Origin of the sequence: Streptomyces chromofuscus, assembly GCF_015160875.1 — a bacterium.
In the GTDB taxonomy this organism is placed as follows: Bacteria; Actinomycetota; Actinomycetes; order Streptomycetales; family Streptomycetaceae; genus Streptomyces; species Streptomyces chromofuscus.
Genome location: NZ_CP063374.1, coordinates 2,747,036 through 2,803,987, shown reverse-complemented (window position 1 = coordinate 2,803,987; position 56,952 = coordinate 2,747,036). Strand labels below are relative to the sequence as shown.

Below are 56,952 nucleotides of genomic sequence, written 5' to 3'. Positions count from 1 at the left end.
TGTTCACGTGAACCCCCTGGTGAACGCTCCCGGTCGCGGGCCTGGCGTCGTGTACTGACTTGCGCGAAGCAATCGGTGCTACGAGAGCTGGGAAGGGACGCGATGGACGCGGCAAAGACCAAGCACCTGAGCGAGGAGCTGGAGGCATACGCTCACTGGTTCGTAGCGCCGGACCCGGCTGCGGGCGGGCATTTTCTGGCGGTCACCCTGTTCGCCGAGTTCGACGACACTGCGCGGGTCGCGCGTGAAGTGACGGCGATGTTCCTTGTGGGCGCCGGCGCGGGTGAACTCGTAGACGACGCTCAGCTGATCGTCTCGGAGTTGGTGGCGAACGTCGTGAACCACACCGTTCCTGATCGGCACCTCGCTCGACCCGGTAGCTGTCGCCGTATCGACGTGACCTTCAAGAAGTACCCGAAGTGGGTCTTCATCGGTGTCTCCGACGAGGACTCGACACCGCCACTGCTTCCGGCGGGTGAGGCGTTCCCTGCCGCTCTGGTCGGTGAGCTGTCGGAGGCAGTCCTGCCGGACAGCGGTCGTGGGCTGCTCATCGCTCAGCGGCTCGCCACGTCGGTCTGGTGGTCGCCGGAAGAACGTGGCGGCAAAACCGTGTGGTGCCGCTTCGACCTTGACGAGCCGGGCGTTCGCCCGGATTGACAGGCGCCGGGTCGCCCACCCCTGTCTGCTCCCTCGCGATCGGGAGTGGGGAGGTGGCCCGGTAACTGGCCGGAGCCTGACCACTCCGGCCGAAGGGGCGCGGTCTCTCGGACGGCCCGAGGGCTCCCCTCCCGAGCGAGAGTCCGCGCTTCACATCCCCCATATAGGCCGGGCCACCCCGTCAGCCCTGGAAAGCGAAGGGTGGCCCGGCTGGGAACACGGCGGTTCCCGGTGCCTGATGGTACCGGGGCCGCCGTGCTGCGTTTCAGCCCTGGTCCAAGGAAGTTGATGATCCGTTACCTAGATCAGGGCAGAGGTGGGCAAGGTGACTGGCTCGGGTGAGGGCTGGCTGAACGATGGTCTCGATCTGCCGGGAGCGGACTCCGGTCTCTGGGTGTCCGGGGTGGACTACATCTCCGGTTGGCGTGAGGTACGTGAGACTGCCGACCGGCTGAACCGCGCACTCCTCGGACTGGGCTTGGAGCTGTCCGCCGTGCGGGCCGTCGCGTCCACGAACGAGGACGGGCGCGGGGTGGTGCGGCTGACAGGTTGGCCGGATGCCGTGAACCGGCTCGCTGAGCTCCTGGAGGCACGCGCGGCCAGCGATGGCGGTGCAGCATGAGGGGTGCTTCCGCTGGTGAAGTCTGCGTGAGGTCGACGCCTGCCCTGTTTGATGCCTCAGCCACAGACAGTCAGCCACGACGATGCGGGTCTGATGCAGGTTCGGGTGACAGGTGCGGTCACGCGGCCTGGAGGGCCGACGTGGTCATGACGGTCTCGAATTCGACGGGGGTCAGCCGGCCGAGCGAGGCTTGTCGTCGGCGCCGGTGATAGGTCCGCTCGATCCAGGACACGATCGCGATCCGCAGTTCCTCGCGGGTGGCCCAGCTCCGACGGTCGAGGACGTTCTTCTGCAACAGGCTGAAGAAGGACTCCATGGCCGCGTTGTCGCCGGCAGCTCCAACCCTCCCTATCGATCCGGCCATCCGGTGGCGGTCGAGCGCCCGGACGAACTTCCGGGAGCGGAATTGCGATCCGCGATCGCTGTGCAGAATGCAGCCGTCGACGTCTCCACGCCGGGCCACGGCGTTGTCTAGGGCGGTCACGGCCAGGCGGGACTTCATCCGCTCGTCGATGGAGTAGCCCACGATCCTGTTGCTGAAGGCGTCCTTGATCGCGCAGAGATAGAGCTTGCCTTCGCCGGTGGCGTGCTCGGTGATGTCGGCGAGCCACAGCCGGTTCGCACAGGTCGCGGTGAAGTCACGGCGGACGAGGTCGTCGTGCACCGGCGGGCCGGCCTTCTTGCCCTTGCCGCGCGTCTTGCCGAACACGCTCCACCAGCGGTTGTCCCGGCAGATCCGCCAGGCAGTCCGGTCCGCCATCACGGCCCCGGCGCCGCGCGCTTCGTCGGCCAGGAAGCGGTAGCGAACTCCGGATCGTCACGGTGCGCGTCGAACAGCGCGTTCGCGCGATACGCCTCCTCCAGCATGGCGTCGGTCACCGGCTGGTCCAGCCAGCGGTAGTAGGGCTGTCTGGCGAGCTTCAGCACCCGGCACGCAACCGTGACGGGCACCCCGTCCCCGGCCAGCTCCTTCACGAGCGGGTAGATCCTTTTCCCGGCAGATGGGCCTGCGACAGATAGGCCGCGGCTCGCCGCAAGACCTCGTTCTCCTGCTCCAGCAGCTTGATCCGCCGACGCGCTTGCCGAAGCTCTGCGCTCTCCTGGCTGGTCGTTCCGGGCTTGGTCCCGTCGTCGATGTCCGCGCGACGCATCCACTTCCACAACGTCATCGGATGGACTCCGAAGTCGGTGGCCACCTGCTCGACCGTCACACCCGGCCCGCGGTTCCTCGCGACACGCACAACGTCCTGACGGAACTCCTCCGGATAAGGCTTGGGCACAGCGACATCCTTCCCACCCGCCCCACAGGGCAAGCCAGTTCAGATGTCACCCGATCGTGCGGCAGACCCTGCCGTGTGACGAACGAGCTGGCGCGCGTGTGTCTCGCTCAGCTACCCACCTGCAGCAACCATGCGCACGTGCTCCTGATCCTCACGGCCGGTACCGTCCGGGCCGGAGCACCGATGGTTGGTCGATGCCTCGACTCCTTGGCCGTGCCGCAGGCGGGGGCGCCTGCCGACCGGACGGGACCGGCGCCCACGCCGCACGCCCGGCCGGGGCGGCCGGGCGCCCCGGCGTGCCGCAGGCGCGCCCTTGAGGAAGTGAAGGCGGTTTCGACCGATCGATGTCGGCGCTCAGGCGCGGGGGCGTCGTGCGGGCTGCTTGTCGGCGGTGATCCGGTAGGCGAGTTCGGCCCGGTCGGCGCCGAAACGCAGCTCTTCGAGGATCAGCGGACGGTCGTCGGTGCCGTGCGCGACGCGGCAGACGTGCAGGATCGGTGTGGCGTCCGGAAGCTGGAGCGTGGTGCGCTCGTCGGGCAGGGGCATGCGTGCTCGTACGGTCTCGGCCCAGGTGAGCTTGTGCCCGGCCTGGGTGAGCACCCCGTAGAGCGCGGCCGATGGCTTGCACGGCTCCTGACCGAGCAGGGGAACGGCCTCGGCAACCTCGAATGGGATCAAGGTGCGGTGCATGGCGCGCGTCCCGGTGCTGGGGTCGATGAGCAGTCGGTCACAGCCGAACAGGGCTTCCTCGGTTTGGAGTTGGAGGAGCCGGCCCGTGTCTCTCGTGGTGTGGGTCCGGTAGGTGCTCGGCTCCTCGGCCTCCTGCCAGATGTCGCCGTTGGGCATCACGAACTTGCCGTCGCTTGTCCGGCTGACGCCCCGTTCCAGAGTGAGGACGGGCTGACCGCTGGATCGGACATAGCTCCCCTTGCCGTGCCGGACGTCAATGAGCCCTTCGGCGCGCAGTGCCGCAATGGCGTTGCGGACGGTCGGCCGGGAGACGCCGTAGCGCGTCATGAGCTGGGCCTCGGACGGCAACAGGGAGTCGGGCGCGAACTCGCCGGACAGGATCGCCTCGCGGATCGCTGTTGCCACCTGCTGGTAGAGGGCTCCTGGGCGCTGGATCTCCGACATTCGGTCATCTCCGGGTGAGGTCGTAGGCGCGCTGCACGCGCGACATCACTCGTCAGCATAAGTAGTTGCGCTACCGCCGTACAGAACTCCATAGTCATCACTCGTAAGGACAAGTGACGTCACAACGTGAGTGACGTCCCGACTGGCCAAGGAGGCCAACGAAATGCAGTCCATCCCCGTGGACACGGCGCGGCTGGGCGTACTGCGGTGCGCCATCGCTCCGGAAGCAAAGCTCAGCAACCCCGAGACGCAAGAGGTGAAGAGGGACCGGGAGGGCAACCCGGTATGGACCGTGGCCGTCACCGTGCGGCAGGACGGGCGGCGTATCTCCGTCATCGAGATCGCCGTGAGCGGTCAGCCGAAGGGCATCGAGGAAGGGCAGATCGTCAAGGTCACCGGTCTGACCGCGTTCATGTGGTCGATGGGGGACCGGCACGGCGTGAGTTTCCGTGCCGACGCGATCACCCCCGTGACCGGTCCGGCGCACGGCAAGGGTGCTGACGCCTGATGGGGCCCATCCTGCTTGCCCTCGGCCTGGCCGTGCTGGCATGGGTGCTCGTCGTCGGTGACCTGGTCCGCCGGCACCGCCCCGTCTGGCACTGGTACCTGATCGGCTACCCGGCAACCGCCTGCCGGGTGCTGGTCACCTGGCGCAAGGTCGCACAGCTCAATGACCTGGCTGTGTCCAAGCGTCCGCCGCGCGGGCTGCTCGGCGACCTGGTCGTCAAGGGTGACCCGCTGCGGCCGGTGGCTCCGCGGATTTCCTTCCCGCGCGCCACACGCATGGGCCTGACGGTGCTGGTCCGGCTGCACGCGGGACAGACCCCGGCAACCTTCCTGAAGGCTGCTGACGCGTTCGTGCACGCGTGGAAGGTCCATGCGGTCCGGGTCACCTCGCCCGAACGCGGGCTCGTCCTGCTGACGGCGACGGCCACGGATCCGCTCCAGCAGCCCGGCTTAGCGTCTGCTCCGACCGAGTTGCTGTCGGCGCTCATCGGGGTCCTGGAGAGCGGCGGCGCCTGGGTGATGAACCTGCGGCTCGTGCCCCACTGGCTCATCGCCGGTGCCACCCGCTCGGGCAAGTCCACGCTGCTGGCCCGGCTGATCACCCAACTTGCCCCGCAGCCGGTCGCCCTGGTCGGCATCGACTGCAAGGGCGGCATGGAACTCGGGCTGTTCGCCGACCGGCTCAGCGTGCTGGCCACCTGCCGACGTGAAGCGGTCGCCGTGCTCTCCGCGCTCATGGTCGACATGCAGGACCGCATGAGTGCCTGCCGATCGGCCGGAGTCCGCTCCATCTGGGAACTGCCGGACAAGCTCCGGCCGGTGCCGGTCGTCGTGATCGTGGACGAGATCGCCGAACTGTACCTGTCCGACGGCACTCGCGAGAGCAAGGCGGAAGCCGAACAGTGCTCCACCCTCCTGCTCCGCATCGGACAGCTCGGGGCAGCGCTCGGCCTGCACCTGGTCGTCGCCGGCCAACGCGTCGGCTCCGACCTCGGCCCCGGCGTCACCGCGCTGCGGGCCCAGCTCGGCGGCCGGATCTGCCACCGCGTCAACGACCCCGGCACCGCCGAGATGACCTTAGGCGACCTGAACAAGGACGCCGTGGCTGTCGCCCAGTCGATCACGGCAGAGGAACGCGGCGTGGCCGTCTGTACCGGCCCGGACGGCGGCTGGAGCCGCGCCCGCTCCCACCTCACCCCGACCGAGGAAGCCGTCTCCACGGCCCGGAAGTACGCCGCGACGGCACCCGGCCTGCCCGCCCTGAACCGCGCCTCCGACGCGCCGGAAGGAGACGACAAGTGATCAGCGAAGGTACCGCGTTCACGTTCTCGGTGATCTTCGGGATCATCACCATCCTCCTCGTCCGCTCCCGCGACGTGCGCGCCTGGGAAGCAGTCTGCGTCGGCCTCTTCGGCCTCTACCTCGGCCAGACGCCCGTGGTCTTCACCGTGCACGGCCTCGTGACCTGGCTCATCAGCGGCTTCGCCCACCACTGACCGGAAGGACAGACGACCATGCCCATGCCTCGCGTGAGGTGCCCCCACTGCAAGGGCGACGGAGCCCGCAAGACCTGGACCGGACGCATCCGCCGCTGCCGCGTCTGCCGGGGCACCGGAACCATCCGCTGACCACCAACCCACCCCCGACGACACGGAGGTGATCTCCATGACCCACCCCGCACCATCAGCCGTCCACATCCCTGCCGCTTCGGCGGCCCACCCCGGAAGGTCACCACCATCACCCCGGACTTCACTCCGGCTGACCGGCGCGCCACCCTCGATCGCGCGGCGCGCCTGCGTCAGCTCCCCGAAGTAGACCGCGACGCAATCCGTCTCGTGCAAGACCCAAAGTTTCCTCGCCTGCTGGAGCAGATCACCGCTACCGGCGGCTGCTCCCACCCAGTCCACCTCTCCGGCTCCACCACCACAGTGGACGGCACGACCGGCGAGATTCTCCACCACTACGACACCCGCAACGAGCCCGGCGAACGCCTCCTCGTCCGCTGCCGTAACCGCCGCGCAACCATCTGCCCGGCCTGCTCCCGCCTCCACGCCGGAGACACCTACCACCTCGTCCGCGCCGGCCTTCTGGGCGGCAAGAACGTGCCCGCCTCCGTCTGCCACCGCCCCCGGCTCTTCGTCACGCTCACCGCTCCGTCATTCGGCCCCGTCCACAGGGCTGGGGAAAGCTGCCGTCCTCGCCGCGACGGCGGAACCTGCGAACACGGCCGCCCCCTCAGCTGCAGCGTCGTCCACGCGCCGGACGCACCGATCGTCGGCCAACCGCTCTGCCCCGACTGCTACGACTACACCGCCCACGTCCTGTGGCACGCGCACGCCTCCAAGCTCTGGGACCGCTTCGTCATCGACGTCCGGCGACGCCTCGCCTCCTCCGTCGGCCTCGTCCAGTCCCGCTTCGCCCGCCACGCCCGGCTCTCCTTCGCCCGCGTCGCGGAATACCAGAAGCGGGCTGCCGTCCACGTACACGCGGTCATCCGCCTCGACGGCCCGACCGGCCCCGGAGAGGAACCCCCGGCATGGGGAACAGCGGAACTGCTCACAGACGCCGTACGAGCGTCCGCCCGACGGGTACGGGTCGGAACGCCCCACAGCTCAGCCGTTGGTGAGCTGACTTTGCGCTGGGGCGCTCAGATCGATGCCCGACCCCTACGTACCGACGGTGACGGCCCGGACGATGATGCGGTGGCCGCGTACGTCGCCAAGTACGTCACCAAGGGTGCGAGCGACACAGGCGCCGGCACGGACTACCCGCTCTCGACCTGGGGCGACATCGAGTCGGCGTCCGTGAGTGAACACGTCCGCACTCTCATGCGGACCGGCTGGCGTCTGGGCGGCCTTCCCGAGTACGCGCCCCTCCGTCTTCGCGCCTGGGTCCACACCCTCGGCTATCGGGGCCACATCCTCACGAAGTCCCGTGCCTACTCCACCACCTACGCAGCACTCCGCGCCGAACGTGCCCACCACCAGGGCCACACCGACCTACCCGACGCGATCAACAAACGGCACTGGCGCTATGTCGGCTCCGGCCACACGCCGGGCGCAGCACTCATCGCCGCTGGCATCGCAGACGACCTTGTGGAGTCCAGGTGGTTGGCTCTGGCCATGGTGCAAGAGGGGGAGTGGTGCCGATAACTGCTCTGCCTGAACATGACTCGCAACAGGGTGAGCGTGCATCGCTTCTTCAGCAGTCCGCCGACAGCCGGATGCTCCTGATACAGAGCGAAATCGTGATCGTCGACGACGACGGAACGGAAGAGCCGTTCGACCCGGCATCATGGTTCTCGTGACGCGGAGCCGCCCGCCCGGTTGTGTGGGGGCGGCTCCGCTCGTGTGTCCGCCAGAAGGCGTCAGAACGCCTCAGCGAAGTCATCCTCTTTCATGATCAGCCGGTCTCGTACGTCTTTGGGGATCACGAGCTTCATGTGGATGCGTGGGGCGCGAACCCCCTTCACCTTGCTCCGCTTGATCACGCACTTGACGCCAACCCTGAGCAGATCGGCGGCTATGGCCTCTATGCCGCCTTCTTCCCAGTGCTGCCGAAAGGTCTTGCCATTGTGCACGGCTACCCATCGGTCCTTCGTGGACTCGGGGTCGATGGCCTCCAACTGCTTGATCAGGTCGTCCAGCGTCTTCTCAGCTTTCTCCTTGGTGAAGCGGGTCTTCGTGAATCGGCCGCCGGGCTCCAAGCCAGTCATGTAGTAACTGATGGACTGCTCCAGCCGCTGCAGCTCCTTGCGGGCGTCGGCGCCCTGCCGATACTCGCGTGTCATGACTGGCTCGTCACCCAGCACCCTCAAGACGTCGCCTACAAGCTTGCCGTAGATCTCATCGGGGTTAGGGGCGCCGTGCCCTCCGGCCTTGCACTTACCGCACCGCAGGTACGAGTACGACCGTCCATTGACTCGGTTCTTCTGCACGGTCATGTTCGAGCGGCAGTCGTGGCAGATCAGTACACCGAGGAACTTCGTCGCGCCGCCGGGACGTCGTGTGGGCTGGTTCTTCGCTCTACGATCCAGGGCCTTCTGCAGGCTCTCGAACTCTTCCTCGGTGAAGATCGGGTCGGCTACCCGGATGGGCTGAGCGTCGCTACCGAGGACCATCTTCGAGCGGCGCACACCTCCGTTCTTCTCTTCTTCTACGCGGTAGCCCATGAGCGCTGGGTTCCTGAGGCGTCGGAGCATCGTCGACGTGGTCAGCCCCGGTCCGCAGAGGCCGGCCCGTACTAGGACCTTGGCCATGCGCCGAGCTGAAGCGGGCTTCGGTCTCATGGCGGCGTTGCGACACCAGTGCAGTGCCCGGTACGCATCCTGGTCGATGACGAGAACGACCCTGCCGTCCTCGTTCTCCGCCGTCTCATAGCCGTACGCGGGCTTGCCCACCAGCCAGTCAGTCTGTGTCTTGACGTAGTTCCAGAGGCTCGCGACGCGCGTGCTCGTGTTGGCCGCCTCGATCTCGGCGATGCCGCCGATGATCGTGACCATGATTTTCCCGGCCGTGGTGGTCAGGTCGATCGAGTCATTCTTGGAGACGAGGTTCTTCCCGTACTTCAGGCACCAGTCGATCATGGTGCTGAGGTCACTGAGCCGCCGCACGAAGCGATCCAGCTTCCAGAAGAGTATCTCGTCGAACTCCGGGGCTCTGTTGTTCAGCCAGTCGCCGAGCTCTTTGCGCTTCCACGGCGGCACCTTCGTGGCCGACACGTTCAGGTCGCTGGCCACGCCGACGACTCGGCTGCCGCGGTCCAGGGCCAGCTTTCGGAGATCGAGTTCCTGACGGACGGGTGACGTCGTGTCGTCGGTGAGCACCGACAACCGCACGGACAACAGGGCTCGTGGGGCGTCGTCGGGTAAGAGTGCTTCCGCCCTCTTCAGCTCCTCCAAGAGGGCTAAGTCCGCCCCGGTCCACTCGGCCTCAACCGAGTACTGAGCGCGGTCAGTTGCTGTGCGCGTCCTCGTTCGCTTCGCCATGACCAGCACCGTAGTGGATATGGATCCGTTGGGGTATGGCCCGCCATGGACACCCAGATTCAGGTGGGCCCGACCGGCAAGAAGCTTCTGCCTCTGACCGTGGTGAACAAGTAAGCCGGTGGTGGAGCCCTGCGCGTCGTGGCCGTGTCGCGGGGCTCACCTGTTGAGCAGTGGGGCTGGGCTGAGCGGGTCGTGAACCGGGTTCAACTGCGGGGCTGGAAGGCGTGGAGCGCGTCCCCGCCCGGTTGGACGATGCCGTAGCTGCTCTCGGGCACTTCGTTCCATGACCCGGGGAGGTCGCCCAGGGGTTCGGACACGACAAGGCGGGTCTCGTCGCCGATCCCCCGCAGGAACGCGGCGTCCGAGTGAAGGGCGCGCAGAGCATCCAGCCTGGTGCTGTAGAATAGCGACCTCGAGGAGCCCTCGCTGGAGTAGCGGAAAGCCCACAGGCGTTCACCGTCGGCCACGGCGACGGTCATCTGCAGGGGGTGTTGCACACCGTGTCTGTGTCCCGTCTCCTCGACCAGGCCGGCCATCCGCGCCACGGCACCCGGCGGATCCTCGGTGAGACCGAACGTGAGGGCCAGGAAGAACATCAGTTCCGAGTCGGTGGAACCCTCGATGTCGGAGTAGAGGGCGGGGTCGACGGCCAGAGCGAGTTCACGTTTGAGCCGATGGAATTCGCTGATCGCGCCGTTGTGCATCCACAGCCAGCGATCTCTGCGGAAGGGATGGCAGTTGGTCTGCTGCACGGCGGTACCGGTCGTTGCCCTGATGTGGGCGAAGAACAGACCGGAACGTACGTGGTGAGCGACTTCCTGCAGGTTCCGGTTGTTCCAGGCCGGACCCACGTCCCGCAGAATCGCCGGTGTGGTGAGGTCCTGTGTGTACCAGCCGATGCCGAAGCCGTCGCCGTTGGTCGTCTCCACTCCCATGCGCGAGCGCAAGCTCTGGTCGATCAGATTGTGTTGCGGCTCGAACAGGACGTGGCTGAGAAGGACAGGCGTGCCCGAGTAGGCGATCCAGCGGCACATGTGCGCACCCACCTTCCTCTGGCGGAGGACGGCGACACTTCTGCGACAAGTATCGGCTGCCGGGGCAGTTGCGGCACGCCCGTCTCGGTTCACGTGCTCATGTCGGAATGGGTGGTTCGAGGAATTGAGTACTCGCTCCGGCTGACCGGCTCGACGCGCGCCGCCGACTGCGGCTGCCTACGATTGAGGCGACTCGCCGGATACGCGGGGGCGATCCCAGCACTTGCCGGGTGGCGGTTCGGCTCTCCAGGCACCGGAAGGCGTTCGCGATGGCCACTGCATCTGAAACTCCCGTGCTCGACACGATTGCCGCCATGACCATCGACTCCATCGAGCGATGCCACATGGACCAGCGATCCATCATCCTCGCCCGCATCGCCGCACTCGTGGCCATGGACGCACCGGCGATCTCCTACCTTGCGCACATCGACCCCGCGCTCAAGGCCGAATTCACGGTCGAACAGTTGCAGGACCTGCTCGTCGCCATCGCCCCCGTGGTGGGGACGGCGCGCGTGATGTCGGCCGCGGGCCACATCACCCAGGCGTTCGGCGTCGCGCTCGCGCTGGCCGACGCCGAGGCGGAGTCCATCGCCCAGGCGGAAGCGCAGAGCCGTAGCACGTCCTGAACCCCGTTGAGACGTCGAGACGTCGAGGCAGGCCGACGCGCGCGATCAGCGCGTCAGGGGTCGTCTCCCTGCGGCTGAGCCCCTTCCCTGGTCGGGGAAGGGGCTCAGTGGTGCCTGTCGTCGTCGCGACTGGTGGTCACACGGGCACGACGTAGGGGAAGTGGTCGGACCGCACGTGTTGGGCGACGGACGGCTTGAACCCGGACGGCACGGCCGTGCCGGATCCAGCACCAGGTCGCCGTCGGCGGAGTCCGCACGGGCCTCGTCCCCGGTCAGGACGCGCGGCCGCAGGGCCTGCCTGCCGTCCGGGTCGGGTTCGTCGAAGGAGACCCGTCAGGTCGGGGTCTCGAAGTCGGCGCCGTCGACATGGACTTTGACTGGTGACCACGGAAGCCCTCTCCGAGCGGAGAGGGCTTCCGTGGCTTCCGGCCCGCCGCGCGGCGCCGCGAGCGGCCGGACCGGGGGGCGCTAGCGCAGGGAGCGCAGGCCCGTGCGGACCTCTTCGACGAGCAGTTCCGGCTGCTCCCAGGCCGCGAAGTGCCCGCCCTTGGGCAGTCGGTTGTAGTGGATGAGGTTGGGGTACGCCTGCTCCGCCCAGCTCTTCGGAGCCTGGTACAGCTCGTCGGGGAAGACGCTCACGGCGACCGGGAGGGTCACGCCCACGGCGCCGAAGAACGGGCGCGTGTTCTCCGCGTACAGACGCGCCGCGGAGAGCGCCGTGTTCGTCAGCCAGAACAGCGTGATGTTGTCCAGGACGTCGTCACGCGTCAGGCCCTCCTTCTGCCCGGCGAAGGCCCGGGAGATCAGGGCCAGGCTGTCGCGGTCGTGGTCGAGCAGGAAGGCCGCCAGACCGACGGGGGAATCCGCGAGCGCCGTCAGCGACTGGGGACGCGACCCCATGATGTAGGCGTAGTAGACGTGCCGGTACACGAAGTCCAGCTGCGCGACCGCCGCCTTCTCCTCGTCGTTGGCGAGGACGACGTCGGACGGCAGCGGGTTGCCGGCCACGATCGCCTGCTCGATGGCGGGCGGCACCACCTTGGGCATGTTGGTGTGGATGCCGACCAGGCCTTCGGGCTGCTGAACGGCCATGGCGTCCGTGACGACCGCGCCCCAGTCGCCGCCCTGCGCGGCGAACCTCGTGTAGCCGAGGCGCTTCATCAGCTCGCCCCACGCACGCGCGATGCGCTCGGGACCCCAGCCGGTCGTGGTGGGCTTGCCGGAGAACCCGTAGCCGGGCATCGACGGGATCACCAGGTGGAAGGCGTCCGAGGCGTCGCCGCCGTGGGCGGTGGGGTCGGTGAGCGGCTCGATGATCTTCAGCTGCTCGACGATCGAGCCGGGCCATCCGTGCGTGACGATCAGTGGCAGGGCGTCCTCGTGCTTCGAGCGGACGTGGATGAAGTGGATGTCCAGCCCGTCGATCTCGGTGATGAAGTGCGGCAGTGCCTTCAGCTTCGCCTCGACCTTGCGCCAGTCGTACTCGGTCGCCCAGTAGCGAGCGAGCCGCTGGATCGTGGCGAGCTGGGTGCCCTGCGACTGGTCCTCGACGGTCTCCTTCTCGGGCCAGCGGGTGGCCTCGATGCGGCGACGCAGATCTTCGAGCTGCGCGTCGGGGAACTCGAAGGTGAACGGCCGGATCGCCGGTGAAGCGAAAGTGTCGGACATGTGGGGTCTCCTTGCTCTCGTCGGCGGCTTCTCGCCGCCGGCTCGTCCACTGTCGGCCGGACGGGCGGGCCTCGGCCCAGGGAAACCCCCGGGGTTCGCCCCGTGCCCGGACCCGGGGCGGCTCCGGGCTCGGCCGACTGCCGGCGAACCGAAAAAGGAATAAGGTCGCATTGAGTCATCAACCGGACGGGAGATCGATTCATGGGCAGGCCCGCACTCGCTTCGCGGGTGCTATTGCGGGGCCGAGGCCGGGAGGCGGCCGCGCTGGAGCGGGTGCTGTCGACAGCGCGGGCGGGCGGCAGCGCGGTCCTGGTGATGCGAGGCGAAGCGGGGATCGGCAAGACCGCGTTGCTGAAGCACGCAGCCGACCGGGCCACCGGGTTCCGTACCGTCGGCGTCGCAGGCGTCGAGTCGGAGATGGAACTCGCGTTCTCGGGGCTTCACCAGCTCTGCGCACCGATGCTGGGCCGGCTCCCTCAGTTGCCCGGGCCCCAGCGTGACGCGCTGTCCGTGGCGTTCGGACTGCGTGAGGGGGAGGCGCCCGACCGGTTCCTGGTGGGTCTGGCCGTGCTGGGGCTGCTGGCCGACGCCGCCCGCGACCGGCCGCTGGCCTGCCTCGTCGACGACGTGCAGTGGCTGGACGACGGGTCGCGGCAGGTGCTGGCGTTCGTCGCCAGGCGGTTGATGGCCGAGTCGGTGGCTTTGGTCTTCGCCGTGCGTGAGCCCGCCGGGGAGGACGCTCGGGAGCTGGCGGGTCTGCCGGAGCTGATCGTCGAGGGCCTGGGTGATCCCGACGCGCGTGCGGTGCTGGCGTCCGCTGTCCGCGTGCCCATCGACCCGCTGGTGCGGGACCGGATCGTGGCCGAAGCGCACGGCAACCCGATGGTCCTGCTGACCCTGCCGCGCGCGCTCGCGCCGGCCGAGCTGGCGGGCGGTTTCTGGCTTCCCGGCGGGCGCCCCGTGGCCGACTGCGTCGAGACCGCCTTCCACCAGCAGTTCCGGCAACTGCCGCAGGCCAGCCGGCGGCTTCTTCTGACCGCCGCGGCCGAGCCGACCGGAGACGCGGACCTGCTGTGGCGTGCGGCCGGTCTGCAGGAGGTGCCGGTGGACGCCGCAGCGCCGGCGGAGGCCGCGGGCCTGGTCGAGTTCGGCACCAGGGTGCGGTTCCACCACCCCTTGGTGCGCTCGGCCATCTACCGGAGGACGCCCGCGCCGGACCGCCGGGCGGCGCACCGGGCGCTCGCGGACGCCACCGATCCCGGCCTCGATCCCGACCGCAGGGCCTGGCATCGCGCTCACGCCGCCACCGGGCCCGACGAGGGCGTCGCCGCCGACCTTGAGCGCTCGGCCGAGCGGGCTCGAGGCAGGGGAGGAGCTGCCGCGGCCGCGGCGTTCCTGCGGCGCGCGGCGGAGTTGACGCCCGACCCGGTGCGCCGCGTCACGCGTGCACTGGCCGCCGCTCAGGCACAGATCGACGCCGGCGGCCCCGAACAGGCCGACAACCTGCTGGCCGCCGCGGAGGCCGGCCCGCTCGACGACATGCAGCGCGCCCGACTCGAGCGGCTGCGGGCCCGGCTGGCGTTCTCCCGGATGCGCGGCGGTGACGCGCCACGGCTGCTGCTGGACGCGGCGCAGCGGCTGGCGCCCCTGGACGCCGTCCTGGCCCGCGAGACCCTGTTGGAAGCGCTCGGGGCGGCGATCTTCACCGGCCGTCTCGGTGAGTGGCCCGGACAGCGGGAGGTGGCCGAGGCGGCCCGCGCCGGACCGCCGCCGCCGAGGCCGCCGCGGATGGTCGACATCCTTCTGGACGGCATGGCCGGGCGGATCATCGACGGCTACGCGCCCGGCGTCGACGCACTGCGACACGCACTGCGCGTCGTCCGGCAGGAACAGCGCGCCGGAGCGACGGATGCGGACAGGCGCTGGCTGTGGCTGGCATTTCGCGTGACGCCGGAGCCCCTCGCGACGGAGCTGTGGGACGACGACGCGTGGCACGAGCTGGCGACGGGCGCCGTCAGCGTCGCCCGGGAGGCGGGGGCCCTCGGGGTCCTGCCGATGGCGCTGACCTACCAGGCGTGCTTCCAGGTGCATGCCGGTGAGTTCGACGCCGCGGCGGCCCGGATCGACGAAGCGACAGCGATATCGGAGGCGATGGGCGGCGCGCCCATGATGTACACGTCACTCGTCCTCGGCGCTTGGCGTGGACAGGAGCACGACGCTCTGCACCTCATCGGGACCACCGTGGAAGAGGTGACCGCCCGGGGTGAGGGACGCGTTCTGAGCCTGGCCGAGTACGCGACCGCGTTGCTGTACAACGGTCTCGGCCGTTACGATGCGGCGCTGGCGGCCGCGACACGTGCCTGCCGGTACGAGGACCTGGGTTTCTTCGGGTGGGCGCTGATCGAACTGATCGAGGCGGCCGCCCGCAGCGGACAGCCGCAGGCGGCCGCGGCGGCGCTGGACGTGCTCACCGAACGCACCCGCGCCAGCGGAACGGAGTGGGCCCTGGGCACGGAGGCCTGCTCACGTGCACTGCTCAGCGACGGCCGGGATGCCGACGCGGGCTACCAGGAGGCGATCGAGCGTCTCGGGCGCTGCCGGATCGCCGTCCACCTGGCGCGCGTCCGACTCCTGTACGGCGAGTGGCTGCGCCGCCAGGGCCGTCGTCAGGACAGCCGCGCCCAACTGCGCCCCGCCTACGAGGCCTTCGACCGGTTCGGCGCCGGTGGTTTCGCGGAGCGCGCCCGCAGGGAGCTGCTGGCGACCGGGGAGGCCGCACGCAAGCGGACGGTCGGCGTCGTGGCCGAACTCACCGGCCAGGAGGCTCAGATCGCCCGGCTGGCCAGGGACGGTCACACCAACTCCGAGATCGCCGCCCAGCTGTTCATCAGCCCCCGCACGGTGGAATGGCACCTCGGGAACGTGTTCGCCAAGCTGGGGGTCAGCTCCCGCAGGCACCTTCGCTCCGTGCTGTCCGCTCCGGATTGACGGACGCCGACGGCGTGACCGGTGCGTCCCGCGCGGGGAGGCGCACACGCAGCCGGACCGGGTCCGGACGCCGGCGGGTGAGCGTCAGGGTGGGGGCAGCAGGGGCCCGAGAGGGCCCAGGTCGAGGTTGAGGTCGTCCATCGTGAGGTCGTAGCGGCGGCACAGTTCCGTCATCCGGTCGTGGAGGATCATCAGCGTCAGGCCCAGCCGTTCCTCCTGGTCCTCGGTGAGGTTGCCCTGGTCGACGCGGTGCAGGGCCTGGCGTTCCATCAGCTGGCGCAGCAGTTCGACGATCGTCAGCACCAGCTTGACCAGGTCGCGCTCCACCGTCTCCGGGTCGGTGCGTAGCCGGCGGGCGACCGAGGACCCGGCATCCTCGGTACCCAGGGGCGGCGGCATCTCGTCGGGTCGGGCGGGCAGCAGGGCGAAGGCGCGCGCGGCGGCGTCGGCCACCTCGTCCAGACGGTCGGAGCGCGGGCGTTCAGCGGGGTTCGTCATGGCGGTCGCCGTCCTCGACCAGGGTCGCTCCGGGCAGGGCGGTCCCGTCCGCGGGGATCGTCGCCCCCCACTGCTGCTCGTGCACGGCGACGATCACCGCGCGCAGCGACACCCGGACCAGGTCGATCTCCGCGATCGACAGGACGATGTCGCCCGTGAGCACCACACCGCCGCTCAGCAGCCGGTCGAGCAGGTCGATCAGGGCCACCTGGCGCTGGGCCAGCGGGGGATCCTCGTAGGCGGTCACGGTTGCGTCGCCCCCTGCGGGTCCGCGTTCTGCGGCACCTGGGCGAAGGAGTACGGCACCCACGGCCCGGTGACCTCCACCCGGACGCCCGCGAGTCCCTCGGCGGCCCTCAGGATCCGCTCGCGGAACTCCTCGGCCCGCTCGCGCGGGACCAGATAGGCGTCGTTGGCGATGTTCTCCCCGCTTCCACCGGCCAGGCGGCCCTGCTGGGGCCGGTGCCGGGCGTGGGCCACGGCGAGGTCCCCGGCCCCCTCCTGAATACGGCGGACGGCGTCGGCGGCGGAGGACCAGGCGTCCTCGCGCGCGTGCCGCTGTTGCCGGCGTTGCCGCAGGTAGGCGCGGCCGGGGTCGGTTTCCCGCGCGGCGCCGGCAGGAGGCGGGGCGGTGGCCCCCGGGGACGCGTCGGCGTAGACCTTCACGCCCCACTCGACGTGGTCGGCGAGCCGGTCCAGCAGGCCGGTGAGGGTCCTCTGCCGCTCGTCGAGCATGTCGCGGACCCTGGCGTCGTCGAGGTAGACCGTCGCCAGGCGCAACGGGAGCACCGTGGTGTGCGCGCCGAGCGTCTCGACGACCTGGTGGTGGGCCCGGGCGACGGCCTCCAGCCACTCCAGGTCCTCCAGGTGGGCCCTGAGCGCCGCCTCGGAGAAGTCCGACCGGGGGACCGGGCTGACCGCCGCCGCCAGGTCGCCGTGGCGCACCAGCGTGACGGGCGCGCCCGCGACGCCGCGCACGGCGGCGAGGGCGTCGCCCTCCACGGCGGGGGAGGGGCGCACCACGCCATACACGTAACTGAGCTGGTCCTCCATGGCATCAACTCCGGCCGTCGTCGTCCTCGGCGATCCTGCGCTTCCTGCGCCGCGGCTCCGTACCGGGCTCACGTTCCCGGTCCGGGTCGGGCTCGCGTTCCCGGTCTCGTTGGCGGCCGGGCTCGCGCTCCCGTTCCTGCCCACGTTCGCGGCCGGGCTCGCGTTCCCGTTCCCGTTCGCGGTCGGGCTCGCGTTCACGCTCCCGTTCGCGGACGGGCTCGCGTCCCAGGGCCCGTTCGCGGACGGGCTCGCGTTCCCGTTCCCGTTCCACGTCGCGATCGCGCGGACGGCGGCGGCTGCCGGCCCCGGCCTCCGGCAGCTCCTGCGACTCCGCCATCTGCTTGCGCAACTGCTCGATCTCCTCGCGCAGCCGGGCGTTCTGCTCCTTCAGGTCGCGGGTGCCGTCGGCCCGGGACGACAGGGCGGGATCGCGTTCCCACCAGTCGATGCCGATCTCCTTGGCCTTGTCCACCGAGGCGACCAGCAGGCGCAGCCGAATGGTGAGCAGCTCGATGTCGAGCAGGTCGATCTTGATGTCGCCGACGATGACGATGCCCTTGTCGAGCACGCGCTCAAGTATGTCGGCGAGGTTCGCACCGGATCCCTGGCCGTACGGCTGGAGCGTCCGCGCCGCAGAGGGGCCGGCGGATGGGGGCTCGGTCACGGCGTCCTCGACCTCGTTCCTGGGAGCGGCTCGGCGCCGTCGGTCACCTGGGGAGCCGACGGCTCTCGGTCTTGGGTGCCTCGTCCTCTTCGTCCTCCTCGTCGTCGTAGTCGTAGTCGTCGCGGTCCGCACGGTCGTCGCGCTCGGCGCGGCGGTCGCGGTCGTCCTCGTCCCTCTCGTCGTAGCGGTCCTCGGGCTGCGCCTCGTCCTCCTCTTCGTCCTCGTCCTCGTACTCGTGCTCGTCCTCGTCCTCGCGGGACTTCGCGCTCTCCTCGTCGCGGGGCCGCGCCTTCTCCTCGCTCTCCTCGCCCCGGGCCTCGCGCTCCTTCTCCTCGCTCTCCTCGCCCCGGGCCTCGCGGTCCTTCTCCTCGGCCTCCTCGTCCGGGCCGCGGACCACCCGGCCCTTGCGGATCTCTCCGCGCCAGGCACCCGTGGCCTCGCCGCGCAGCATGACGAATTTGCGGTAGAGCTTCAGATCGAGGCGGGCGCGGCGGCCCTGGGCCCGCCAGAGGTTCCCGGTCTTCTCGACGAGTCCCTTGGGGTAGTAGTCGAGGACCAGCAGGACCTTGGTGAGGTTGTCGCCCAGCGGGTGGAAGGTGACCACTCCGTTGGGGGTGCCCTTGGCGCCTTCCGCCGTCCAGGCGATCCGCTCGTCGGGCACCTGTTCGACGATCGTGCCGGTCCATGCGCGGTTCGACTTGGCGATCTTGGCCTGCCACTGGGTGGTGGTGTCGTCCTTCTGTTCGACACTCACCACGCCTTTGGCGAACCGGCCGAACTCCGCGAACTGCGTCCACTGGTTGTACGCCTCGCGGACCGGCACGCCGACGTCGACGTCCTCGATGATGGTCATGCTCTTGGCTCCGCCGCTCTTCGACCTGCGCTTCAGGCCGACGGCTTCCTTGACCTTGTCGGTCACCGCCTCCTTGGCGTGCGCGGCGGTCTCCTTGGCCCGTGCGGCGACCTGCCCGCCGACCAGCTTGCCGCCCTTGCCGAGGACGCGGACGAGGGGGCCGGGCCCCAAGTGGGCGGAGCCGAGCCGGTTCGCCGCGTCGCCCACCTTGTGTCCCACGCCGGTCAGCGTGTGTTCCAGGCGGGCCTCCGCGTAGTGGCCCAGTTCCTCGACCAGCTTGTTCGCGCCCGGGCCCTTCAAGACGCTGGTTGCGACCGGCGACTTGCCGTCAGTCATCGTTCGACTCCCTCGCTCGCGATGTACCGCCCGGCTCGGAGGACGCCCGGTCACCGCCGGACTTCGGCTCCGACGAGGAACGTTCCGTCTTCTTGGCCTTCCGCGGCTCCTCCTCCCCGCGCGGCTCTTGCTCTTCGCGTGGTTCTTCTCCGCGGTGCTCCCCCGCCGCGCGGCCCACGTCCTCCCGTTGCCCCTGCAGGCCGAGGGTGCGCTGGTGCAGGGCGTCGGCCAGGTGGCCGGCCTGGGCGTTCAGCACGGAACCCACCGCGGCCTTGGTCGCGCCCGCCAGTTCGGTGCGGGCCTGCCGGTTGAGGTTGCCGAGCACGGGGGCCAGGGCCTCGGCCAGGTCGCCGGCCTTCGCCCGCCTGGCGGCCATCGCCAGGGCGAGGCCCAGGGCGGCCCCGCCCTTCTTCCGGCGGCCCAGCACGTAGCCGCTGATGAGGGCAGTTCCGATCTTGGCGTTGTTCATGATGCCGTCTTTCCGAGCTGGTACAGCCTGATTTCCTCCAGCCGCCGCAGCAGCTCCTCCTCGCGTGCCGTGAACGACTCCTCGTCGATGCGGCCCTCGACGCGCGCCCGCTCCAGGTCGGCGAGCGCCGCCTGCACGGGGGTGGGGTCGTAGTACTCGTTCTCCGCGGCCTCTACGACCTTCTGCAGCACCCAGCCGATGCCCCGCACCGGGGCGAAGGGCAGGGCCAGGACCTCGTAGACCAGTCCTCCCACGGTGACTCCTCTGTCGTTCGGTGCCTCGCGCCCGTCGACGGTCGTCAGGCGAAGCTGTAGGGCGGCAGTGGTCCGCCGAGCCGTAGCTCGGCTCCCTCGGGCAGTTGCTCGGAGAGCCGTGCGCAGGCGTCGGTGAACTCCTGGGACTTCTCGTCGGCCATGAGGAACGAGGCGTTGACGAAGTACTGCTGGGAGGGCGGGGACACGTTCTCGGCGTCCCCGAGCGGTCTCAGCGTGGTGACGACCCGCTCGGCCAGTGCGTCCTGGCGGGCCTGCACCTCCTGGGCCACGAGCTGGCCGAGTGCGATCCGCTGCTCCGGACTTCCCCGGCCCTCGCGGGTCGCCTCGTTCAACTCACGTATCCGGTCGGACTCTTCGACGATCTGGCGCAGCAGCGTGTCCTCGTCCTGCACGCCCTTGACGTTGAACTCGACCCGGCCGGCGAGTTCGGCCAGCCGCTGGGCGTACTGCTCGGCGCCCTGCTCGAGAACGGTGCGCACGGCCTCCTCGTCCTGGGCGACGAAGCCGAAGCCCAGTGGCAGCGTCACACCGTCGGACCACAGCCGCTCCTGCACCGTGTGATGGGCCTCGAGGTTCCGGCGGGCCAGCGACAGGTCCTCCGGCGCGTCGCTGACGACGGCGCACAGCGAGTCGCCGCGCACCACGCGCAACTCGGAGGGCGAGTCGCCGACACCCTTGAGGTCGTCGAGACGCAGGGGATGCGAGTCGTTGGTGATGGCATAGACGTACAGCGTCATCGCTCACTCCCCGCGCTCCCTGGAGGACCGGCGTTCCGAACCCCGCTCGACGGGCTCGCGCTCGCGTTGGCCCTTCTGCAGGGACTCGGTGAAGGCTTCGACGGCGCCGCTCAGCGCGCCCTTGCTCTTGCCCCGGGCGCCGCCCTCGGTGATGCTCTCCATCACGTCGGGCAGCTGGGCCGGAGCCTTGCGGCCCGCTTCGAGGTCCAGCCTGTTGCACGCCTCGGCGAAGCGCAGATAGGTGTCCACGCTGGCCACGACGATGCGGGCGTCTATCTTGGCGATCTCGATGCCGACGAGGGACACGCGCACGAAGGCGTCGATCACCAGGCCGCGGTCCAGGACGAGTTCGAGGACGTCGTAGAGGTTGCCGGAGCCACCTCCACTGGGGGCCGGCACTCCGCCGCCGCCCGGCATCACGGTCACGATCTGCTCCCTTCGTTGCGGTCGATCTGGGCGCGCGTGTAACGCCGCCCGCGCTTGTAGCCGAGCAGTTGGCCGGCGGCGTCCAGGGCGACTTCGTAGCTGGCCATCACGCTGGCGGTCTCGGGGATGCGCTCCAGCTCCACGACCTCGATCGCGGCTTCCCAGCCGTCGTCCGTCGGTCTCAGAGCGGACACGGACTCCGGACGCCGGCCCAGCAGCTCCGTGAGCTGTTCGGTCGCCTGCCGCATCGCCTCGGCCGCCGAGACTCTCTCGTTTCCGGGCATTTCATCACCAACCATCCTCAATGACCCGTGTCTCCCAAAACCCGCACATGTATCTCTCCGCCGAGCAGGTTTTCGAGTGAGCACGCGCATCCACACCCGGGGCGGTGGCGTCTACGACGGTATGGACCTGGAGAAGCCGCCTGCTCAACAGCCACCCGACGGGTGCCTGGTGGTCGCGATCCGCCTCCCGGTGCGGATCGTCATGCTCGTCGTCGTGCTCCCGGTGCGCATGACGTGGGACGCCCTCGTCGTCGCCGGGCGGTTCCTGAACGACACGGTGCTCAGGCCGCTCGGGCGCGCACTGTCCTGGCTGGGGCGGGCGGTGTTCGTCTGGCCGTTCGTGGCGCTGTGGCGGTGGGTGCTGGTACCGGCCGGCCGGGCGCTGGCCTGGCTCGGCAAGGTGCTGGTCGTCGTGCCGTGCGTCTGGCTCTACCGGTACGTCCTGACGCCGGTCGGGCACGCGCTCGCCTGGACGGGTCACGGGATCGCGGCCGGGCTGGCGTGGCTGTACGCGCGCGTGCTGACGCCCGTGGGGCACGCGATCGTGTGGGTCCTCAAGGGCGTCGGCGCCGTGCTCGCCGCTGTCGGGACCGGTGTGTTCACCGCCGTCGCCTGGCTGGCGCGGTACCTCGTGGTCGTCCCCGCCGCGTGGCTGTACACCTGGGTCCTGGCGCCGGTCGGGAGGGCGGTCGTGTGGTGCGTGAACGGGCTCCTCCGGGTGCTGCGCGTGATCGTCACGGGGATCGGCGTGGCTCTGTACTGGATCTGCCGGATCCTGCTCGTGCTGCCCGCGCTCGCCCTGTGGCGTTGGGTGCTGGTGCCCGTCGGACACGTGCTCGCGGTCCTCGGGCGGGAGATCGGGACCGCGCTGGGCCATGCATGGCGGGTCGCGGGGCACATCTCGCTCGCCGTGGGACGGTTCCTCGGCACGCTCTTGCGGCGGGTCTTCGTCGAGCCGGCGCGATGGGCGTACGCGCGCGTGCTCACGCCGGTCGGGCACGCGGTCCGGGACGCCGTCCTGCGGCCGGTGGGTGAGGCTGTGCGGGCCGTGGGGCGGGCCACGCGGCAGGCCCTGGCGTCGGCGCGGGAGAGCGTGCGGCAGGCCCGGGCCGACGTCCGGCGCCTGCTCCTCGGTGAGCCGCGGCAGCCGGCCGCGACGGCCCGGCGGGAACCCGTGGCCGCCGACACACGTACTCTTGGTAGCAGTACGACCGCTCTCACGAAGGACTGAACGACACTGGGCAAGCGACAGCCCGAAGGCCCGCCGCCGGCACCCGCGGTGCAGCGCGTCCGACTGCGCTACACCAAGCGCGGCCGCCTCCGGTTCACCAGCCACCGTGACTTCCAGCGCGCCTTCGAGCGTGCGCTGCGCCGCGCCGAGGTGCCCATGGCGTACTCGGCGGGGTTCACACCGCACCCGAAGGTGTCGTACGCCAATGCCGCACCCACCGGCACGGGCAGCGAGGCGGAATACCTGGAGATCGCGCTCACCGAACGGCGTGATCCCGAGAAGCTGAGGCTTCTGCTCGACGAGTCGCTGCCCGCCGGGCTCGACATCGTCGACGCGGTCGAGGCCCGCACGTCGGGGCTCGCCGACCGGCTGACGGCCTCCGTGTGGGAGCTGCGGCTGAACGGCGTGGCCCCGGCCGACGCCGCGCGCGCCGTGGCCGCCTTCAACGCGGCCGAGGCCGTCGAGGTGCAGCGGCTGACCAAGAACGGCGTGCGCACCTTCGACGCCCGCCCGGCCGTCGCGAGCCTCGAAAGCCTCGACGGTCCGCAAACACAGAGTTCGCAGGCTGATAGGCCGACGGACCAGCCCTGTGCGATACTGCGGCTGGTTGTTCGGCACGTGACGCCTGCCGTACGACCCGACGACGTCCTGTCCGGTCTCCGCGCCGTGGCCGACCTGGCGCCGCCGGTCCCCGCAGCGGTGACCAGGCTGGCGCAGGGGCTGTTCGATGAAGAGACCGGCACGGTGACAGACCCGCTCGCGCCTGACCGCGAGGCGGGTCCCGCGTAGGACGGACGTCGAAAGCGCCGCCCTCGTACTCGGGAGCCACCTGGGTCGGGCAGCGCACCGACCAGAAGACTTTCGCCAGGCCGTCCGCAACACGGCGGACGGAACCGGCGAGACAGGACAACAGAGAGCTCCCGAGCGGCGCCCGCGCCCCGGACGGCGGCAGTCGCGCATCGCGCGAGCCGCGGACGTCACCGGCATCACCGCCGGACCAGGTGCGGCGCCCGGGAGCCTGACGGGAGAAACGCCCGCATGCTCGAGCCGATCGAACCCACTGAGGGTTCCGAACTGAACACACCCAGCGACACCCTGCCGCCGCGTCGTCGGCGCCGTGCCGCGTCCCGACCGGCGGGTCCGCCCGCCGCCACGTCCGAGACGCCGACGGAGACGGTCACGCCGGCCATACCGGCCGCCGACGCCTCCGACCTGGCCACGGGCGACCAGCCGCCCGCCGAGGCCGCCGAGCTCGCGTCGACCGACCTGTCCTCCGCGGCCTCCGAGGAGGCCGGGGACGTCGAGGAAGCCGTTGAGGCCAGCGAGGTCGCCGAGGTGGCCGAGGTCCCCGAGATCTCCGGGGCCGAGGAGACCACTGAGGTCGCCGCGGATGCCGCGCCCGCCGGGCGTGCGCGCCGCCGCGCGACCCGTCGGGCCTCCGCGCCCACCGGTTCCCCGGCGTCCGCCGATGCTGCCGAGACCGTGGTGCCGGTCGCCGCCCCGTCCGCCGCCGAGCCGGTGGACGAGAGCGCGGTCGCCCACGTCGTCGAGGAGCCCGCGCCGCCGCGCCGCCGCCGGGCCACGCGCCGTGCGTCGGCGCCCGCCGGGTCCCCCGAGCCCACCCGGGCCGCCGAGACCGTCACCGTGTCCGCGCCGGCCGAAGCCGCCGCCGTCGTCGCACAGGAGCCCGCACAGGTCGAGGAGCCCGCGTCGGTCGAGGAGGCCGCGCCCGCCGCGCGTACGCGCCGTCGGGCGACCCGTCGGGTGTCCACGCCCGCCGGGACGCCGGCCGCCGCCGAGGCCGTGCAGCCGGAGGACGCCGCAGCGGCGCCCGCCGTCGAGCCGCACGCCGAGGCCGCCGTCGAGGAGGCCGAGGAAGCCGCACCGCGCCGGGTGCGCCGCCGCGCCACGCGCCGCGTGTCCGCGCCCGCCCAGGCGTCCGCCGAGGCAGCCGTCGAGGCGCCCGCCGAGGCCACCGCGAGCACCACGGACGAGCCCGTCGAGGCCGCCACCGAGCAGGCCGACGAGAGCGCCGCCCCGCGGCGTACGCGCCGTCGCCGTGGTGCCGCCGAGCCCGTCGCCGTGGCTGCCGAGCCCGCCGAGCAGCCCGCCGCCGTGACCGCGTCCGCCGAGGCCACGACGCAGGCCGAGGCGCCCGCCGCGGCCGAGCCCGGGCCCGTCTCCGTCCCGGAGCCCGCCGAAGCCGTCGGTGAGCACAGCGGCGCCCCGCGTCGTGCCCGGCGCCGGGTCGTGCGCAAGGCCGCGACCGGGTTCGCCGCGCCCGCGCAGCCCGAGGCCGCCGAGGCCGAGGCGCTGCGACCGCCGGCGCGGCCCGCGGTCGCGGTGTTCCAGCCGCCGGTGTTCACCGAGCCGAGGTTCCAGACGCCCCAGCGGGCCGCCGCCGAAGCGGCCGCCGAAGCGGCGGAAGAGGCCCCCGAGGCCGAGGAGTTGTCCGAGGAGCCGGCCGGGGCGCGGCGTCGCCGCCGGCGCCGTGGTGCCGCTGCCGAGGAGAGCGAGCCGCAGGCCGTCGACACCGTCGTGGACGAGGAGGCCCGGGAGGCCGAGGAGCCGGACGAGGCCGCCGAGACCCTCGCCGAGGACGAGGAGGGCGAGGAGACCGGGTCGCGTCGCCGCCGTCGTCGCGGTGGCCGGCGCCGCCGCCGGGGCGAGTCCGGTGACTACGCCGAGGGCGACACCGAGGAACTCGCCGCCGAGCAGGCCGCGCAGGACGTTGAGGACACCGCGGAGCAGGTCGAGGAGGACGCCGAGGAGGACGACCGGGACGCCGAGGAGTCCGCGGGCTCGTCCACCAGCAGCCGCCGTCGCCGCCGTCGTCGTCGCCGGGCCGGGGACGCCGGCCCGGACGCCGAGCCGACCGCCGACGACCCCGAGCGCACGGTCGTCAAGGTCCGCGAGCCGCGAGCCCTGCGGGAGAAGGGTGCCGAGCCGTCCGACGAGGTGCAGTCCATCAAGGGCTCCACGCGTCTGGAGGCCAAGAAGCAGCGCCGCCGGGAAGGCCGTGAGCAGGGCCGCCGCCGGGTGCCGATCATCACGGAGGCCGAGTTCCTGGCGCGCCGCGAGGCCGTCGAGCGCGTGATGATCGTGCGCCAGCACGGCGACCGCACGCAGATCGGCGTCCTGGAGGACGGCGTGCTCGTCGAGCACTACGTCAACAAGGAGCAGTCGACCTCGTACGTCGGCAACGTCTACCTCGGCAAGGTGCAGAACGTGCTGCCGTCGATGGAGGCCGCCTTCATCGACATCGGCAAGGGCCGCAACGCCGTGCTCTACGCCGGTGAGGTCAACTTCGAGGCACTGGGCATGGCCAACGGGCCGCGCCGCATCGAATCCGCCCTGAAGTCGGGCCAGTCGGTCCTCGTGCAGGTCACCAAGGACCCGATCGGGCACAAGGGCGCCCGTCTGACCAGCCAGGTCTCCCTCCCCGGCCGCTACCTCGTGTACGTGCCCGAGGGCTCGATGACCGGGATCAGCCGCAAGCTGCCCGACACCGAGCGGGCGCGGCTGAAGACCATCCTCAAGAAGATCGTCCCCGAGGACGCGGGCGTCATCGTGCGCACCGCCGCCGAGGGCGCGAGCGAGGACGAGCTGCGCCGCGACGTCGAGCGGCTCCAGGCGCAGTGGGAGGACATCCAGAAGAAGGCCAAGAGCGGCAACGCGCCGACTCTGCTGTACGGCGAGCCGGACATGACCGTCCGGGTCGTGCGCGACATCTTCAACGAGGACTTCTCCAAGGTCATCGTGAGCGGCCCGGAGGCCTGGGAGACCATTCACGGCTACGTCGCCCACGTGGCGCCGGACCTCGCCGGGCGGCTGCAGAAGTGGACCTCCGAGGTCGACGTCTTCGCCACGTACCGGATCGACGAGCAGCTCGCCAAGGCGCTGGACCGCAAGGTCTGGCTGCCCAGCGGCGGTTCGCTGGTGATCGACCGGACCGAGGCGATGGTCGTGGTCGACGTCAACACCGGCAAGTTCACCGGCCAGGGCGGCAACCTGGAGGAGACGGTCACCAGGAACAACCTGGAGGCGGCCGAGGAGATCGTGCGCCAGCTCAGGCTGCGCGACCTCGGCGGCATCATCGTGATCGACTTCATCGACATGGTGCTGGAGTCCAACCGGGACCTGGTGCTGCGGCGCCTGCTGGAGTGCCTGGGCCGGGACCGCACCAAGCACCAGGTCGCCGAGGTGACCTCGCTGGGCCTGGTCCAGATGACCCGCAAGCGGGTCGGGCAGGGCCTGCTGGAGTCGTTCTCCGAGACCTGCGTCCACTGCAACGGGCGCGGCGTGATCGTGCACCTGGACCAGGCGGCCACCACCGGTGGCGGCGGCAAGCGCAAGAAGCGCGCGCGGGTCGGTGCCGAGCAGCCGGAGCACACGCACGAGGCCGTGGCCGGCGGAATCGTCGAGGTCGGCGAGACCGCCGAGGAGGAGGCGGAGAGCGAGTCCGAGGTCGCGGCCGAGGTCGCCGAGCCGGTGGCGCTGCCCGCACCGGAGTTCCAGCCGGACGAGGAGCTGTACAGCAGCATCGCCGAGGCCGAGGCCGCGGCGTCACGCGGCCGGTCCAGGCGCCGGGCGAGCCGTCGGGTGTCCGCTCCGGCGGGCGCCCCCGCGCCCAAGGCCGAGTCCGACGGGGCCGGCGTCACGGCGCCCACGGCTCAGGACGTGACGGCCGAGGAGGAGGCCGCGCGTCCGGTGCGGCCGGAGCCCGCCGCCGCGGCGCACGCCGAGCCCGTGGCCGTCGAGGACCCGGTGATCGAGGCCCCGGCAACCGCGGAGCCCGTCGAGGACGCAGCGCCCAAGGGCCGTACGCGCCGTCGTGCCACCCGCAAGGTGAGCGCCCCGGCGGGTTCCCCGGCCTCGGCGTCGGCGGAGGCGGCGGTCATGACGGTCGCCGAGACCGCGCCGGCCGCGGCGGAGACGCCGGAGGTCGCCGAGACGCCGTCCGCGGCGCAGCCGGTGCAGGCCGAGGCGCCCGCCGAGGCCGCCGCTCCGGCCCGTCCGCGCCGCCGTGCGGTCCGCAAGGCCACCGCGCCGACCGCGTCGGAGGAGGCGGCCGTGGTGGTCGTCCCGTCGGCGGAGGCGCCGGCGCAGACCGAGGCTCCGGTCGCCGAGCAGGCCGCCCACGAGGCCGAGCAGGCTCTCGTGGAGGCCAGGGAGGCCGCCGCCGAGGCGGTGTCCGGCGAGGCTGCCGAGGGCGAGGCCGAGGGCGACGAGTCCGCTCCGGCGAGGAAGACGGCCCGCAAGACGGCCAAGAAGGCCACGGCGAAGAAGGCCGCCACCAAGAAGACCGCGGCCAAGAAGACGGCCGCGAAGAAGGCGACGGCCAAGAAGGCGGCGAAGTCCACCGCCGCCAAGACGACCGCCGCCAAGGCCGCCAAGGCGACGTCGAAGAAGACCGCGGCGGCCGAGCAGTCCCAGCCGACCGTCTCGGTCTCGACCGACGAAGGCTGACGCCGCGTGCGGGGTGTGCGGCCGGGTGACCGGCCGCACACCTCCGCCACGGGGCCCGGTTTGACCCTCTCGGCCACCGCCCCGTAACCTAGACCGTCGGCGTGTCCATCGAACACGCCACATCCCCGTAAACCTCTTCCTCCCGGGCATTCGGTTGGCCGGGAGAGGCCGCCGGTGTGTACGTCGGTGGCTGGCCTGCGGGGGTGCCGTTCTCCGAGCGAAAGAGAGATCCGCGTGTACGCCATCGTGCGCAGCGGTGGTCGTCAGCACAAGGTTGCTGTCGGCGACATCGTTGAGGTTGACAAGATTTCCACTGCCAAGGTTGGCGACACGGTCGAGCTCTCGACCCTGCTCGTTGTCGACGGCGACGCTGTGACCAGCGACCCGTGGGTGCTGGCCGGCATCAAGGTCCAGGCCGAGGTCGTGGACCACCACAAGGGCCAGAAGATCGACATTCTGCGCTACAAGAACAAGACCGGCTACCGCCGTCGTCAGGGCCACCGCCAGCAGTACACGGCGATCAAGGTCACTGAGATCCCCGCGGCTGCGAAGTAAGGGACTGAGGAGAGATGGCACACAAGAAGGGCGCATCGTCCACCCGGAACGGTCGTGACTCCAACGCTCAGCGCCTCGGCGTGAAGCGCTTCGGCGGTCAGGTCGTCAACGCGGGCGAGATCCTGGTCCGTCAGCGCGGCACGCACTTCCACCCGGGCGCCGGCGTCGGCCGTGGCGGCGACGACACGCTGTTCGCGCTGGAGGCCGGTGCGGTGCAGTTCGGTACCCACCGTGGCCGCAAGGTCGTGAACGTCGTTCCGGTCGCCTGACCGGAAGCTTGCGCGAGGCGGACCTCACTTCCCTTCGGGGAAGCGGGTCCGCCTTTCGCGTGTTGCTCAAGAGACATCCCCGTACTCCCCCAGCCTTCGGCCGGGGGGACCCCCAGGAGGCACCACACCATGACCACCTTCGTGGACCGCGTCGAACTGCATGTCGCCGCGGGTAACGGAGGCCACGGCTGTGCCTCCGTCCACCGTGAGAAGTTCAAGCCGCTCGGTGGGCCCGACGGCGGCAACGGCGGCCGTGGCGGCGACATCGTCCTGACCGTCGACCAGTCGGTCACCACGCTGCTCGACTACCACCACTCGCCGCACCGCAAGGCCACCAACGGCAAGCCCGGCGAGGGCGGCAACCGCTCCGGAAAGGACGGCCAGGACCTGGTCCTGCCCGTGCCGGACGGCACCGTGGTGCTGGACAAGGCGGGCAACGTCCTCGCCGACCTGGTCGGGCACGGCACCTCGTACGTCGCCGCGCAGGGCGGCCGGGGCGGGCTCGGCAACGCCGCGCTGGCCTCCGCCCGGCGCAAGGCGCCCGGTTTCGCGCTGCTCGGTGAGCCGGGCGACGTGCAGGACGTCGTGCTGGAGCTCAAGACCGTCGCCGACGTGGCGCTGGTGGGGTACCCGAGCGCCGGCAAGTCGTCGCTGATCTCCGTGCTCAGCGCCGCCAAGCCGAAGATCGCCGACTACCCCTTCACCACGCTCGTGCCGAACCTCGGCGTCGTCACCGCCGGTTCGACCGTGTACACCATCGCGGACGTGCCCGGGCTGATCCCGGGCGCCAGCCAGGGCAGGGGACTGGGCCTGGAGTTCCTGCGGCACGTGGAGCGGTGCAGCGTGCTGGTGCACGTGCTGGACACCGCGACGCTGGAGTCCGACCGCGACCCCGTCTCCGACCTCGACGTCATCGAGGCCGAGCTGCGGGAGTACGGCGGGCTGGACAACCGGCCGCGGATCGTCGTGCTGAACAAGATCGACGTACCGGACGGCAAGGACCTCGCCGAGATGGTGCGGCCGGACCTGCAGGCGCGCGGCTACCGCGTGTTCGAGGTGTCGGCGGTGGCGCGCACGGGGCTGAAAGAGCTGTCGTTCGCGCTGGCCGAGCTGGTCGCGCAGGCGCGGGCCGCCCGGCCGAAGGAGGAGTCGACGCGGATCGTCATCCGGCCCCAGGCCGTGGACGACGCCGGCTTCACCGTCGTGCGCGAGGACGACGGGCTGTTCCGGGTGCGCGGCGAGAAGCCGGAGCGCTGGGTGCGGCAGACGGACTTCAACAACGACGAGGCGGTCGGCTATCTCGCCGACCGGCTCAACCGGCTCGGCGTGGAGGAGGAGCTGGTCAAGGCCGGCGCCCGGGCCGGGGACGGCGTGGCCATCGGCCCCGAGGAGAACGCCGTGGTGTTCGACTGGGAGCCGACCGTCATGGCCGGTGCGGAGATGCTGGGCCGCCGTGGCGAGGACCACCGCCTCGAGGGGCAGCGCCCCGCGGTGCAGCGCCGCCGCGACCGGCAGGCCGAACGGGACGAGCTGCAGCGGGAGTTCGACGACTTCGAGCCGTTCTAGTAGGTGCCGGTCCGGACGCCTGGTCCGGGCTGCTGATCGTCTGTCAGACCCGTCGCGGTCAGGGAGTGTTCACCCTGCCGTGACGGGTCTTTCCTTGTCTCGCACAGGACGTCGCCGACCCGGCGTCCGACGTCGTCGGCGCACCGGACGGCCCGGAGTGCGGGTGGTCTGACGCCCTTCGGCTCCTCACGGGCCCCTGTGGCTCCGCTCGGGCCCCTGTGGCTCACCGTGGACCCCAGGAGCTCACCGGAGTCCCAGGACTCTCTCAGGTCCGTCTCAGGCAACGCGTTTACCGTCAGTTCACCATGGAGACGGATTGCCAGAGACTCGCCCCGCTCGCCGCCGCCCTGCCTGCGGGCACCCGCCTGCTGCACAGAGGCCCCGCGCACACCCGGCACCACGGGCTCTTCAGGGCGCCCTGTTCACCGCCGAGGACCGGCTGCCCGAGTGCGGCGTCGCCTTCCCCGCGCACACCCGGCACCCCATGGAGGCCGCCCTCGCCGCCTGCGCCCGGCGCGCCGTGATCGGCGACACCGCGCCCGCCGGCCGGCACTGGACGCGCCTGCTCGACCGGGTCGCCGCCACCGGCACCCGCACCGGACCGTGTGGACGTGCTGATCACGCCGCGCCCTCTGAATCATGCCGTCGCAGTGGCAGCAGTACGTGCAGAACGGGCTGCGCATGGGGTACGGGGACTGGCTGGAGCACATGCCGCGCAAGCCGCCGTACGAGAAGCCCAACCCCACTTTCTGGCCCCGGCACCGCACGACCGGCTGGTGGAGCGGTGGGCGAGGATCGTGGGCCCGGAGCGGATCACGGTTGTGATCGTGAACGACCGGGACCGGGACGGTCTTATGCGTACGTTCGAAACGCTTCTCGGCCTTCCGGAGATGTTGTCGCAGTCCGTGCCGGACACGGCGAATCGGTCCCTCACGCTCGCCGAGACCGAAATGCTGCGGAACCTCAACAAGGAATTCCGCGGCAACGGACTGCCCGACGAGCTGTATTCCCGGCTCGTTCGCAACGGTGCCGTGATGCTTATGAAGAACGCGTGCACTCCTTCTTCGCGGGACGTGAAGATCTGCACTCCGCAGTGGGTGTTGGGGGCCGCCGCCGCGATCGGCGTGGAGATGGCGGAGCGGACCGGGGTGATGGGCGTGCGGGTGCTCGGCGATCCGGCAGCACTGTCCGTCGTCCCGGAATCCGCCCCGAAACCCGCTGGTCAAGCGGGACTTGCATCCGAGGTGGCCGCGCAGGCGCGCTACGAGGTGCTCGCGTCGGCCGCCGCGGCGCCCGTTCGTCACGCGGCGCCCGTCAAGTCCCGCACCGTTCACCGGACGTCGTCCGAAGAACTGGTGAAGGTTCTCGGACAACGCTGCCTGAATCGACTGCGGCCAAACCGATTCGCCAGGGCGTCACTTCACCGTCATGTCGGCGTAACGCGGCCGACGCGCCCGGCTGTGGAGTTACTCACGGCAATTGCGAGGGTGCTCACGAAAGCCCTCGAGGGGCCACTCACGGGCGCGAGGTGAATGGCAGGTAGCGTGCACGTATTCAGCGGCAGTCACTCGCCTTGCGTCGCGGTAACCACAAGTGCGAGCATTTGCAAGTTCCCAGTCGCCACAAGGTAGGTCACCTGTGTCACAGCACATAGCCAAGCCCCGTACCACCGCAGTGATCCTGGCCGGGGGAACCGGTCGGCGTGTGGGTCTGTCGATCCCGAAGCAGCTGCTGAAGATCGCCGGCAAGGCCGTCATCGAGCACACCCTGACCACCTTCGAGAAGGCCGACTCGATCGACGACGTCGTCGTGCTGATGACGCCGGGTTACGTGCCCGACGTGGAGAAGATCGTCGCCGGGGCCGGGCTGAAGAAGGTCACCCGGATCATCGAGGGCGGATGCACGCGGAACGAGACGACCGAGCGCGCCATCGCGGCGCTGGGCGAGGGCCTGGCCGAGGACGAGGACCTCAACGTCCTTTTCCACGACGCCGTACGGCCGCTGCTGTCGCAGCGCGTCATCGACGACTGCGTCGCCGCGCTGGAGCGCTACCAGGCCGTCGACGTCGCCATCCCGTCCGCGGACACCGTCATCGTCACGCGCACCCACGGCGAGGAGGGCGAGTTCATCACCGAGATCCCGGACCGCTCCCGGCTGCGCCGCGGCCAGACCCCGCAGGCCTTCAGGCTCTCCACGATCAAGCGGGCCTACGAGGTCGCGGCCGGCGACCCCAACTTCCAGGCCACGGACGACTGCTCGGTCGTCCTGCGCTATCTGCCGGACGTGCCGATCCATGTCGTCGCGGGCGACGAGTACAACATGAAGGTCACCCAGCCCGTCGACGTCTTCATCGCCGACAAGCTGTTCCAGCTCGGCTCCACGGCCGCGCCGGAGCAGAACGGCGAGGACGCCTACCGCGAGCTGCTGACCGGGAAGACCGTGGTCGTCTTCGGCGGTTCCTACGGCATCGGCAAGGACATCGCCGAACTCGCCGAGTCCTACGGCGCCACCGTTCACGCCCTCGGCCGCTCCACCACCGGCACGCACGTGGAGAACCCGGAGGAGGTCGACGACGCGCTGTCGAGGGCGTACGCCGAGACGGGGCGCATCGACTACGTCGTCAACACCGCGGGTGTGCTGCGCATCGGCAGGTTGGCCGAGACCGACAACGCCGCCATCGAGGAGGCACTGAACGTCAACTACCTCGCCCCGGTGCAGATCGCGCGCTCGGCGTACAAGTATCTCGCCGAGACCAGGGGGCAGTTGCTGCTCTACACCTCCAGCAGCTACACCCGCGGCCGCGCCGAGTACTCCCTCTACTCCTCCACCAAGGCCGCCATGGTGAACCTGACCCAGGCCCTGTCCGACGAGTGGGCCGCCGACGGCATCCGCGTCAACTGCATCAACCCGGAGCGCACCGCGACGCCCATGCGCACCAGGGCATTCGGCGAGGAGCCGACGGGCTCGCTGCTCTCCCCGGAGGCCGTGGCGCGTACCTCGCTCGACGTGCTGCTGTCCGAGCTGACCGGCCATGTCATCGACGTCCGCCGGCAGGACCCGACGGCGGGCGCCACCAAGGCCTCCGGTTTCGAGCAGGCGCTCGCCACCGTCCTCGACCGTCAGGACGACGCGGCGTGACCACCGGCTTGTAGCCCTACGGAACCCAGGCCTCCGCGATCGCCGTTCACGCCTCACCGGGAACGCGCGGAGGTCTGGGCCGTCGCCCCAGACCGGCCCCCTCCCCACAGAGCAGGTTCTTCGTGATATCCACCGCTGTACGCGTCGCCCGGGTGGGCTCCACGGCCGAGCTGGCGGCCGCGGTCCTGATGATGCTGGGCTTCCCCTGCCTGATGGTGGCCGCGCTCGTCCCGAGCGTTCCCGCCTTCGTGGCCGCGGCCGCCGTGACGTACCTGGCGGACCACTATCTGCACCGCAGGAACAGCTATCTGATCAACCGGCTCAGCAAGGTCCGGGCCGGCCTGTCGATCCGCTTCCTGATCCGGCAGCTGCTGCTGGTCCTGCTGCTGGCCAGGCTGTCCCTCTCGGACGACCTGATCTTCTACGGCGCGGTCGGCTGCTTCATCGCCTTCTACGGCCTCCAGGCCCCGCACGGGGCCCTGGTCACCGTGATCCGCAACCGCCGCCGGCTGCCCGTCGCCACCCGCAACGTCGACCTCGCCTCCCGCATCCGCATCCCGGACGCCCCGCCGCGCCGGCTGCTGCACCGCTCGGCGGAGAAGATCCTGCACCTCGACCTCGCCGCGGTCGTCGGCGTGCTGGTCTCCGCGGCGACCGGCTCGGCCGTGGCCGGTTTCGCCGGCATCGCCGGCACGCTGGTGCTGGGCTGCGCCTACGTCCTCGCGCTGCTGCCGTACGTGCGCGGACGGCGGGTGCCGTCGCCGCCCGAGGCGGTCCTTGCGGCGGTGGACGACTGGCTGCGCGCGTACCGGCCCGAAACGGTGCTGTACTTCTCCGGCTCCAAGGACTCGGCGTACCAGGTCAACATGTGGCTGGAGACCATGGAGCAGCTGGACTCCAAGCCGCTGATCATCCTGCGTGAGCGGGTCATCCTGCAGAACCTGGCGCCCACCACGGTCCCCGTGATCTGCGTGCCCGGCGGGGTGCACCTGATGAACATGGACCTGTCCACCGTGCGGGTCGCCCTGTACGCCGCGAACGTCGGCAAGAACATCCACATGCTGCGCGTCCCGACCATGAAGCACGTCTTCATCGGCCACGGCGACAGCGACAAGTCGGCCAGCGTCAACCCGTTCAGCAAGGTCTACGACGAGGTGTGGACCGCGGGCCGCGCCGGCCGGGACCGCTACGCCGTCGCCGACGTCGGCGTCCGCGACGAGGACATCGTGGAGGTCGGCCGGCCGCAACTGGCGCCGATCCGGACCCGGCGGGGCGTCCCGGAGGGCCGGACGGCCACCGTGCTGTACGCCCCGACCTGGGAGGGTTGGGACGACAACCCGGGCAACACCTCCATCCTGCTCGCCGGCGAGAACATCGTGCGGCGGCTCGTCACGGCCGACCCGCCGGTGCGCGTCCTGTACAAGCCGCACCCCTTCACCGGCACCCGCAGCGCCGAGGCCAGGGCCGCCCACCGGCGCATCACGGCCCTGGTCGAGCAGGCCGCCGCCGAACGCGCCGCCGACCCGCGCTTCACCGCCGGCGCCGCCGAGCCGAACGCCGCCGCGGCCGACCTGGCCCGGATCGAGGCCAGGCTCGCCGAGCTGGCCGGTCCCGTCGGCGGGGAGCGGGGCGACGAGGCCGAGGCGACCCGGGACGGCATGGTCGACCTCGCCCGGCACGCGGAGATCGCCGGGCTGCGCGCCGAGTGGAACGACGTGTACTGGCGTTCCGTCCCGGACTGGGAGCACCGCGTCGTCACGGGTGCCGAGCCGCGCCTGTACGACTGCTTCAACGTCTCCGACGCGATGGTCTCCGACATCTCCAGCGTGGTCTCCGACTTCATCGCGAGCGGCAAGCCGTACGCGGTGACGGATTCCGCCGAGCTGGGCGCCGAGGAGTTCAGGCGGCAGAACACCGCCGTGCGCGCCGCGGTGATCCTCAGCAACGGCGCCACCGAGCTGGGCGAGCTGCTGGCTGCGGTCCGCGACCCGGCCGCCGACCCGCCGGCGCGGGACCGCGAGGAACTGAAGCGGTATCTGCTCGGCCCGGACGAGCCGGCGTCGATCGACCGGTTCAACACAGCGGTCGCGGACCTGACGCTGAAGGCCCGGACCCGCAACCTCGCCCAGGAGTCGCACGTCGCGGCCGGGGCCGTGGAAGAGGTCGAACCGGAGGACGCGGGGCAGCCCGCGGCCTGAGACAGGCGTCGGCGGACGCGGGCGGCGGCCTGGACGCGCGCGTACGGCACTCGAGCGCCGTACGCGCGCGTACACACGTGTGCGGCGGCCGGCAACGTCGTACGCGCGCCGTGACCGGGTCGTCACCCCCTGCCTGTCCGGACGCCGGACCGATGCGCGGAGGGCGACCCGCTTCGCGTAGATTGCGGTTTCGGGGCAGCCGTACCTACGCGAGGGGACAGACAGCAAGGTGGCAGGGGCAAGGCAGGCCGTGCACGAGGCTCGCAGGATCGTCGTCAAGGTGGGCTCCTCGTCGCTGACCACCGCCTCCGGAGGGCTGGACGCCGACCGGGTCGACGCGCTCGTCGACGTCCTCGCCAAGGTCCGCAGCGGCGGTGAGAGGGAGATCGTGCTGGTCTCCTCGGGCGCCATCGCCGCCGGACTCGCCCCGCTGGGCCTGCGCCGCCGGCCCAAGGACCTCGCCCGCCAGCAGGCCGCCGCCAGCGTCGGCCAGGGCCTGCTGGTCGCCCGCTACACCGCCTCCTTCGCGCGCTACGGCGCCCGCGTCGGCCAGGTGCTGCTCACCTCCGACGACATGAGCCGCCGCGCCCACCACCGCAACGCCTCGCGCACCCTCGACAAGCTGCTCGCGATGGGCGCCTTCCCGATCGTCAACGAGAACGACACCGTCGCCACCGACGAGATCCGCTTCGGCGACAACGACCGGCTCGCCGCGCTCGTCGCCCATCTCGTCCGCGCCGACCTGCTGGTCCTGCTCTCCGACGTGGACGGCGTGTACGACGGCGACCCCAGCAAGCCCGGCACCTCGCGGATCGCGCAGGTGCGGGGCCCCGCCGACCTCTCCGGCGTGGAGATCGGCAGCGCCGGCAAGGCCGGCGTCGGCACCGGCGGCATGGTCACCAAGGTCGAGGCCGCCCGGATCGCCGCCGCCGCCGGCATCCCCGTCGTCCTCACCAGCGCCACCCACGCCGCCGACGCGCTGACCGGCCAGGACACCGGCACGTACTTCCACCCCACCGGCAAGCGCTCCGCCGACCGGCTGCTGTGGCTCCAGCACGCCTCCGCTCCGCAGGGCGCGTTGACGCTGGACGACGGCGCCGTGCGCGCCGTCGTGGACCGGCGCACGTCCCTGCTGCCGGCCGGGATCGCCGCCGTCGAGGGCGAGTTCAGCGCGGGCGACCCGGTCGAACTGCGCGACGGCAGCGGGCACGCCGTCGCGCGCGGGCTGGTCAACTTCGACGCCAAGGAGATCCCGCGGCTGATCGGCCGCTCCACACGGGAGCTGGCACGCGAACTCGGCCCGGCGTACGAGCGCGAAGTCGTCCACCGGGACGATCTGGTGATCCTGCACGACTGAGCCAACCGCGCGGCCGAGACCACGTCGTCGAGCACCCCGCCGCCGAGACCACGTCGTCGAGCACCCCGGCGCACCCCGCGCCACCGTGACAACGTTGCGGGCGGACGAAAACGGGGGGAACGCCCCGCAAAAGCCACCGCCCTGAGGTGGACGTTCCGCAAAACCGCCCCGCGATCACCCGGTGGCCTGCTCAACTTTGTCCCAAGGGCACGTACTGGCACTGCATTGAAGGAGGCCGCCGTGAGACGAGTGCGCCCTGGGGCAGCGTCCCGCGCGGCAGGTACGGAGCGCACCCTCACCAGCGTCGCCGCCGGCGACCGCTACCCGGCCGAGGAGCCCGCGGACCTGCCCCGGCTGTGGCACATCACCCTCAGCGTCTCCGGCGAGGCGGCCCCGCTGAAGGAGGTCCGGCGCGCCCTGGAACAACTCGCCAACGACCACCCTTTCCTGCTGACCAGCAGGTATGCCGACGACCACGCGGAGATCCGGTACTGGGAGGAGGCCCGCGACCTGCACGACGCGGCGGCCGTCGCGCTGCGGCTGTGGGGCGAGCACCGGCAGACCGCCGGGCTGCCGCCCTGGGAGATCGTCGGCCTGGAGGTCATCGACCGGGCCACCTACCACCAGCGCGTCTCCGAGGGCTACGGCCCGCCACCCGCGTCACCGGTGGGCGTACACCCCTTTTGAGAGCCTTGCGGGGTGTCTCGCGGTTTGGGATGACCGGTGGACCGGACCGGGCGGCGCACTACCCTTCCCCCATGACCACGCTCTCGCCGTACGACTCCATGACCCCGGTCACCCAGGCCGCCTACCGTGCCAAGGCCGCCGCCGCCGACCTCGCGCCGCTGCCGCGGGCCGTGAAGGACGACGCGCTGCTCGCCATCGCGGACGCGCTGGAGGTCCGCACGAGCGAGATCGTGGAGGCCAACGCCAAGGACGTGGCCAAGGCCCGCGAGGCCGGCACCAGCGAGGCCATCGTCGACCGGCTGACCCTCACCCCGGAGCGGGTCCGGGCCATCGCCTCCGACGTGCGCGACGTGGTCGCGCTGCCCGACCCGGTCGGCGAGGTGGTGCGCGGCTCCACCCTGCCCAACGGCATCGACCTGCGCCAGGTCCGTGTCCCGCTGGGTGTCGTCGGGATCATCTACGAGGCCCGCCCGAACGTCACCGTCGACGCCGCCGCGCTCTGCCTGAAGTCCGGCAACGCCGTGCTGCTGCGCGGCTCGGCCTCCGCGTACGAGTCGAACACCGCCCTCGTCCGGGTGATCCGCGACGCCGTCGGCGGCGCCGGGCTGCCCGCCGACGCCGTGCAGCTGGTCCCCGGCGAGAGCCGGGAGAGCGTGCGCGAGCTGATGCGCGCCCGGGGCCTGGTCGACGTACTGATCCCGCGCGGCGGGGCCTCGCTGATCCGGACGGTCGTCCAGGAGTCCACGGTCCCGGTGATCGAGACCGGCACCGGCAACTGCCACGTCTACGTCGACGCCCACGCCGACCTCGACACGGCGATCGAGATCCTGATCAACAGCAAGGCCCAGCGGGTCAGCGTCTGCAACGCCGCCGAGACGCTGCTGGTGCACCAGGACATCGCCGACCGCTTCCTGCCGCGCGCCCTCGACGCCCTCGCGGAGGCCGGGGTGACCGTGCACGCCGACGAGCGGGTGATGGCGTACGCCGGGGACACCAAGGCGACCGTCGTCGAGGCCACGGCGGAGGACTGGGAGACGGAGTACCTGTCCCACGACATCGCCGCCGCCGTGGTGGACTCGCTGGACAAGGCCGTCGAGCACATCCGGCTGTGGACCTCCGGCCACACCGAGGCCATCGTGACGACCTCCCAGCAGGCCGCCCGCCGTTTCACCCAGCTGGTCGACTCCACGACCGTCGCGGTGAACGCCTCCACCCGGTTCACGGACGGCGGCCAGTTCGGCTTCGGCGCCGAGATCGGCATCTCCACCCAGAAGCTGCACGCCCGCGGGCCGATGGGGCTGCCCGAGCTGACCAGCACGAAGTACATCGTGACCGGGGACGGGCACGTACGGCGCTGAGGCGCACGCCCCCGGCGCGCGCGGCCGGGGGCGTCTCAGCAGACGGATGAATTTCCATACCGTCTGCCCAAATTGACCCCCCAGGTCTACTCTGGATCCGTGCCGGAGGACGTGGGGGGTACGCCGTTCCCTGACGGCTGGGAGCCCGACGACGACCACGACCGCGGGGTGTCGGACGAAGAGTTCGCCTCCGTGGTCTTCGACGAGGCCTTCGTACGGGCGGCCGTGGTGCACGAGCCGACCGCCGTCGAACGCCTCCTGGCCGCCGCGCAGGCCAGAGCCGAGGCTTCCGAGGCGGAGGCCCGCCGGGCGCACGGCAGAGGCGACCGGTACGACGACGGGTACGGCCCCGACGACCCCGGCGGCTTCGGTCACGACCCGGACCTCGACCTGGACGACCTCGACGTCCTCGACCACCGTGACGACACCCCGGGGCCGTACGGAAAGCAGGTCCGCTGGCACCGCCCGGTGGCCTGGCTGCTCGCCCTGGTGATGGGTGTCGGCATGGTCGCGCTGGCCTTCGCCGCCGTCTACCGGGGCGCCTCGTCCCAGCGCGAGGACCCGGTCCCGCCGCCCGCCTCGACCGGCTTGGAGCACGGCACCTCGGCGGCGCCCTCCGCGTCCGCCGACTACTCCCAGCCGGCCGTCTCGGCGGTGCCGCGCACCCCCTGAACGGCCCATTCCAGCCGCCTGATGCGAAGCTCGTGAACCTGGTGAGTACCTGTCAGAACTTGTCGCCCAACGGAGCGTTTACCGGAGCTTGCGCAGACCTACTCTGAAGATATGGGCGGGCCTGGAGACCCACCTGAGGGGACCCCGGACGGCGCCCCCAACGGTGCGGAGGACGAATACCGATCCGTCGTGTTCGACGAATCGTTCGTCCGTGCTGCCCGCCTTCAGGAGTTCTCCGCGCAGGAGCGCCTGGCCGACCACGCGCCCGCCGTACGCAGCCGCCCGCCGCTGCGCCGGGGCCTGTCCAAGCAGGCGCTGTTCCTGGTCCTGCTGATCGCGATCGCCTTCGGCACCGCCATCTACATGGGCGTACGGCACCCGTACCAGACCCCGCAGGCCCGCCAGCCCGTCCCGCTGCTGCGGATGACCGTCATCCCGCTCGCCCCGCACGGCAAGGTCCCCGGCGCCACCGACCCCGAGCGGCTGTACGCCGACAGTCCCGCCACCCAGTTCCGCGTCGGCGCCGAGGGCATCGCTCTGCCGGCCGCCCGGCGCACCGCGAACTTCTCGGACGCCCAGGTCGTCACCGCCCTGACCACCGCCAAGGACTACCTGGTCCGCTCCTCGCTCTACCCCGACGTGCTCACCGGCGGGCAGACCAGGCCCGTGCGCGTGCTGCTCGACCCCGAGCAACTCGACCAGTTCGACCGGGGCTTCGCGCAGCCGACCGCCGACGGGCGGCACGCCCCCACCGGCTGGCTGGTGCGCTTCGACCCGAGCCGGGCCGAGCTGGCCGACCGCGGGATCCGGGTGCAGGGCTCGCTGGAGGTCGCCGAGTCCGACGCGTCCACCCTGGAGGTCACCACGGACCACACGTTCGTGTACGCCCTGCGACCGGCCGGGGCCGACGACCGGGCCGAGGCGTCCCTGTTCACCGTCCGGCGTGAGCTGCACTTCCGCTTCGACCGCGACGACCTGCGGCTGCACCAGGCCGAGCTGGTCGGCTCGTCCCTCCAGGCGGGGCCGCTGTCCTGTGCCGACGACGCCACCAACCACCTGCGCCCGCTGCTCGCCGGCCAGACCCCCAAGGCGGGCGGCCCCGCCGGGACCGACCCGTACGCCCCGCAGGGCACGGCGGCGCTGTGCGGGACCCTGGCGGACAGCGCTCAGCCGAAGGCGTGAACGGGGCCGGTGCTCAGGGTGTGCAGGGCGTCAGTCCTCGCCGCGCGGCCCTTCCTTCGGCGTGGAGCCCGAGCCGTTGGGATCCTCGGTGCCCGTGGAGCCCGACGAGCCCGTGGAACCGGTGCCGCCGCCCGCGAAGCCGCCGCCCGTGAAGCCGCCGAAACCCCGTCGCATCCGGCTGCCCAGGTCCCCCGCGCCGTCCGCGAGGTCCGTCACGAGCTTCATCAGCGGGTCCTTGCTGCCGCGCACATGCCCCGCGTAGCTGGACGCCGACTGGCGGAAGGAGTCGGTGACCGAGGTGTCCTTGTCCTCGCCGCGCCGCGGGTAGTGGCCGTCCATGATCCGCTGGTGGTCGCGGGTGGCCGCCCACTTCTTCAGCTCGGCCGCGCGCACGGTGGTGAAGGGGTGGCTGCGGGGCAGCGTGTTGAGGATCTTCAGCACGGAGTCGCGCAGATCGCCGCCCGCCTCGTACTCCTCGGCCTGTTCCAGGAACGCGTCCACGTTCATCTCGTGCAGGTGGTTGCCGCCGGCGAGCTTCATCAGGCCGCGCATCGAGGCCTGGAGGTCCTGCCCGACCAGCAGGCCGGCACGGTCCGCGGACAGCTCGGACTTGCGGAACCACTCGCGCAGCGCGGTCACCAGCGCCATGATCGCGACATTGCCGAGCGGGATCCAGGCGACCCGGAGGGCGAGGGTGGTCAGGAACAGCAGGATCGTGCGGTACACGGAGTGTCCGGACAGGGCGTGGCCGACCTCGTGCCCGATCACCGCCCGCATCTCCTCCTCGTCGAGCAGCTCGACGAGCCCCGTGGTCACGACGATGATCGGCTCGTCCAGTCCGATGCACATCGCGTTGGGCTGCGGGTCCTGGTTGACGTACATCGGCGGGACCTTCTCCAGGTCCAGGATGTAACAGGCGTCCCGCAGCATGTCGTTGAGGTGGGCGAACTGCCGGTCCGAGACGCGCACCGAGTCGGACAGGAACAGCAGCCTCAGGCTCCGCTCGGGCAGCAGGCCGCTGAGGGCCTTGAAGACCGTGTCGAAGCCGCTCAGCTTGCGCAGCGCGACCAGGGCGGAGCGGTCCGCGGGGTGCTCGTAGGCACGCGAGGAGATCTCCGGGAAGCGCCTGCGCCGCCTGCTCGGCACGCTGCCGAGCCCGTCCTGCTGGTGGCCGTCGTCGGACATGTGGTCCCCCATGTGCGTCGGTGTGCCTGGTGTGCCTTTTGCGCATTCTTGTACGTCCCCGGAGCAAGGCCCAGCCTAGGCGGAGATACCGTGGACGGGCAGTACAGCGAAGGAGTCCCGCACCATGGAGCACGACGCCGCGATCGGCTGGATCGCCGCCGCCGCACAACAGCAGGGGGCGGGGAACCTCCTCCGGGTCGTACTGATCGTGATGGTCGTCGGCTGTGTGCTGACGGGATGGTTCCTGCTGCGGGGGTACAGGCGGAAGGACGACTGAGGGCCCGGGAAGGTTGCTCGACGGCGGAGTCGGCGTGAGCGCGGCGGAGGCGCCCGCTTACGATGAGCCGACGTCTTTATCCCGCCCACACGCGATAGGTCCTGCCGAAGATGAGCTTCCACAGCGCCGCTGCCCAGTTGGTCACCCTCGCCTCCGAGGGCCAGGAGCACGGCGGCAACCACGAGAGCCTCAACCCCCTGCTCACCGGCGGTGGCGCGTTCATCGCCCTGATGGTGCTGCTGTGGATCACCACCCGGTTCAACCGCGACCGCTGACTCCACGGTCCGGGCCGGTAGGGTCTGCACGCATGGGAGAGCAGGACATGCCTACCGGCCCGTCGACCTCGGCCAAGCGCCGTCTCGGCGTCATGGGCGGGACGTTCGACCCGATCCACCACGGGCACCTGGTGGCGGCCAGCGAGGTCGCCGCCCAGTTCCACCTGGACGAGGTGGTGTTCGTGCCGACCGGGCAGCCGTGGCAGAAGAGCGACAGCAGCGTCTCCGCGGCCGAGGACCGCTACCTGATGACGGTCATCGCGACCGCCGAGAACCCGCAGTTCTCGGTGAGCCGTATCGACATCGACCGCGGTGGCCCCACCTACACCGTTGACACCCTGCGTGACCTGCGGGCCCTCAACCCCGACACGGACCTGTTCTTCATCACCGGCGCCGACGCCCTGGCCCAGATCCTGACCTGGCGGGACAGCGAGGAACTGTTCTCCCTGGCACACTTCATCGGGGTCACCCGCCCGGGCCACCACCTGACCGACGCGGGGCTCCCGGAGGGCGGTGTCTCGTTGGTGGAGGTTCCCGCCCTCGCCATCTCCTCCACGGACTGCCGTGCGAGAGTCGCCAAGGGCGACCCCGTCTGGTATCTGGTGCCCGACGGAGTCGTGCGCTACATCGCCAAGCGACAGCTGTACCGCGGCGAGTGAGCCGAGAGGGGCACCGGTGAACGACCGATACGACGCGGGGGCCGCAGGGTACGGCGCCGACCAGTACGAACTCGTCGGCTACGACGAGTACGGCCGGCCCGTGTACCGGCAGGTCCCGGCCCAGCAGCCGTACGACCCCTACGCGCAGCAGCAGGGCTACGGGTACGACCCGTACGACACCGGCCGGCAGCAGCCGGTGCCCCCGTACGACCCCTACGGGACCGGTCAGCAGCCGCCCGTGCCCCCGTACGACACGGGCCACGACCCCTACGGCCGGACCGCCGCCGGCGGTCAGCAGCCGCGCGTCGCCGAGCAGACCGCGTACATCCCGCAGCAGGCGCGCCCCGAGCAGCGCCAGGACCCCTTCGGGGACACCCGGGGCGCCGGGGGCGGCCACGAGGACCGGGACTACCGGACGGAACAGTTCGCCTTCGTCGAGGAGCCCGACCAGGACTCCGAGGACGTCATCGACTGGCTGAAGTTCACCGAGAACCGCACCGAGCGCCGCGAGGAGGCCAAGCGCCGCGCCCGCAGCCGCCTGGTCGCCCTCGTCGTCGTCCTTGCGCTGGTCGCGGCCGGTGGGGTGGGTTACCTCTGGTACGCCGGGAAGCTGCCCGGTGTGTCCGGCTCCGAGGACACGAAGGGCGGTACGACGTCCGCGGCCGCGCAGCAGCGGGACGTGATCGTCGTCCACCTGCACGACACCAAGAAGGGCGGCACCACCACGGCGCTGCTCGTCGACAACACGACCACCGAGCAGGGCACCACCGTCCTGCTGCCCAACTCGCTCGCCCTGTCCGGCGACGACGGCACGACGACGCTGGCCAAGTCGGTCGAGGACGACGGCTCCTCCGGCACCCGCGAGGCCCTGGACACCGTCCTCGGCACGTCCATCCAGGGCACCTGGCGTCTGGACACCCCCTACCTGCAGAACCTCGTCGACCTCGTCGGCAACATCGAGGTCGACACGGACACCGACGTGCCCGACCCCGCCGCCAAGAAGAAGGGCGAGGCGCCCCTGGTGAGCAAGGGCGAGCGCCAGACCCTGAGCGGGAAGATGGCGGTCGCCTACGCCACGTACCGCGCCCAGGGGGAGGCCCAGAACGCCCAGCTGGAGCGGTTCGGGCAGGTCATGCAGGGCGTGCTGCGCAAGATGTCGTCCGACCCGCAGGCCGCCACGACCACGGTGCAGACGCTGGCCCAGATCCTCGACCCGTCGCTCACCGACAAGGACCTCGGCACCTTCCTGGCCAAGCTGTCCGACCTCGCCAAGAGCGGCGACCACAAGACCGCCCTGCTGCCCGTCCAGGACGACGGCACCCTCAGCGCCGAGGCGAGCGACAGCGTGGTCAAGGACGTCCTCGGCGGCACCGCGAAGAGCCCCGACCAGGACGCGGCCGTCCGGGTCTCGGTGCAGAACGCCAGCGGCGTGAAGGACAACACGGAGAAGGCCCGTGTGGTCCTCCTCAACGGCGGCTTCACCTTCCTGGAGGCCGGCACCGCGAGCGGCGCCCAGCCGGCGTCCAAGGTCACCTACGCGGACGCCGCCGACAAGGAGAACGCCACCGAGGTCGCCAAGACCCTGGGACTGCCCGACAGCGCCGTCACGAAGGGCGAGGTGTCGTCCAACGCGAACGTCTCCGTGATCCTCGGCCAGGACTACGAGCCGGCCTCCGCCGGGTAATGCGTCGGGCTCCGTCGGCGGTCCGTGAGACCCTTGTGGACAAGTGACCGCCGACGGAAAGCCATGTAGTGACCGCAACAGACCGTTCTCTCGAGCTCATCACCACCGCCGCCCAGGCGGCCGCCGACAAGCTCGCGCACGACGTCATCGCCTACGACGTGAGCGATGTGCTGTCGATCACGGACGCCTTCCTGCTGGCGTCCGCGCCCAACGACCGCCAGGTCAAGTCGATCGTCGACGAGATCGAGGAACGGCTCCTGAAGGAACTCGGCGCCAAGCCGGTGCGCCGTGAGGGCGACCGCGACTCCCGCTGGATCCTGCTCGACTACGTCGACATCGTCGTGCACGTGCAGCACAGCGAGGAACGCGTCTTCTACGCCCTGGAGCGGCTGTGGAAGGACTGCCCCGAGATCGAGCTGCCCGCCGACGCCAAGGCCACCCGCGGCAAGGGCGAGGAGCACGCCAGGCTGCAGGCCGCCGAGGAGGCCGCCGAGACGGGCGGTGACTGGCGGTGAGCGCCACCGGTGAGGTGACCGCCGCCAGGCAGGGCCGGGGCCGCCGGATCATCCTGTGGCGGCACGGGCAGACCTCCTGGAACGTGGAGCGTCGCTTCCAGGGCACCACCGACGTCGAGCTGAGCGAGACCGGCGTCGCCCAGGCCCGCCGGGCCGCCCGGCTGCTCGCCTCCCTCAAGCCCGACGCGATCGTCTCCTCCGACCTCGAGCGCGCCGCGAACACGGCCGCCGAGCTGGCCGCGCTCACCGGCCTGGAGGTCAGTCGCGCGGAGGGCCTGAGGGAGACGTACGCGGGCGTCTGGCAGGGCCTGACGCACGAGGAGATCATCGCCCGGTACGGCGACGAGTACGCCGCGTGGAAGCGCGGCGAGCCGGTGCGCCGCGGCGGCGGCGAGCTGGAGTCCGAGGTGGCCGACCGGGCCGCCCCGATCGTGCTCGGGCACGCCGACAAGCTGCCCGACGACGGCACCCTGGTCGTCGTCAGCCACGGCGGCACGATCCGCACCACCATCGGCCGCCTCCTCGGCCTGGAGGCCCGCCACTGGGAGAGCCTCGGCGGCCTTTCCAACTGCTGCTGGTCCGTCCTCGGGGAGGGCGCCCGAGGCTGGCGGCTGCTGGAGCACAACGCCGGCACCCTCCCGGAGCCCGTGCTCGGCGACGACGACTGAGCGGCGCCGGCCCGGCCGGGACCCGGATTTCACTTTCCGGCAGGTCGCAGGCTAAAGTTCTTCTTGTTCGCCCCGCCGAGCGGGGCGAAAGACCATGCGGCCCGGCCGTGTGGGACCAGGGGCTATAGCTCAGTTGGTAGAGCGCCTGCATGGCATGCAGGAGGTCAGGAGTTCAATTCTCCTTAGCTCCACGGACGAATCCCGTCCCCCTCAGGGGGGCGGGATTTTTCGTCGTCACGCGTTTGAGCAGCCGTGGCCCAGGAGGCGTATACCTCTGGGGACGCCCTGCCTGCCGTGTCCGGACTGGTACCAAGGCGTCGCTGACCGTATTGGCCCGGCCGTGGCAGAATCAAACGGCCGGAAGGGGGCGCGGCCCGACGGGAGGGAGTAGCGATGCCTGCGAGCATCCTCGGGGAGGTCGGCCACCTCCTTGGCGAAGCGGCGTTGATACGGGACACCACCACCCGGCTCAGCTGCCCTTCCTGCGGCTCCGCGCACGTCGCCCAGGTCCTCGGCGACAACGGCGGGATCTCCTACGTGTGCACGGCCTGCGGCCACAGCTGGAGCTGATCGATGGGTGCACACAGGCGGAAGTGCGACTGGTGCGGCAGCGGGACGCCGATCGTCCGCGACATGGAACCGCTGAACCCCGACTACCAGTACTGGTGCGAGGAATGCGCACGGGCGCTGATCATAAAAGGCGACCCGATCGAGACGTACCGCGAGCTGGAGGGTGAGCCGATCTACGGGCGGCTGCTCGAAGAGCACTGCACGCTCAAGCGGTTCTACTCGTTCGTGACGGCCTGACGCCTGCCCGTGGCGGCCGCGGCGAGCACCAGGACGAGGCAGCCGACGGCGGCGTAGAGACCCGACAGCGCGAACTCGAGCGGGTTCTGGCGCAGTTCGGGCCGGCCGTGCGTGTGCGGCACCCACCACAGGGCGTACGAGCAGAACACCAGGAGCGTGCCCGCCGCGGCCGTGCGCCGACCGCGCGCCGCGAGGAGCAGCACGAGCGGTACACACCAGACCCAGTGGTGCGACCACGACACCGGGCTGACGAGCAGCGCCGTCACCGCGCAGCAGACCACCGCCCAGGCCCGCTCCCCGCGCAACTCCGCCCGCACCGCCATCGCGAGCCCCGCCGTGCCCGCGAGGGCCGCCGTGGCGAGCCAGAGCGCGCCCGGGTCGGGAGTGTGCAGCAGGCGGGCCAGGACACCGCGCAGCGCCTGGTTGGCGGTCTCCTCGGCGTGCCCGGCCCGGTCGGTCCGGAACACCATGTCGGTCCAGAACCGCCAGGAGTCGTACGGCAGGACGACCGCCGCGATGAGCGTCGCCCAGGCGAAACTGCCGGCCGCCGCGCGCGCGTGCCGCAGCCACGGGCCCGGCCGCCGTCGTCCGCGCGCCACGACGGCGGTGGCGAGCAGGAAGACGGCGAACAGCGCGGGGGTCAGCTTCACGGCCGCCGCGAGGCCGATGCCGACACCGGCCCAGCGGTCTCCGGGACGTCGGGCAAGGTCCCACAGGACGAGGACGGCGAGCGCCAGGTTGACCTGGCCGTAGCGCAGGGTCGTCCACACCGGCTCGCACCACACGGCGACCGCCGAGACCCACCAGACGGTCTCCACGCGCGCGTGCCCGGCCAGCCGCAGGGAGAGCCGCACGAGCACCACCAGCAGGGCGAGGTTCCCGGCGGTGGCCAGGGTGCGCAGCGACCCCGTGTCGAGGAGCGTGAGCGGGGTGAACAGCACCGCGGCGAAGGGCGGGTAGGTGGCGGGCAGTTGGGCGGCGGTCGCGCGCAGGGCGTACAGGTCGCCGCCCGCGCGTACGGCGGCGCCCTCGGCCCGGTACACCATCAGGTCGATCATCGAGACGTGCGCGGCCCGCTGGGCGAGCCAGAACGCCGCGAAGGACAGCAGGCACGCGCTCAGGGCGACGGGCATCCGGTGACGGACTGCGGTGGACGTGATCACGGTCACGAGGGCCGACCATATCGGTCGTATCGGCGCGGAAGGGAAACGATTTGGTGGAGCACCCCGTCCACCGTGTAATGTTGGCGTCGCCGCCGGGGAAACCGACGGAACACCGCAAGGGGCTATAGCTCAGTTGGTAGAGCGCCTGCATGGCATGCAGGAGGTCAGGAGTTCAATTCTCCTTAGCTCCACAAGCAGATCCCGCCGGGTCGATTCGATCCGGCGGGATTCTTCTGTTTCCAGGGCTGTTGACGTCCTGGGGCCGTTGACGACGAGGGCCGCCCGAGGTCGGGCGGCCCTTGGTGCGTCCGGTCAGCGGCCGAGGGCGCGGCGGCCGCGGCTCTGCGAGAGGACCGGGAGGTTGCTGCGGGACGGCGCCCGCTCCGCCTGCTCCTCGATGCGCAGGGCGAGCGCCGGACAGCGGCGGACCGCGCGCAGCGCCTTGGCCTCCGCGTAGCGCGGCACCTGGGCCTGGGCGACGGTCGGGAAGCCGTCGGCGCCGAGCTCGAAGACCTCCGGGAGGATGTCGGCGCACAGGCCGTGGCCCCGGCACAGCGTCCAGTCGACGTAGATCTTCTGGCGGCTGGGGCCGTTGTCCTCGGCCGCGCCGCCGGGGATGCCCGTCGGGGCCCTGCCGCCCTCGAAGAGCGGCAGCACGCCCTCCACGGGACGTCCGCAGCCGTTGCCGAGGACGTGGGCGGCCAGGTCGTCCGTGAAGGCCTTGACGGTCGACTCCAGGAACATCGCGGAGCCGTCGGGGTGCGAGCACGCGCCGCGCCGCTTGACGTTCTTGGCGACCTGCTTGAGGGCCTCCAGGGCGGCCGGACCGCCGCCGTTGAGAATGTCCTCCAGGCCGCGCGCGGCGGCCGGCAGGCCGAGGTAGCAGGGACCGCACTGGCCCGCGCTCTCTTCCGCCAGCCACTGCGCGACCCGCAGCGACTCGCCCAGCGGGCAGGTCTCCTGGCTGATCGGCAGGATCGCGCCGGCGCCCAGCGAACCGCCCACCGCGTCCAGCGAGTTGCGCGAGACGATGGCCTCGTCGACCGTCGCCGCGTCGATCCACTTGCCGTGGTAACCGCCGGTCAGCACGCCCTGCGGGACGGGCGGGGCGCCGGCCAGCTGCAGGACGTACCGCAGGGGCACGCCCGTGGGCACCTCGATGACCATGGGGCGGGCGACGGCGCCGGAGACCGTCAGCATGACGGTGCCCGGCTCGTCGTACAGGCCGGTGTTGCCGTAGCGCTCCGGGCCGATGCGGGCGGCGATGGCCAGCTGGGCGAACGTCTCGGCGTTGGACAGCAGGGTGGGCGCGCCGCCGACGCCGCTCTGCGAGGCGCTGATCTTGCGGCCGGACGGGATCGCCGGGCCGCCGTCGATCGAGCGGACCAGCGACGCGGCGGCGCCGGTGACCATGCGGACCGGGTTGCGCTGCACGCGGGCACGCAGGGCGGAGCGGCGTCCGTTGCTGAGGCCGCGTTCGGCGAGCGCGGCCTCCATGGAGCGCTGCGTGGACTCGCGGGTGACCCCCACCACGAGCGTGCGGGCACCCAGCGCCTCCGCGCACAGCAGGGCGCCGTCCAGGATCAGGTGCGGAGCGCGGTTGATCAGCACCGTGTCCTTGCGGCAGGCCGGTTCGTCCTCGCTGCCGTTGACGACGACGACCGGCCGGATGCCGCGCTTGATCGCCGATTCGGCGACCGAGCGCAGCTTCTTGTGGAAGGGGAACCCCGCGCCGCCGCGGCCCCTGAGGTTGATGCGTTCGGCGAGCTGCGCGAGCTGCTCGCCGCCCATCGGTTCTAGCGGCCCGTGCACCTTCAGGTGCATGGGCAGATCGAGTCGTTCGACAAGGTCGAAGCCCGACGTGAGCTGAGGAAGACCGACCACGCGGACTTCTGGGACGTCGGGCAGGGCCTCGTTCACCTATTGCCTCCGGAAGGCGTGTTCCAAGGTTCGCCCGAACCCGGTGCGCCGAAGTCGTAGGACGCACCGGGCAGTGATTCAGTGGCGGGACCGCTGTTGTTGTACGTGTCGTCCGGGTAGTACGTGCCGAAGGCTGCGTTCATCTCACCGGTGTCGTACACATCACTCGATCCATAGCCGGACGCGCCCGGATTGCCATAGGCCGGCATGTTGTATCCCGTGTCCTGGAGCGGGTCGTACGCCGACGGGGGCGCCTCGCCGACCGGGGGCGGGGACGGGATCGGCCAGGAGCCGGACGGCCCCTCGACGCGCGGGAGGGCCTCCGTGGGCTGGAAGTCCGGCACGTCCATGCGCGCGGTCCGGTCGGCGAACGACTGCTGGGGGCGCGGGGAGCGGCCGACGGCACGGTACGCGGCGGCGAAACCGCCGGTGGTCTCCGCGGCGGAGGCGCGTGCGGAGTCCTCGGACAGGTGGTACGAGGGGGGCGTGGAGACCGTCGCCGCGCGCCGCCTCTCGTAGCCCGCCGGCGCCGTCTCGTACCCCGGCAGCGCGGACTCGCCGGGCACCCGGGCGCGGCTCGCGTCCAGGTCCTCGCGGCCCGGCTGCTGCTCGGTGCCGACGAGCGCGGCGACCCGGTCGGCGATCCGGCGTTTGACCTGGCGGGGCGCCGCGCGCAGGGCGAGGGCGCCCATCACCGCGACCAGGGACAGGCCGTACAGGAACACGAAGACGGGCTTCGCCTCGCGGCCCGCGAACAGACCGTGGACCAGCGCTCCGCACCAGGCCGGATAGGCCAGCGTGTGCATCGACCGCCAGCGGGCGGCGACCGGCGCCGGGGAGGCGAAGGCGCCGCGCAGGGCGCCGGTGAGTCCCACGAAGATCATCAGCAGCCCGGCCGCCGAGCCGAGACCGATCAGTCCCGCGCTGCCGGTCACGCCGAGCGAGAAGGGGATGATCACGGCCAGGAAGCCGACGTGGTCGAGCACGAGCTTCGTGGTGACGTGCAGCAGCAGGAACGCGATCGAGGCGACCGCCAGCGTCCGGTGCACCGCCTGCCCGACGAGCCGCTGACGCGCGTTGAGGAAGACCCGGTCCTGGGCGAACAAGCCCCACAGCACCGAGCCGGAGAGGGTGACGAGGGACAGGACGCCGGCGCCGAAGTCCAGGAAGTCGCGGAACTGGTCACCTCCGACCAGCACGGCCACGGGTATGAGCACAAGGGCGACAGCCGTCGCGACCCCATAGGCCGATCGGCCCGGCTGGGGGAACGAGCTGGTACTGCGACGAGGGTTCATGGGGGCAACTCCGAGCGGTTCGGGAAAGCGGTCCCGCGCCGCACTCTAAGTCGCCCCATACCGATGGGTAGGACGTTTGAGTTATTGCGTCGTTATCAAACGACAGTGCGCTTGTCGTGATGCCCCTTAGGGGCCGTTACGCCGAGTAACTCTTGACCCTTGTTCAAGTCCGTCGCGGCCCGGTCGGCGGCTGCGGTACCCTGACGCCATGCGTGCCGTACGCCTTCTGCTTAGCGGGCCGCGCTGATCAGTCCCGGCCACCGGGTGAGTCGAGTGGCCGGAGTCGGCGCGGCGTCCCCTCCTGTGCGAGGGGATTTTTCGTTTCCGAGGAACCACAGCCGCTGGCAGAGACGATCGATGGAGCTTTGAGGATCATGAGCGAGACGAACCCCGCAGCCGCCACTGGCCTGTCGGTGGATGCCGCGCCGCACCGCTACACCGCCGCCATGGCAGCCGAGATCGAGGCACGCTGGCAGGACTTCTGGGACGCCGAGGGCACCTACGCGGCGCCGAACCCCAAGGGCGACCTGGCGGGCGACCCGGCGGTCGTGGCCCGCCCCAAGAAGTTCATCATGGACATGTTCCCGTACCCCTCGGGTGCGGGCCTGCACGTCGGCCACCCGCTGGGCTACATCGCCACCGACGTCTTCGCCCGCTTCCAGCGCATGACCGGGCACAACGTCCTGCACACCCTGGGTTTCGACGCCTTCGGGCTGCCCGCCGAGCAGTACGCCGTGCAGACCGGCACGCACCCGCGCGTGTCCACCGAGGCCAACATGGAGAACATGAAGGCCCAGCTGCGCCGGCTGGGCCTGGGCCACGACAAGCGCCGGTCGTTCGCCACGATCGACCCGGACTACTACAAGTGGACCCAGTGGATCTTCCTGCAGATCTTCAACTCCTGGTACGACGACGAGGCGCGCAAGGCCCGCCCGATCGCCGACCTGGTCGCCCAGTTCGACAGCGGTGAGCGTGCGGTGCCCGGCGGGCGCTCGTGGAGCGAGCTGAGCGCCGCCGAGCGCGCCGACGTCCTGGGCGAGTACCGCCTGGCCTACGCCTCCGACGCGCCGGTCAACTGGTGCCCCGGCCTGGGCACCGTCCTGGCCAACGAGGAGGTCACCGCCGACGGCCGCTCCGAACGCGGCAACTTCCCCGTCTTCAAGGCCAAGCTGCGCCAGTGGAACATGCGGATCACCGCCTACGCGGACCGGCTGCTGGACGACCTGGAGGCGCTGGACTGGCCCGAGGCCATCAAGCTGCAGCAGCGCAACTGGATCGGCCGCTCCGAGGGCGCCCGCGTCGACTTCCCGATCGACGGCGAGCACATCACCGTCTTCACCACCCGCCAGGACACCCTGTTCGGCGCGACCTACATGGTGCTGGCGCCCGAGCACCCGCTGGTGGAGAAGTTCACCCCGGCCCAGTGGCCCGAGGGCACCCACCAGATGTGGACCGGCGGCCACCGCACGCCGGCCGACGCCGTCGCCGCATACCGTGCGCAGGCCGCCGCCAAGTCCGACGTCGAGCGGCAGGCCGAGGCCAAGGACAAGACCGGTGTCTTCACGGGTGCGTACGCCACCAACCCGGTCAACGGCGAGCGAGTCCCCGTCTTCATCGCCGACTACGTCCTGATGGGCTACGGCACCGGCGCGATCATGGCGGTCCCGGCGCACGACAGCCGCGACTTCGCCTTCGCCCGCGCCTTCGAGCTGCCGATGCGGTGCGTCGTCGAGCCGTCCGACGACCGGGGGACCGACCCCTCGACGTGGGACGACGCCTTCGCCTCGTACGACGCGAAGATCGTCAACTCGTCCGGCGAGGACGTCTCCCTGGACGGCCTGGGGGTCGCCGAGGCCAAGGCGCGCATCACCGAGTGGCTGGAGCGCAAGGGCATCGGCGAGGGCACCGTCAACTTCCGGCTGCGCGACTGGCTGTTCAGCCGGCAGCGGTACTGGGGCGAGCCGTTCCCGATCGTGTACGACGAGGAGGGCATCGCCCACGCCCTGCCCGAGTCGATGCTGCCGCTGGAACTGCCGGAGGTCGAGGACTACTCGCCGCGCACCTTCGACCCGGACGACGCCGACACCCAGCCCGAGACGCCGCTGTCGCGCAACGAGGACTGGGTCAACGTCACGCTGGACCTGGGCGACGGCCCGAAGAAGTACCGCCGTGAGACCAACACCATGCCCAACTGGGCCGGTTCCTGCTGGTACGAGCTGCGCTACCTGGACCCGCACAACGACGAGGCGCTGGTCGACCCGGAGATCGAGCGGTACTGGATGGGGCCGCGCGAGGGCCAGCCGCACGGCGGCGTCGACCTGTACGTGGGCGGCGCCGAACACGCCGTGCTGCACCTGCTGTACGCGCGCTTCTGGTCCAAGGTGCTGTACGACCTGGGGCACGTGTCGTCCGCCGAGCCGTTCCACCGGCTGTTCAACCAGGGCATGATCCAGGCCTACGTCTACCGGGACAGCCGCGGCATCGCGGTGCCGGCCGCCGAGGTGGAGGAGCGCGACGGCGCGTACTACTACGAGGGCGAACAGGTCACCCGGCTGCTGGGCAAGATGGGCAAGTCCCTGAAGAACGCGGTCACTCCGGACGAGATCTGCGCCGAGTACGGGGCGGACACGCTGCGGCTCTACGAGATGGCCATGGGTCCGCTGGACGTGTCCCGGCCGTGGGACACGCGCGCGGTGGTGGGCCAGTTCCGGTTGCTGCAGCGGCTGTGGCGCAACATCGTCGACGAGGCCACCGGTGAGGTCACGGTGGTGGACGCGGACCCCGCCGACATCGACGAGGAGACGCTGCGCGCGCTGCACAAGGCGATCGACGGGGTGCGCGGGGACCTGGAGGGCATGCGGTTCAACACCGCGATCGCCAAGGTCACCGAGCTGAACAACCACCTGACCAAGGCGGGCGGCCCGGTGCCGCGGCCGGTCGCCGAGGCGCTGGTCCTGATGGTCGCGCCGCTGGCTCCGCACATCGCCGAGGAGCTGTGGCGGCGGCTGGGACACACCGAGTCGGTCGTCCACCAGGACTTCCCCGTCGCCGACCCGGCGTACGTCGTGGACGAGACCGTGACCTGTGTGGTGCAGGTCAAGGGCAAGGTCAAGGCGCGGCTGGAGGTGTCGCCGTCGATCTCCGAGGAGGAACTGGAGAAGGTGGCGCTGGCGGACGAGAAGGTCGTCGCGGCGCTGGACGGGGCCGCGATCCGGAAGATGATCGTGCGGGCGCCGAAGCTGGTGAACATCGTTCCGGCGTAGGGGTCGGCGTCAAGCGTCGTCGGGCGTAGGCGTCGGCGTGGGCGTCGGCGTCGGCGTGGGCGTCGGGCCGCGCGGCGGCCGGGCCGGATCACCTGGGTTGGCTCGGGGGCGTCCCCTACGGGTCGGGTACCGGTGCATTACGGGCAGGTTCGGGGTTCTTCTGGAACTCCGGGCCTGCCCGTTGCGTTTACCGTTGAGAAGTGGCACGGGGTGTGCCGCGGTCGGCTCGGAGGAGGAGCGTCGTGGAAGCAGTGATCATGGTGTTCGCCCTGCTCTTCGTGCTCTTCCTGGGGCTGGGCGCCTACGCCACGGTCAAGGTGGTCGGCGCCGCCAAGCGGGGCGTGGACCGCACGATCACGCAGGCCCGCCGCACGGTCGAGGACCACACCCTGCGCGCCAAGTCCTTCGCCCAACCCGGCCCCGTCGGAGAGATCGCCCAGCTGCGGCTGAAGCTGCGCACGTCGATGCGTGCCACGCAGGACACGCTGCACGCCGGCGTGGCCGAGGACGAGTCGCTGAAGGAGGCGCTCGGCCTGTTCCAGCGGCTCAGCGCGCACGGGCACGAACTGGACGCCGAACTCAGGCGCCTGGAGTCCGAGCCGGACCGCGCGACGCTCGCCGAGCGGCTGCCCGAGCTGCGGGACCGCACCGAGCGCATCACGCGATCGGCGGAATCACTGCGCTGGGCGGCCCGGGACCGGGCCGGTCGTTTCGCGGACGACGACCTGGACGCGCTGAGCGCGCAGATCGACGTGGAGACCGGGGCCCTGCGGCACTGGACCACGTCGGACTCCGACGCGACCCCGCCGCCGTGGCCCGACGCCCCGCCCACCGAGGCGCCGAACACTCAGCAGACCTGGCCGGACACCCCCCAGTCACGCACCGCCGAGGAGCCGACGCGTCCCGCCATCACCCCGCCCGGACCGCGTCCGACGTACCCCTGGCAGAAGAAGCCCCGGCCGGAGAGCACGACCTGAACACGATGCGAGACCGGATTCGAGGCCGACCCGAGGACGATTCGAGGACGGCCTGGAGACGACCTGAACACGACTGAGCTTGCGGCGCACGCCCGGTCGCCCGGGCGTCGTCGTGCGGCGTTTCCGCTCGCCTCGTCCGCACATGTGCGGCGCAGGTGACAGGCCCGGGCTGCCGCCCGGGCGCCACGACGGGTAACCTCCAGCTCATGTCCCGCCATGTCGCGATCGTCACCGATTCAACGGCCTACCTGCCGCCCCGGACGATGGAGCGCCACGGCATCACAGCGGTCCCCCTGACCGTGGTCCTCGGCGACCGGGCGCTGGAAGAGGGCACCGAGATCTCGACCCGTTCGCTGGCCCAGGCGCTGCAGAAGCGACGTCCCGTCACCACCTCGCGCCCCAGCCCCCAGATGTTCGCCGACACCTACCGCAAGGTCGCCGAGTCCGGCGCCACCGCCATCGTCTCCCTGCACCTGTCGGCCGAGTTGTCGGGCACGTTCGACGCGGCGCTCCTCGCCGCGCGCGAAGCACCGGTGCCGGTACGGGTGGTGGACACCGGGATGATCGCGATGGCGCTGGGCTTCTGCGCGCTGTCCGCGGCCGAGGTGGCGCACGCGGGCGGCACGGCCGACGAGGCGGTCACCGCAGCGGAGAAGCGGGCTTCCGGCACTTCGGCCTATTTCTACGTCGACACCCTCGACTACCTGCGGCGCGGCGGCCGGATCGGCACCGCGCAGGCGTTCTTCGGGTCCGCCCTCGCCGTGAAGCCGCTGCTGCAGCTGGACGGGGGCCGCATCGAACTTCTGGAGAAGGTCCGGACGGCCTCGAGGGCGATCGCCCGGCTGGAGGAGATCGTGGCCGACCGGGCGGGCACCGGGCAGGTGGACATCGCGGTGCACCATCTGGCCGCGGCCGACCGGGCGTCGGCGCTGGCGGACCGGGTGCGGGGGCGGGTGCCGGGGCTGGCGGATCTGCACGTGAGCGAGGTGGGCGCCGTGATCGGCGCGCACACGGGGCCCGGGTTGCTGGGGGTCGTGGTCTCGGCGCGGTGAGGGCCTGGCTCGTCGGGGTGCCGTGGTGGGCGGCGCCGTGTCCCTCGTTGTTCACCCGTGTGGGTGGCGGAATTATCCACAACCGGGCGGTGGTCCCCGGGAATTGAGCAAGATCATCGAGAGGTCGGCGGACCGCCGCATCCTCGTCGCATGGCACTTCGATCACGCACACGCACAGCATCCGCGACGAGCGGACCGGGCCGCGGACCTGCCTCCGACAGCCGCACCGCACACCGTCACCACCGCCCTCCGGCCCTGACCCGGACCCGGCACCGGCACGCGTCGGCGGAGGAACTCCGGCGCCGTGCGGAGGTGCTCTTCGGCGAACGCGCCGAGGAGTGGCGGGAGTCGGGAGCGGGCCCACCGGATGACGCCGGTGCGGCGCAGACCGCGGCCGTGCCCGCCGCTGCGGAGAGCCGGCGTGAGCGGACC

53 protein-coding genes, 2 tRNA genes and 1 pseudogene (1 of these 56 running past the window's edge) are annotated in these 56,952 nt (G+C 71.2%); 37 read left to right on the top strand and 19 right to left on the bottom strand.

Going from position 1 to position 56,952, the window contains the following annotated elements; translation table 11 throughout:
- Positions 1–102 precede the first annotated feature (102 nt).
- Together IPT68_RS12590 and IPT68_RS12585 are read left to right on the top strand one after the other, a co-directional pair.
- Positions 103–657, top strand: a complete 555-nt coding sequence (locus IPT68_RS12590) for an ATP-binding protein (protein ID WP_189698417.1) — start codon at positions 103–105, stop codon at positions 655–657.
- Between the two features lie 325 nt (positions 658–982).
- Positions 983–1,279 (top strand): hypothetical protein, encoded by a 297-nt coding sequence (locus IPT68_RS12585; RefSeq protein WP_189698508.1) that lies wholly within the window; start codon positions 983–985, stop codon positions 1,277–1,279.
- A gap of 118 nt (positions 1,280–1,397) precedes the next feature.
- On the opposite strand, the pseudogene IPT68_RS12580 reads toward IPT68_RS12585, so the two are convergent.
- Together IPT68_RS12580 and IPT68_RS12575 are read right to left on the bottom strand one after the other, a co-directional pair.
- Positions 1,398–2,559: pseudogene (locus IPT68_RS12580) on the bottom strand (IS3 family transposase).
- A gap of 354 nt (positions 2,560–2,913) precedes the next feature.
- Positions 2,914–3,693: a GntR family transcriptional regulator gene (locus IPT68_RS12575; protein WP_189698416.1), complete on the bottom strand. Its 780-nt coding sequence runs from the start codon at positions 3,691–3,693 to the stop codon at positions 2,914–2,916.
- 163 nt (positions 3,694–3,856) lie between these two features.
- Here IPT68_RS12575 and IPT68_RS12570 point away from each other — a divergent pair, with 163 nt between their 5' ends.
- The 4 genes from IPT68_RS12570 to IPT68_RS12555 all read left to right on the top strand — a co-directional run bounded on the left by IPT68_RS12570 (position 3,857) and on the right by IPT68_RS12555 (position 7,352).
- Positions 3,857–4,201 carry an SCO3933 family regulatory protein gene (locus IPT68_RS12570; protein ID WP_189698415.1) on the top strand — a complete coding sequence of 115 codons (345 nt, stop codon included), beginning with the start codon at positions 3,857–3,859 and terminating at the stop codon, positions 4,199–4,201.
- On the top strand, positions 4,201–5,502 hold the full coding sequence (locus tag IPT68_RS12565) for an FtsK/SpoIIIE domain-containing protein (protein WP_189698414.1): 1,302 nt from the start codon (positions 4,201–4,203) through the stop codon (positions 5,500–5,502). The genes IPT68_RS12570 and IPT68_RS12565 overlap by 1 nt, the downstream gene beginning before the upstream one ends.
- Positions 5,499–5,696, top strand: coding sequence for a hypothetical protein (locus tag IPT68_RS12560; protein WP_189698413.1), 198 nt, complete (start codon positions 5,499–5,501; stop codon positions 5,694–5,696). The genes IPT68_RS12565 and IPT68_RS12560 overlap by 4 nt, the downstream gene beginning before the upstream one ends.
- Before the next feature lie 297 nt (positions 5,697–5,993).
- The gene (locus IPT68_RS12555; RefSeq protein ID WP_189698507.1) at positions 5,994–7,352 is read left to right on the top strand and encodes a replication initiator; all 1,359 of its coding nucleotides are present in this window, start codon (positions 5,994–5,996) and stop codon (positions 7,350–7,352) included.
- A gap of 215 nt (positions 7,353–7,567) precedes the next feature.
- On the opposite strand, the gene IPT68_RS12550 is transcribed toward IPT68_RS12555, so the two are convergent.
- Together IPT68_RS12550 and IPT68_RS12545 are read right to left on the bottom strand one after the other, a co-directional pair.
- Positions 7,568–9,187, bottom strand: a complete 1,620-nt coding sequence (locus tag IPT68_RS12550) for a recombinase family protein (RefSeq protein ID WP_189698412.1) — start codon at positions 9,185–9,187, stop codon at positions 7,568–7,570.
- A 203-nt stretch (positions 9,188–9,390) separates the two neighbouring features.
- Positions 9,391–10,221 (bottom strand): class II glutamine amidotransferase, encoded by an 831-nt coding sequence (locus IPT68_RS12545; RefSeq protein WP_189698411.1) that lies wholly within the window; start codon positions 10,219–10,221, stop codon positions 9,391–9,393.
- A gap of 269 nt (positions 10,222–10,490) precedes the next feature.
- Here IPT68_RS12545 and IPT68_RS12540 point away from each other — a divergent pair, with 269 nt between their 5' ends.
- Positions 10,491–10,847, top strand: coding sequence for a carboxymuconolactone decarboxylase (locus IPT68_RS12540; RefSeq protein ID WP_189698410.1), 357 nt, complete (start codon positions 10,491–10,493; stop codon positions 10,845–10,847).
- 468 nt (positions 10,848–11,315) lie between these two features.
- Here IPT68_RS12540 and IPT68_RS12535 read toward each other — a convergent pair whose 3' ends face one another.
- Positions 11,316–12,515, bottom strand: coding sequence for an epoxide hydrolase family protein (locus IPT68_RS12535; protein ID WP_189698409.1), 1,200 nt, complete (start codon positions 12,513–12,515; stop codon positions 11,316–11,318).
- Positions 12,516–12,716: 201 nt separating this feature from the next.
- Between IPT68_RS12535 and IPT68_RS12530 the strand changes: the two genes are divergently transcribed.
- On the top strand, positions 12,717–15,503 hold the full coding sequence (locus IPT68_RS12530) for an ATP-binding protein (RefSeq protein WP_189698408.1): 2,787 nt from the start codon (positions 12,717–12,719) through the stop codon (positions 15,501–15,503).
- Positions 15,504–15,587: 84 nt separating this feature from the next.
- On the opposite strand, the gene IPT68_RS12525 is transcribed toward IPT68_RS12530, so the two are convergent.
- From IPT68_RS12525 to IPT68_RS12480, 10 genes are read right to left on the bottom strand one after another with little or no spacing between them, the layout of a single operon-like run.
- Positions 15,588–16,001 carry a gas vesicle protein K gene (locus IPT68_RS12525; RefSeq protein WP_189698407.1) on the bottom strand — a complete coding sequence of 138 codons (414 nt, stop codon included), beginning with the start codon at positions 15,999–16,001 and terminating at the stop codon, positions 15,588–15,590.
- Complete coding sequence (locus IPT68_RS12520; RefSeq protein ID WP_189698406.1) at positions 15,985–16,248, bottom strand: gas vesicle protein; 264 nt, start codon at positions 16,246–16,248, stop codon at positions 15,985–15,987. The genes IPT68_RS12525 and IPT68_RS12520 overlap by 17 nt, the downstream gene beginning before the upstream one ends.
- Positions 16,245–17,054 (bottom strand): GvpL/GvpF family gas vesicle protein, encoded by an 810-nt coding sequence (locus IPT68_RS12515; RefSeq protein ID WP_189698405.1) that lies wholly within the window; start codon positions 17,052–17,054, stop codon positions 16,245–16,247. The genes IPT68_RS12520 and IPT68_RS12515 overlap by 4 nt, the downstream gene beginning before the upstream one ends.
- Before the next feature lie 4 nt (positions 17,055–17,058).
- On the bottom strand, positions 17,059–17,718 hold the full coding sequence (locus IPT68_RS34980; protein ID WP_189698404.1) for a gas vesicle protein: 660 nt from the start codon (positions 17,716–17,718) through the stop codon (positions 17,059–17,061).
- 43 nt (positions 17,719–17,761) lie between these two features.
- A complete protein-coding gene (locus IPT68_RS12505) occupies positions 17,762–18,907 on the bottom strand; it encodes an SRPBCC family protein (protein ID WP_189698403.1) in 1,146 nt (381 codons plus the stop codon).
- Complete coding sequence (locus tag IPT68_RS12500; protein WP_189698402.1) at positions 18,900–19,376, bottom strand: hypothetical protein; 477 nt, start codon at positions 19,374–19,376, stop codon at positions 18,900–18,902. The genes IPT68_RS12505 and IPT68_RS12500 overlap by 8 nt, the downstream gene beginning before the upstream one ends.
- A complete protein-coding gene (locus IPT68_RS12495; RefSeq protein WP_189698401.1) occupies positions 19,373–19,630 on the bottom strand; it encodes a gas vesicle protein GvpG in 258 nt (85 codons plus the stop codon). Before IPT68_RS12495 ends, IPT68_RS12500 begins: the two co-directional genes overlap by 4 nt.
- Positions 19,631–19,674: 44 nt before the next feature.
- Complete coding sequence (locus IPT68_RS12490) at positions 19,675–20,388, bottom strand: GvpL/GvpF family gas vesicle protein (protein WP_189698400.1); 714 nt, start codon at positions 20,386–20,388, stop codon at positions 19,675–19,677.
- Positions 20,389–20,391: 3 nt separating this feature from the next.
- Positions 20,392–20,805: a gas vesicle structural protein GvpA gene (locus IPT68_RS12485; RefSeq protein WP_189698506.1), complete on the bottom strand. Its 414-nt coding sequence runs from the start codon at positions 20,803–20,805 to the stop codon at positions 20,392–20,394.
- Positions 20,806–20,810: 5 nt separating this feature from the next.
- On the bottom strand, positions 20,811–21,113 hold the full coding sequence (locus IPT68_RS12480; protein ID WP_189698399.1) for a gas vesicle protein GvpO: 303 nt from the start codon (positions 21,111–21,113) through the stop codon (positions 20,811–20,813).
- Positions 21,114–21,219: 106 nt separating this feature from the next.
- Between IPT68_RS12480 and IPT68_RS12475 the strand changes: the two genes are divergently transcribed.
- The 15 genes from IPT68_RS12475 (at position 21,220) to IPT68_RS12410 (ending at position 40,780) form a co-directional block, all read left to right on the top strand.
- Positions 21,220–22,329, top strand: a complete 1,110-nt coding sequence (locus IPT68_RS12475) for a hypothetical protein (protein WP_189698505.1) — start codon at positions 21,220–21,222, stop codon at positions 22,327–22,329.
- A gap of 48 nt (positions 22,330–22,377) precedes the next feature.
- Complete coding sequence (locus IPT68_RS12470) at positions 22,378–23,118, top strand: TIGR03936 family radical SAM-associated protein (protein WP_189698398.1); 741 nt, start codon at positions 22,378–22,380, stop codon at positions 23,116–23,118.
- A gap of 249 nt (positions 23,119–23,367) precedes the next feature.
- The gene (locus IPT68_RS12465; RefSeq protein WP_189698397.1) at positions 23,368–27,798 is read left to right on the top strand and encodes an Rne/Rng family ribonuclease; all 4,431 of its coding nucleotides are present in this window, start codon (positions 23,368–23,370) and stop codon (positions 27,796–27,798) included.
- Between the two features lie 234 nt (positions 27,799–28,032).
- Positions 28,033–28,353, top strand: coding sequence for a 50S ribosomal protein L21 (rplU, locus tag IPT68_RS12460; protein ID WP_004931419.1), 321 nt, complete (start codon positions 28,033–28,035; stop codon positions 28,351–28,353).
- Positions 28,354–28,367: 14 nt separating this feature from the next.
- Complete coding sequence (gene rpmA, locus IPT68_RS12455; protein ID WP_189698396.1) at positions 28,368–28,622, top strand: 50S ribosomal protein L27; 255 nt, start codon at positions 28,368–28,370, stop codon at positions 28,620–28,622.
- Between the two features lie 129 nt (positions 28,623–28,751).
- The gene (obgE, locus tag IPT68_RS12450) at positions 28,752–30,188 is read left to right on the top strand and encodes a GTPase ObgE (RefSeq protein ID WP_189698395.1); all 1,437 of its coding nucleotides are present in this window, start codon (positions 28,752–28,754) and stop codon (positions 30,186–30,188) included.
- Positions 30,189–30,827: 639 nt separating this feature from the next.
- The gene (locus IPT68_RS34800; protein ID WP_308438772.1) at positions 30,828–31,013 is read left to right on the top strand and encodes a hypothetical protein; all 186 of its coding nucleotides are present in this window, start codon (positions 30,828–30,830) and stop codon (positions 31,011–31,013) included.
- Between the two features lie 2 nt (positions 31,014–31,015).
- Positions 31,016–31,720: a hypothetical protein gene (locus IPT68_RS34795; RefSeq protein WP_308438771.1), complete on the top strand. Its 705-nt coding sequence runs from the start codon at positions 31,016–31,018 to the stop codon at positions 31,718–31,720.
- Positions 31,721–31,826: 106 nt separating this feature from the next.
- Positions 31,827–33,326, top strand: a complete 1,500-nt coding sequence (locus IPT68_RS12440; protein ID WP_189698394.1) for a bifunctional cytidylyltransferase/SDR family oxidoreductase — start codon at positions 31,827–31,829, stop codon at positions 33,324–33,326.
- A 152-nt stretch (positions 33,327–33,478) separates the two neighbouring features.
- A complete protein-coding gene (locus tag IPT68_RS12435; RefSeq protein ID WP_189698504.1) occupies positions 33,479–35,524 on the top strand; it encodes a hypothetical protein in 2,046 nt (681 codons plus the stop codon).
- A gap of 250 nt (positions 35,525–35,774) precedes the next feature.
- Positions 35,775–36,881 carry a glutamate 5-kinase gene (proB, locus tag IPT68_RS12430; protein WP_189698503.1) on the top strand — a complete coding sequence of 369 codons (1,107 nt, stop codon included), beginning with the start codon at positions 35,775–35,777 and terminating at the stop codon, positions 36,879–36,881.
- Between the two features lie 240 nt (positions 36,882–37,121).
- Positions 37,122–37,568: a hypothetical protein gene (locus IPT68_RS12425; protein ID WP_373300583.1), complete on the top strand. Its 447-nt coding sequence runs from the start codon at positions 37,122–37,124 to the stop codon at positions 37,566–37,568.
- 71 nt (positions 37,569–37,639) lie between these two features.
- Positions 37,640–38,926 (top strand): glutamate-5-semialdehyde dehydrogenase, encoded by a 1,287-nt coding sequence (locus IPT68_RS12420; RefSeq protein ID WP_189698393.1) that lies wholly within the window; start codon positions 37,640–37,642, stop codon positions 38,924–38,926.
- 99 nt (positions 38,927–39,025) lie between these two features.
- The gene (locus IPT68_RS12415; protein ID WP_444545032.1) at positions 39,026–39,598 is read left to right on the top strand and encodes an SCO2584 family spore wall biosynthesis protein; all 573 of its coding nucleotides are present in this window, start codon (positions 39,026–39,028) and stop codon (positions 39,596–39,598) included.
- A 111-nt stretch (positions 39,599–39,709) separates the two neighbouring features.
- Entirely contained in the window at positions 39,710–40,780 is a 1,071-nt protein-coding gene (locus IPT68_RS12410) for an SCO2583 family membrane protein (RefSeq protein ID WP_189698391.1), read from the top strand.
- A 30-nt stretch (positions 40,781–40,810) separates the two neighbouring features.
- Here the strand turns inward: IPT68_RS12410 and IPT68_RS12405 are convergent, their stop codons facing one another.
- Positions 40,811–41,965 carry a M48 family metallopeptidase gene (locus IPT68_RS12405; protein ID WP_189698501.1) on the bottom strand — a complete coding sequence of 385 codons (1,155 nt, stop codon included), beginning with the start codon at positions 41,963–41,965 and terminating at the stop codon, positions 40,811–40,813.
- 124 nt (positions 41,966–42,089) lie between these two features.
- Between IPT68_RS12405 and IPT68_RS12400 the strand changes: the two genes are divergently transcribed.
- The 9 genes from IPT68_RS12400 to IPT68_RS12360 all read left to right on the top strand — a co-directional run bounded on the left by IPT68_RS12400 (position 42,090) and on the right by IPT68_RS12360 (position 46,850).
- Positions 42,090–42,242, top strand: a complete 153-nt coding sequence (locus IPT68_RS12400; protein WP_189698390.1) for a hypothetical protein — start codon at positions 42,090–42,092, stop codon at positions 42,240–42,242.
- 110 nt (positions 42,243–42,352) lie between these two features.
- Complete coding sequence (locus IPT68_RS12395; protein ID WP_189698389.1) at positions 42,353–42,517, top strand: hypothetical protein; 165 nt, start codon at positions 42,353–42,355, stop codon at positions 42,515–42,517.
- 32 nt (positions 42,518–42,549) lie between these two features.
- Positions 42,550–43,176 (top strand): nicotinate-nucleotide adenylyltransferase, encoded by a 627-nt coding sequence (gene nadD, locus IPT68_RS12390; protein ID WP_189698388.1) that lies wholly within the window; start codon positions 42,550–42,552, stop codon positions 43,174–43,176.
- Between the two features lie 16 nt (positions 43,177–43,192).
- Positions 43,193–44,860, top strand: a complete 1,668-nt coding sequence (locus tag IPT68_RS12385) for an LCP family protein (RefSeq protein ID WP_189698387.1) — start codon at positions 43,193–43,195, stop codon at positions 44,858–44,860.
- Positions 44,861–44,928: 68 nt separating this feature from the next.
- Complete coding sequence (gene rsfS / locus IPT68_RS12380; RefSeq protein ID WP_189698386.1) at positions 44,929–45,375, top strand: ribosome silencing factor; 447 nt, start codon at positions 44,929–44,931, stop codon at positions 45,373–45,375.
- Positions 45,372–46,043: a histidine phosphatase family protein gene (locus IPT68_RS12375; RefSeq protein ID WP_373300580.1), complete on the top strand. Its 672-nt coding sequence runs from the start codon at positions 45,372–45,374 to the stop codon at positions 46,041–46,043. The genes rsfS and IPT68_RS12375 overlap by 4 nt, the downstream gene beginning before the upstream one ends.
- Before the next feature lie 118 nt (positions 46,044–46,161).
- Positions 46,162–46,234, top strand: a tRNA-Ala gene (locus IPT68_RS12370).
- A 202-nt stretch (positions 46,235–46,436) separates the two neighbouring features.
- Positions 46,437–46,613, top strand: coding sequence for a hypothetical protein (locus IPT68_RS12365; protein ID WP_189698385.1), 177 nt, complete (start codon positions 46,437–46,439; stop codon positions 46,611–46,613).
- A gap of 3 nt (positions 46,614–46,616) precedes the next feature.
- A complete protein-coding gene (locus tag IPT68_RS12360) occupies positions 46,617–46,850 on the top strand; it encodes a hypothetical protein (RefSeq protein WP_019523121.1) in 234 nt (77 codons plus the stop codon).
- Here IPT68_RS12360 and IPT68_RS12355 read toward each other — a convergent pair.
- Positions 46,829–47,983: a glycosyltransferase 87 family protein gene (locus IPT68_RS12355; protein WP_189698499.1), complete on the bottom strand. Its 1,155-nt coding sequence runs from the start codon at positions 47,981–47,983 to the stop codon at positions 46,829–46,831. The two genes, IPT68_RS12360 and IPT68_RS12355, sit on opposite strands and share 22 nt — an antisense overlap.
- A gap of 148 nt (positions 47,984–48,131) precedes the next feature.
- Here IPT68_RS12355 and IPT68_RS12350 point away from each other — a divergent pair.
- Positions 48,132–48,204 (top strand) — tRNA-Ala (locus IPT68_RS12350).
- Positions 48,205–48,325: 121 nt separating this feature from the next.
- Here IPT68_RS12350 and IPT68_RS12345 read toward each other — a convergent pair.
- Positions 48,326–49,933 (bottom strand): NADH-quinone oxidoreductase subunit NuoF family protein, encoded by a 1,608-nt coding sequence (locus IPT68_RS12345; RefSeq protein ID WP_189698384.1) that lies wholly within the window; start codon positions 49,931–49,933, stop codon positions 48,326–48,328.
- Positions 49,930–51,228 (bottom strand): cytochrome b/b6 domain-containing protein, encoded by a 1,299-nt coding sequence (locus IPT68_RS12340; RefSeq protein WP_189698383.1) that lies wholly within the window; start codon positions 51,226–51,228, stop codon positions 49,930–49,932. The genes IPT68_RS12345 and IPT68_RS12340 overlap by 4 nt, the downstream gene beginning before the upstream one ends.
- 374 nt (positions 51,229–51,602) lie before the next feature.
- Here IPT68_RS12340 and leuS point away from each other — a divergent pair, with 374 nt between their 5' ends.
- From leuS to IPT68_RS12320, 4 genes are all read left to right on the top strand, one after another.
- Positions 51,603–54,491 carry a leucine--tRNA ligase gene (gene leuS / locus IPT68_RS12335; protein WP_189698382.1) on the top strand — a complete coding sequence of 963 codons (2,889 nt, stop codon included), beginning with the start codon at positions 51,603–51,605 and terminating at the stop codon, positions 54,489–54,491.
- Between the two features lie 242 nt (positions 54,492–54,733).
- Positions 54,734–55,468, top strand: a complete 735-nt coding sequence (locus tag IPT68_RS12330; protein ID WP_189698381.1) for a hypothetical protein — start codon at positions 54,734–54,736, stop codon at positions 55,466–55,468.
- Positions 55,469–55,674: 206 nt separating this feature from the next.
- Entirely contained in the window at positions 55,675–56,520 is an 846-nt protein-coding gene (locus IPT68_RS12325) for a DegV family protein (protein ID WP_189698380.1), read from the top strand.
- Positions 56,521–56,670: 150 nt separating this feature from the next.
- Positions 56,671–56,952 carry the 5' portion of a ComEA family DNA-binding protein gene (locus IPT68_RS12320; RefSeq protein WP_189698379.1) on the top strand. It continues 699 nt past the right edge of the window, so only the first 282 of its 981 coding nucleotides appear in the window; the start codon lies at positions 56,671–56,673; the stop codon falls past the right edge of the window.

Bases quoted from the DNA above. Each gene is read 5' to 3' on its own strand.
- IPT68_RS12395 (WP_189698389.1), top strand. From the start codon at position 42,353: ATGAGCTTCCACAGCGCCGCTGCCCAGTTGGTCACCCTCGCCTCCGAG.
- IPT68_RS12505 (WP_189698403.1), bottom strand. From the start codon at position 18,907: ATGACTGACGGCAAGTCGCCGGTCGCAACCAGCGTCTTGAAGGGCCCG.
- leuS (WP_189698382.1), top strand. From the start codon at position 51,603: ATGAGCGAGACGAACCCCGCAGCCGCCACTGGCCTGTCGGTGGATGCC.
- nadD (WP_189698388.1), top strand. From the start codon at position 42,550: ATGGGAGAGCAGGACATGCCTACCGGCCCGTCGACCTCGGCCAAGCGC.
- IPT68_RS12400 (WP_189698390.1), top strand. From the start codon at position 42,090: ATGGAGCACGACGCCGCGATCGGCTGGATCGCCGCCGCCGCACAACAG.
- rpmA (WP_189698396.1), top strand. From the start codon at position 28,368: ATGGCACACAAGAAGGGCGCATCGTCCACCCGGAACGGTCGTGACTCC.
- IPT68_RS12365 (WP_189698385.1), top strand. From the start codon at position 46,437: ATGCCTGCGAGCATCCTCGGGGAGGTCGGCCACCTCCTTGGCGAAGCG.
- IPT68_RS12590 (WP_189698417.1), top strand. From the start codon at position 103: ATGGACGCGGCAAAGACCAAGCACCTGAGCGAGGAGCTGGAGGCATAC.
- IPT68_RS12340 (WP_189698383.1), bottom strand. From the start codon at position 51,228: ATGAACCCTCGTCGCAGTACCAGCTCGTTCCCCCAGCCGGGCCGATCG.
- IPT68_RS12540 (WP_189698410.1), top strand. From the start codon at position 10,491: ATGGCCACTGCATCTGAAACTCCCGTGCTCGACACGATTGCCGCCATG.
- IPT68_RS34800 (WP_308438772.1), top strand. From the start codon at position 30,828: ATGCCGTCGCAGTGGCAGCAGTACGTGCAGAACGGGCTGCGCATGGGG.
- IPT68_RS12480 (WP_189698399.1), bottom strand. From the start codon at position 21,113: ATGGTTGGTGATGAAATGCCCGGAAACGAGAGAGTCTCGGCGGCCGAG.
- IPT68_RS12420 (WP_189698393.1), top strand. From the start codon at position 37,640: ATGACCACGCTCTCGCCGTACGACTCCATGACCCCGGTCACCCAGGCC.
- IPT68_RS12475 (WP_189698505.1), top strand. From the start codon at position 21,220: ATGGACCTGGAGAAGCCGCCTGCTCAACAGCCACCCGACGGGTGCCTG.
- IPT68_RS12490 (WP_189698400.1), bottom strand. From the start codon at position 20,388: ATGACGCTGTACGTCTATGCCATCACCAACGACTCGCATCCCCTGCGT.
- IPT68_RS12410 (WP_189698391.1), top strand. From the start codon at position 39,710: ATGGGCGGGCCTGGAGACCCACCTGAGGGGACCCCGGACGGCGCCCCC.
- IPT68_RS12485 (WP_189698506.1), bottom strand. From the start codon at position 20,805: ATGCCGGGCGGCGGCGGAGTGCCGGCCCCCAGTGGAGGTGGCTCCGGC.
- IPT68_RS12360 (WP_019523121.1), top strand. From the start codon at position 46,617: ATGGGTGCACACAGGCGGAAGTGCGACTGGTGCGGCAGCGGGACGCCG.
- IPT68_RS12355 (WP_189698499.1), bottom strand. From the start codon at position 47,983: ATGCCCGTCGCCCTGAGCGCGTGCCTGCTGTCCTTCGCGGCGTTCTGG.
- IPT68_RS12525 (WP_189698407.1), bottom strand. From the start codon at position 16,001: ATGACGAACCCCGCTGAACGCCCGCGCTCCGACCGTCTGGACGAGGTG.
- IPT68_RS12530 (WP_189698408.1), top strand. From the start codon at position 12,717: ATGGGCAGGCCCGCACTCGCTTCGCGGGTGCTATTGCGGGGCCGAGGC.
- IPT68_RS12535 (WP_189698409.1), bottom strand. From the start codon at position 12,515: ATGTCCGACACTTTCGCTTCACCGGCGATCCGGCCGTTCACCTTCGAG.
- IPT68_RS12325 (WP_189698380.1), top strand. From the start codon at position 55,675: ATGTCCCGCCATGTCGCGATCGTCACCGATTCAACGGCCTACCTGCCG.
- IPT68_RS12515 (WP_189698405.1), bottom strand. From the start codon at position 17,054: ATGGAGGACCAGCTCAGTTACGTGTATGGCGTGGTGCGCCCCTCCCCC.
- obgE (WP_189698395.1), top strand. From the start codon at position 28,752: ATGACCACCTTCGTGGACCGCGTCGAACTGCATGTCGCCGCGGGTAAC.
- IPT68_RS12545 (WP_189698411.1), bottom strand. From the start codon at position 10,221: ATGTGCCGCTGGATCGCCTACTCGGGCACGCCTGTCCTTCTCAGCCAC.
- IPT68_RS12575 (WP_189698416.1), bottom strand. From the start codon at position 3,693: ATGTCGGAGATCCAGCGCCCAGGAGCCCTCTACCAGCAGGTGGCAACA.
- IPT68_RS12405 (WP_189698501.1), bottom strand. From the start codon at position 41,965: ATGTCCGACGACGGCCACCAGCAGGACGGGCTCGGCAGCGTGCCGAGC.
- IPT68_RS12500 (WP_189698402.1), bottom strand. From the start codon at position 19,376: ATGAACAACGCCAAGATCGGAACTGCCCTCATCAGCGGCTACGTGCTG.
- IPT68_RS12565 (WP_189698414.1), top strand. From the start codon at position 4,201: ATGGGGCCCATCCTGCTTGCCCTCGGCCTGGCCGTGCTGGCATGGGTG.
- IPT68_RS12550 (WP_189698412.1), bottom strand. From the start codon at position 9,187: ATGGCGAAGCGAACGAGGACGCGCACAGCAACTGACCGCGCTCAGTAC.
- IPT68_RS12465 (WP_189698397.1), top strand. From the start codon at position 23,368: ATGCTCGAGCCGATCGAACCCACTGAGGGTTCCGAACTGAACACACCC.
- IPT68_RS12570 (WP_189698415.1), top strand. From the start codon at position 3,857: ATGCAGTCCATCCCCGTGGACACGGCGCGGCTGGGCGTACTGCGGTGC.